The sequence below is a fragment of the Streptomyces sp. NPDC020917 genome, assembly GCF_044333795.1.
Classification (GTDB): domain Bacteria; phylum Actinomycetota; class Actinomycetes; order Streptomycetales; family Streptomycetaceae; genus Actinacidiphila.
In genome coordinates, this window is the sequence record NZ_JBIRRR010000008.1 from 1 (window position 1) to 55,309 (window position 55,309).

Annotated in this window: 53 protein-coding genes and 1 riboswitch (1 of these 54 cut by a window edge); of the genes, 29 read left to right on the top strand and 24 right to left on the bottom strand. The window is 73.6% G+C overall.

All coding sequences use genetic code 11. The annotated features are described in order from the left end of the window. Nucleotides 1-379: 379 nt before the first annotated feature. Together ACH4TG_RS18855 and ACH4TG_RS18860 are read right to left on the bottom strand one after the other, a co-directional pair. Nucleotides 380-1,288 (bottom strand): hypothetical protein, encoded by a 909-nt coding sequence (locus tag ACH4TG_RS18855; RefSeq protein WP_398243470.1) that lies wholly within the window; start codon nt 1,286-1,288, stop codon nt 380-382. A gap of 278 nt (nt 1,289-1,566) precedes the next feature. Continuing rightward, entirely contained in the window at nt 1,567-2,394 is an 828-nt protein-coding gene (locus ACH4TG_RS18860) for an alpha/beta fold hydrolase (protein ID WP_398243775.1), read from the bottom strand. 60 nt (nt 2,395-2,454) lie between these two features. Here ACH4TG_RS18860 and ACH4TG_RS18865 point away from each other — a divergent pair, with 60 nt between their 5' ends. Further along, nucleotides 2,455-3,159 carry a sigma-70 family RNA polymerase sigma factor gene (locus ACH4TG_RS18865; RefSeq protein WP_398243472.1) on the top strand — a complete coding sequence of 235 codons (705 nt, stop codon included), beginning with the start codon at nt 2,455-2,457 and terminating at the stop codon, nt 3,157-3,159. Between the two features lie 41 nt (nt 3,160-3,200). Here ACH4TG_RS18865 and ACH4TG_RS18870 read toward each other — a convergent pair whose 3' ends face one another. After that, a complete protein-coding gene (locus ACH4TG_RS18870) occupies nt 3,201-3,629 on the bottom strand; it encodes a nuclear transport factor 2 family protein (RefSeq protein ID WP_398243473.1) in 429 nt (142 codons plus the stop codon). A gap of 125 nt (nt 3,630-3,754) precedes the next feature. Here ACH4TG_RS18870 and ACH4TG_RS18875 point away from each other — a divergent pair, with 125 nt between their 5' ends. The 4 genes from ACH4TG_RS18875 to ACH4TG_RS18890 all read left to right on the top strand — a co-directional run bounded on the left by ACH4TG_RS18875 (nt 3,755) and on the right by ACH4TG_RS18890 (nt 7,280). Continuing rightward, nucleotides 3,755-4,333, top strand: a complete 579-nt coding sequence (locus tag ACH4TG_RS18875; RefSeq protein ID WP_398243474.1) for a TetR/AcrR family transcriptional regulator — start codon at nt 3,755-3,757, stop codon at nt 4,331-4,333. 1,332 nt (nt 4,334-5,665) lie between these two features. Continuing rightward, a complete protein-coding gene (locus ACH4TG_RS18880) occupies nt 5,666-5,914 on the top strand; it encodes a NucA/NucB deoxyribonuclease domain-containing protein (RefSeq protein ID WP_398243475.1) in 249 nt (82 codons plus the stop codon). 99 nt (nt 5,915-6,013) lie between these two features. Continuing rightward, complete coding sequence (locus ACH4TG_RS18885) at nt 6,014-6,502, top strand: hypothetical protein (protein WP_398243476.1); 489 nt, start codon at nt 6,014-6,016, stop codon at nt 6,500-6,502. Nucleotides 6,503-6,563: 61 nt separating this feature from the next. Next, nucleotides 6,564-7,280 carry a class I SAM-dependent methyltransferase gene (locus ACH4TG_RS18890; RefSeq protein WP_398243477.1) on the top strand — a complete coding sequence of 239 codons (717 nt, stop codon included), beginning with the start codon at nt 6,564-6,566 and terminating at the stop codon, nt 7,278-7,280. Between the two features lie 55 nt (nt 7,281-7,335). Here ACH4TG_RS18890 and ACH4TG_RS18895 read toward each other — a convergent pair whose 3' ends face one another. After that, a complete protein-coding gene (locus ACH4TG_RS18895) occupies nt 7,336-8,370 on the bottom strand; it encodes a hypothetical protein (RefSeq protein WP_398243478.1) in 1,035 nt (344 codons plus the stop codon). Nucleotides 8,371-8,492: 122 nt separating this feature from the next. Here ACH4TG_RS18895 and ACH4TG_RS18900 point away from each other — a divergent pair, with 122 nt between their 5' ends. Together ACH4TG_RS18900 and ACH4TG_RS18905 are read left to right on the top strand one after the other, a co-directional pair. After that, nucleotides 8,493-9,113: a TetR/AcrR family transcriptional regulator gene (locus ACH4TG_RS18900; RefSeq protein WP_398243479.1), complete on the top strand. Its 621-nt coding sequence runs from the start codon at nt 8,493-8,495 to the stop codon at nt 9,111-9,113. Nucleotides 9,114-9,186: 73 nt separating this feature from the next. Further along, nucleotides 9,187-10,404 (top strand): FG-GAP-like repeat-containing protein, encoded by a 1,218-nt coding sequence (locus ACH4TG_RS18905; protein WP_398243480.1) that lies wholly within the window; start codon nt 9,187-9,189, stop codon nt 10,402-10,404. On the opposite strand, the gene ACH4TG_RS18910 is transcribed toward ACH4TG_RS18905, so the two are convergent. After that, nucleotides 10,401-10,628: a DUF397 domain-containing protein gene (locus ACH4TG_RS18910; RefSeq protein WP_398243481.1), complete on the bottom strand. Its 228-nt coding sequence runs from the start codon at nt 10,626-10,628 to the stop codon at nt 10,401-10,403. The two genes, ACH4TG_RS18905 and ACH4TG_RS18910, sit on opposite strands and share 4 nt — an antisense overlap. A 10-nt stretch (nt 10,629-10,638) precedes the next feature. Here ACH4TG_RS18910 and ACH4TG_RS18915 point away from each other — a divergent pair, with 10 nt between their 5' ends. Beyond that, on the top strand, nt 10,639-12,084 hold the full coding sequence (locus tag ACH4TG_RS18915; RefSeq protein ID WP_398243482.1) for an SMI1/KNR4 family protein: 1,446 nt from the start codon (nt 10,639-10,641) through the stop codon (nt 12,082-12,084). A gap of 59 nt (nt 12,085-12,143) precedes the next feature. Further along, on the top strand, nt 12,144-12,413 hold the full coding sequence (locus ACH4TG_RS18920) for a glutaredoxin family protein (protein ID WP_398243483.1): 270 nt from the start codon (nt 12,144-12,146) through the stop codon (nt 12,411-12,413). Nucleotides 12,414-12,887: 474 nt separating this feature from the next. On the opposite strand, the gene ACH4TG_RS18925 is transcribed toward ACH4TG_RS18920, so the two are convergent. After that, nucleotides 12,888-14,303: a trehalose-6-phosphate synthase gene (locus tag ACH4TG_RS18925; protein ID WP_398243484.1), complete on the bottom strand. Its 1,416-nt coding sequence runs from the start codon at nt 14,301-14,303 to the stop codon at nt 12,888-12,890. A gap of 139 nt (nt 14,304-14,442) precedes the next feature. Further along, a complete protein-coding gene (locus ACH4TG_RS18930) occupies nt 14,443-15,408 on the bottom strand; it encodes a glucosyl-3-phosphoglycerate synthase (protein WP_398243485.1) in 966 nt (321 codons plus the stop codon). Nucleotides 15,409-15,563: 155 nt separating this feature from the next. Then, nucleotides 15,564-15,696: riboswitch (SAM riboswitch) on the top strand. Between ACH4TG_RS18930 and thrC the strand changes: the two genes are divergently transcribed. From thrC to groL, 4 genes are all read left to right on the top strand, one after another. Then, nucleotides 15,690-17,021 (top strand): threonine synthase, encoded by a 1,332-nt coding sequence (gene thrC, locus ACH4TG_RS18935; protein ID WP_398243486.1) that lies wholly within the window; start codon nt 15,690-15,692, stop codon nt 17,019-17,021. It overlaps the preceding riboswitch by 7 nt. Next, complete coding sequence (locus ACH4TG_RS18940; protein WP_398243487.1) at nt 17,018-17,293, top strand: MoaD/ThiS family protein; 276 nt, start codon at nt 17,018-17,020, stop codon at nt 17,291-17,293. Before thrC ends, ACH4TG_RS18940 begins: the two co-directional genes overlap by 4 nt. 467 nt (nt 17,294-17,760) lie before the next feature. Continuing rightward, nucleotides 17,761-17,964 carry a cold-shock protein gene (locus ACH4TG_RS18945; RefSeq protein WP_009339379.1) on the top strand — a complete coding sequence of 68 codons (204 nt, stop codon included), beginning with the start codon at nt 17,761-17,763 and terminating at the stop codon, nt 17,962-17,964. A gap of 322 nt (nt 17,965-18,286) precedes the next feature. Further along, entirely contained in the window at nt 18,287-19,909 is a 1,623-nt protein-coding gene (gene groL, locus ACH4TG_RS18950) for a chaperonin GroEL (protein ID WP_398243488.1), read from the top strand. 530 nt (nt 19,910-20,439) lie between these two features. Here the strand turns inward: groL and murQ are convergent. Further along, nucleotides 20,440-21,393 (bottom strand): N-acetylmuramic acid 6-phosphate etherase, encoded by a 954-nt coding sequence (gene murQ, locus ACH4TG_RS18955; protein ID WP_398243489.1) that lies wholly within the window; start codon nt 21,391-21,393, stop codon nt 20,440-20,442. A 64-nt stretch (nt 21,394-21,457) separates the two neighbouring features. Beyond that, nucleotides 21,458-22,426, bottom strand: a complete 969-nt coding sequence (locus ACH4TG_RS18960; RefSeq protein WP_398243490.1) for a MurR/RpiR family transcriptional regulator — start codon at nt 22,424-22,426, stop codon at nt 21,458-21,460. 90 nt (nt 22,427-22,516) lie between these two features. Here ACH4TG_RS18960 and ACH4TG_RS18965 point away from each other — a divergent pair, with 90 nt between their 5' ends. Together ACH4TG_RS18965 and ACH4TG_RS18970 are read left to right on the top strand one after the other, a co-directional pair. Continuing rightward, on the top strand, nt 22,517-22,924 hold the full coding sequence (locus ACH4TG_RS18965) for a hypothetical protein (protein ID WP_398243491.1): 408 nt from the start codon (nt 22,517-22,519) through the stop codon (nt 22,922-22,924). A gap of 1 nt (nt 22,925) precedes the next feature. Next, nucleotides 22,926-23,195, top strand: coding sequence for a DUF4031 domain-containing protein (locus tag ACH4TG_RS18970; RefSeq protein WP_398243492.1), 270 nt, complete (start codon nt 22,926-22,928; stop codon nt 23,193-23,195). 35 nt (nt 23,196-23,230) lie between these two features. Here ACH4TG_RS18970 and ACH4TG_RS18975 read toward each other — a convergent pair whose 3' ends face one another. Beyond that, the gene (locus ACH4TG_RS18975; protein WP_398243493.1) at nt 23,231-23,905 is read right to left on the bottom strand and encodes a hypothetical protein; all 675 of its coding nucleotides are present in this window, start codon (nt 23,903-23,905) and stop codon (nt 23,231-23,233) included. A 60-nt stretch (nt 23,906-23,965) separates the two neighbouring features. On the opposite strand from ACH4TG_RS18975, the gene ACH4TG_RS18980 reads away from it, so the two are divergent. Further along, on the top strand, nt 23,966-24,676 hold the full coding sequence (locus tag ACH4TG_RS18980; protein WP_398243494.1) for a copper homeostasis protein CutC: 711 nt from the start codon (nt 23,966-23,968) through the stop codon (nt 24,674-24,676). Nucleotides 24,677-24,690: 14 nt separating this feature from the next. Here ACH4TG_RS18980 and ACH4TG_RS18985 read toward each other — a convergent pair whose 3' ends face one another. After that, on the bottom strand, nt 24,691-26,760 hold the full coding sequence (locus tag ACH4TG_RS18985) for a HelD family protein (RefSeq protein WP_398243495.1): 2,070 nt from the start codon (nt 26,758-26,760) through the stop codon (nt 24,691-24,693). 331 nt (nt 26,761-27,091) lie between these two features. On the opposite strand from ACH4TG_RS18985, the gene ACH4TG_RS18990 reads away from it, so the two are divergent. Then, nucleotides 27,092-27,262 (top strand): hypothetical protein, encoded by a 171-nt coding sequence (locus ACH4TG_RS18990; protein WP_398243496.1) that lies wholly within the window; start codon nt 27,092-27,094, stop codon nt 27,260-27,262. 84 nt (nt 27,263-27,346) lie between these two features. Here ACH4TG_RS18990 and ACH4TG_RS18995 read toward each other — a convergent pair whose 3' ends face one another. Continuing rightward, nucleotides 27,347-27,994: a zf-HC2 domain-containing protein gene (locus ACH4TG_RS18995; RefSeq protein ID WP_398243497.1), complete on the bottom strand. Its 648-nt coding sequence runs from the start codon at nt 27,992-27,994 to the stop codon at nt 27,347-27,349. After that, nucleotides 27,991-28,521, bottom strand: a complete 531-nt coding sequence (locus ACH4TG_RS19000; RefSeq protein ID WP_398243499.1) for a sigma-70 family RNA polymerase sigma factor — start codon at nt 28,519-28,521, stop codon at nt 27,991-27,993. Before ACH4TG_RS19000 ends, ACH4TG_RS18995 begins: the two co-directional genes overlap by 4 nt. Nucleotides 28,522-28,715: 194 nt before the next feature. On the opposite strand from ACH4TG_RS19000, the gene ACH4TG_RS19005 reads away from it, so the two are divergent. Further along, on the top strand, nt 28,716-29,393 hold the full coding sequence (locus ACH4TG_RS19005) for a hypothetical protein (protein WP_398243500.1): 678 nt from the start codon (nt 28,716-28,718) through the stop codon (nt 29,391-29,393). A gap of 84 nt (nt 29,394-29,477) precedes the next feature. On the opposite strand, the gene ACH4TG_RS19010 is transcribed toward ACH4TG_RS19005, so the two are convergent. Further along, nucleotides 29,478-31,130, bottom strand: coding sequence for a DNA repair helicase XPB (locus tag ACH4TG_RS19010; protein ID WP_398243501.1), 1,653 nt, complete (start codon nt 31,128-31,130; stop codon nt 29,478-29,480). A 452-nt stretch (nt 31,131-31,582) separates the two neighbouring features. Here ACH4TG_RS19010 and ACH4TG_RS19015 point away from each other — a divergent pair, with 452 nt between their 5' ends. Together ACH4TG_RS19015 and ACH4TG_RS19020 are read left to right on the top strand one after the other, a co-directional pair. After that, a complete protein-coding gene (locus ACH4TG_RS19015; RefSeq protein ID WP_398243776.1) occupies nt 31,583-32,515 on the top strand; it encodes an LPXTG cell wall anchor domain-containing protein in 933 nt (310 codons plus the stop codon). Nucleotides 32,516-32,620: 105 nt separating this feature from the next. Next, nucleotides 32,621-33,556: a VanZ family protein gene (locus ACH4TG_RS19020; protein ID WP_398243502.1), complete on the top strand. Its 936-nt coding sequence runs from the start codon at nt 32,621-32,623 to the stop codon at nt 33,554-33,556. Here the strand turns inward: ACH4TG_RS19020 and ACH4TG_RS19025 are convergent. Continuing rightward, nucleotides 33,519-36,020, bottom strand: a complete 2,502-nt coding sequence (locus ACH4TG_RS19025; protein ID WP_398243503.1) for a helicase-associated domain-containing protein — start codon at nt 36,018-36,020, stop codon at nt 33,519-33,521. The two genes, ACH4TG_RS19020 and ACH4TG_RS19025, sit on opposite strands and share 38 nt — an antisense overlap. A 112-nt stretch (nt 36,021-36,132) precedes the next feature. On the opposite strand from ACH4TG_RS19025, the gene ACH4TG_RS19030 reads away from it, so the two are divergent. Next, the gene (locus ACH4TG_RS19030; RefSeq protein ID WP_398243504.1) at nt 36,133-37,188 is read left to right on the top strand and encodes a hypothetical protein; all 1,056 of its coding nucleotides are present in this window, start codon (nt 36,133-36,135) and stop codon (nt 37,186-37,188) included. A 53-nt stretch (nt 37,189-37,241) separates the two neighbouring features. Continuing rightward, on the top strand, nt 37,242-37,904 hold the full coding sequence (locus ACH4TG_RS19035) for an HAD family hydrolase (RefSeq protein ID WP_398243505.1): 663 nt from the start codon (nt 37,242-37,244) through the stop codon (nt 37,902-37,904). Here ACH4TG_RS19035 and ACH4TG_RS19040 read toward each other — a convergent pair. Further along, nucleotides 37,883-38,143: a hypothetical protein gene (locus ACH4TG_RS19040; RefSeq protein ID WP_398243506.1), complete on the bottom strand. Its 261-nt coding sequence runs from the start codon at nt 38,141-38,143 to the stop codon at nt 37,883-37,885. The two genes, ACH4TG_RS19035 and ACH4TG_RS19040, sit on opposite strands and share 22 nt — an antisense overlap. 155 nt (nt 38,144-38,298) lie before the next feature. On the opposite strand from ACH4TG_RS19040, the gene ACH4TG_RS19045 reads away from it, so the two are divergent. Beyond that, nucleotides 38,299-38,682, top strand: coding sequence for a cold-shock protein (locus ACH4TG_RS19045; RefSeq protein WP_033173507.1), 384 nt, complete (start codon nt 38,299-38,301; stop codon nt 38,680-38,682). A gap of 167 nt (nt 38,683-38,849) precedes the next feature. Here ACH4TG_RS19045 and ACH4TG_RS19050 read toward each other — a convergent pair whose 3' ends face one another. The 4 genes from ACH4TG_RS19050 to ACH4TG_RS19065 form a co-directional block, all read right to left on the bottom strand. After that, nucleotides 38,850-39,710 (bottom strand): 1,4-dihydroxy-6-naphthoate synthase, encoded by an 861-nt coding sequence (locus tag ACH4TG_RS19050; protein WP_398243507.1) that lies wholly within the window; start codon nt 39,708-39,710, stop codon nt 38,850-38,852. Beyond that, the gene (locus ACH4TG_RS19055) at nt 39,703-40,428 is read right to left on the bottom strand and encodes a futalosine hydrolase (protein ID WP_398243508.1); all 726 of its coding nucleotides are present in this window, start codon (nt 40,426-40,428) and stop codon (nt 39,703-39,705) included. Before ACH4TG_RS19055 ends, ACH4TG_RS19050 begins: the two co-directional genes overlap by 8 nt. Further along, nucleotides 40,425-40,916, bottom strand: a complete 492-nt coding sequence (locus ACH4TG_RS19060; protein WP_398243509.1) for a hypothetical protein — start codon at nt 40,914-40,916, stop codon at nt 40,425-40,427. Before ACH4TG_RS19060 ends, ACH4TG_RS19055 begins: the two co-directional genes overlap by 4 nt. A 228-nt stretch (nt 40,917-41,144) precedes the next feature. Continuing rightward, nucleotides 41,145-42,521: an MFS transporter gene (locus ACH4TG_RS19065; protein ID WP_398243510.1), complete on the bottom strand. Its 1,377-nt coding sequence runs from the start codon at nt 42,519-42,521 to the stop codon at nt 41,145-41,147. A 260-nt stretch (nt 42,522-42,781) separates the two neighbouring features. On the opposite strand from ACH4TG_RS19065, the gene ACH4TG_RS19070 reads away from it, so the two are divergent. Next, the gene (locus ACH4TG_RS19070; RefSeq protein ID WP_398243511.1) at nt 42,782-43,801 is read left to right on the top strand and encodes a DUF3027 domain-containing protein; all 1,020 of its coding nucleotides are present in this window, start codon (nt 42,782-42,784) and stop codon (nt 43,799-43,801) included. Between the two features lie 380 nt (nt 43,802-44,181). Next, nucleotides 44,182-47,442 carry a sacsin N-terminal ATP-binding-like domain-containing protein gene (locus ACH4TG_RS19075; RefSeq protein ID WP_398243512.1) on the top strand — a complete coding sequence of 1,087 codons (3,261 nt, stop codon included), beginning with the start codon at nt 44,182-44,184 and terminating at the stop codon, nt 47,440-47,442. A 90-nt stretch (nt 47,443-47,532) separates the two neighbouring features. Here ACH4TG_RS19075 and ACH4TG_RS19080 read toward each other — a convergent pair whose 3' ends face one another. Next, nucleotides 47,533-49,929, bottom strand: coding sequence for an HAD-IC family P-type ATPase (locus tag ACH4TG_RS19080; RefSeq protein ID WP_398243513.1), 2,397 nt, complete (start codon nt 49,927-49,929; stop codon nt 47,533-47,535). 49 nt (nt 49,930-49,978) lie between these two features. Continuing rightward, nucleotides 49,979-50,257 carry a DUF2530 domain-containing protein gene (locus tag ACH4TG_RS19085; RefSeq protein WP_398243515.1) on the bottom strand — a complete coding sequence of 93 codons (279 nt, stop codon included), beginning with the start codon at nt 50,255-50,257 and terminating at the stop codon, nt 49,979-49,981. Between the two features lie 151 nt (nt 50,258-50,408). Between ACH4TG_RS19085 and ACH4TG_RS19090 the strand changes: the two genes are divergently transcribed. Beyond that, nucleotides 50,409-51,863, top strand: coding sequence for an NCS2 family permease (locus ACH4TG_RS19090; RefSeq protein ID WP_398243516.1), 1,455 nt, complete (start codon nt 50,409-50,411; stop codon nt 51,861-51,863). Here the strand turns inward: ACH4TG_RS19090 and ACH4TG_RS19095 are convergent. Continuing rightward, nucleotides 51,833-52,057, bottom strand: a complete 225-nt coding sequence (locus ACH4TG_RS19095) for a ribbon-helix-helix protein, CopG family (protein ID WP_398243517.1) — start codon at nt 52,055-52,057, stop codon at nt 51,833-51,835. The genes ACH4TG_RS19090 and ACH4TG_RS19095 overlap by 31 nt on opposite strands. 213 nt (nt 52,058-52,270) lie before the next feature. On the opposite strand from ACH4TG_RS19095, the gene ACH4TG_RS19100 reads away from it, so the two are divergent. The 3 genes from ACH4TG_RS19100 to thpR all read left to right on the top strand — a co-directional run bounded on the left by ACH4TG_RS19100 (nt 52,271) and on the right by thpR (nt 54,982). After that, the gene (locus tag ACH4TG_RS19100) at nt 52,271-52,648 is read left to right on the top strand and encodes a MarR family winged helix-turn-helix transcriptional regulator (protein ID WP_398243777.1); all 378 of its coding nucleotides are present in this window, start codon (nt 52,271-52,273) and stop codon (nt 52,646-52,648) included. Between the two features lie 94 nt (nt 52,649-52,742). After that, the gene (locus ACH4TG_RS19105; RefSeq protein ID WP_398243518.1) at nt 52,743-54,293 is read left to right on the top strand and encodes an MFS transporter; all 1,551 of its coding nucleotides are present in this window, start codon (nt 52,743-52,745) and stop codon (nt 54,291-54,293) included. After that, nucleotides 54,290-54,982: an RNA 2',3'-cyclic phosphodiesterase gene (gene thpR / locus ACH4TG_RS19110; RefSeq protein WP_398243519.1), complete on the top strand. Its 693-nt coding sequence runs from the start codon at nt 54,290-54,292 to the stop codon at nt 54,980-54,982. The genes ACH4TG_RS19105 and thpR overlap by 4 nt, the downstream gene beginning before the upstream one ends. Before the next feature lie 166 nt (nt 54,983-55,148). Here thpR and ACH4TG_RS19115 read toward each other — a convergent pair whose 3' ends face one another. After that, on the bottom strand, nt 55,149-55,309 hold the 3' end of the coding sequence (locus ACH4TG_RS19115) for an aldo/keto reductase (protein WP_398243520.1). Its footprint extends 835 nt past the window's final position; only the last 161 of its 996 coding nucleotides appear in the window; the start codon falls outside the window, past its right edge; the stop codon is at nt 55,149-55,151.

Below are 55,309 nucleotides of genomic sequence, written 5' to 3' on the forward strand. Positions count from 1 at the left end.
GCCCGCCGGTGTCTAGAGGGAGAACGCGCGCAGGCCCGTGAGGAACGAGCGGGCCGAGCACGATCGACCGGCAGACACCGGGTCTAAGGGCCCGGAGGCGAGGGCGCGGCAATAAGGGCCAGGACGTCCACTTTTCGAGCTAGGGCAACCGATCACCTTCAGCCGAATCGTCCACTCGACGAGCTACGTTCACCCATCAGGTTCAGCCGATTCGTCCACCTGCGAGCTACCCGCACCGATCACGTTCAGCCGATCCGTCCACCTGACGAGTTACGCCCACCGATCACGCCCACCCACCCCGCCCACCCCACCTACCCCGCGCCCTACCTCCACCCCCCCCGCGCACCCGACGCCCCCCACCCCCAACCCCCCCCAAAAATCACCCCTTCTTCAGGGTCACCGCTCCCGTGGTGGTGGTTGCCACGATTGAGCCGTAGGTCGGGTCGTTGGTGGTGGCGGTGAGGGTGACCTCGACGTCGCCGTGCTGGAAGGGGGTCGTGCCGGTGGGGACCGCGGTGCCGGACCACGGCACGGGGGTGCCGGGGGTGCAGTCGACGGTGGCGGCCGGGATGGAGCCGCGGATGATGGTGCGGTGGGCGACCTGGGTGACGGTGCCCGAGACGGACAGCCGGGCCGCGGTGTTGCAGCTCAGCGTGCCCTGGACGGTGGCGTTGCCGTTCAGTGAACTGAATGTCCCCGTAGCCGTGATGGCGGTGTTCAGGGCGAGCGGGGCCGGGTTGGTGAGGTGGACCTCGCCGCGCGAGGCCGCCGCCGCGCCGTTGCAGTGCTGCTCGAACGTCGCGTCGAGCTGCTGGACGCCGTCGTTGGGGGCGAAGGCGATGTCGGTGATGGTGAACGATCCCGCCACGGTGGTGCAGGTCTTGGTGGAGCTGCTCAAGTAGAGGGCGGGCTGGGCCGGGGCGCTGCCCACCTGGTACTTCGTCGCGCCGTCGTACTGGCCCGGCGTGAGCGGCTGGCCGGACGGCGCCTGCAGGTAGAGGACCCACTGCTCGCCGGTCGTGCCCTTGACCGAGACGTACAGGCTGTTGTTGGTGTTCGCGCTGGACGTGACGCGCTCGGCGAAGGTGGCGCCGGTACCGGCGTCGTAGGCGTACGCGTTGCCGCCGGTGATGGTGTCGCCTGCGTCACCGGTCAGGTTGAAGGTCGCAGTGAGCGGCTGGGCCTGGGCGGTGCCCGCGCCGGCGAAGCCGCAGGCGACCGCGAGCGCGGCCGCGGTGAGGACGACGCCGCCGCGGGCCGGGACGCGAAGGAACGCGCGTGGAGACATGTAGAACTACCCCCTCCATAAAGGGACGGCACCCCGCGGCGACACCTCGGTCGCGCCGGACTGCCGACACCGGAACAAGACCCCCGGACCCGCACGCGTGCGGGCTCCCCCCGGGGCCGGGCGAGCGTATCTCACACCGTCCACGCATTTCGCGCACAACACGCTTACAAATCAAGGGAGTTGAGCGAGGAGTTGAGCCCTCACCAGTTGCTCCGGACACCGGGCTCCTGCCGGCCGGCCGGTGGGTCGCGGGTGGATGAGGCGGCCAAGTGGGCGCGTCAGGAGAGGAATCGGCTGAGCGTGGCGACGAAGCGCCCGGGGTCGTCGAGCCAGGGGGAGTGGGAGGACGCCGGCTGCACCGAGAGGGACGCGCCGGGGAGCAGCGCCGCCAGCTCCGCGACGGATGTCGGCGGACTGTTCACGTCGAACTCCCCGGCGAGCAGGAGGGCGGGGGCTGTCAGGGCGGAGAGGGCCGCGCGGGTGGCGGGCGGGTCGAAGGCGCCCTCGGCGGCGAAGGCGGCGACGGCGTCCTGGTTGCGAGGCTGTGCCTCGGCGTGGTGGGCCCGGGTTGCGGCGTCCCAACGGGTGTAGAAAAAGGGGGAGATGGCGTCCCAGTCGCCGTCCCTGCCCTCGGTGACGGCCTCCAGTGCGGCGTACGCGGCTGCGAACCACGGTTCGTCGGCGCGCAGCCGGGCGACCGTGCGCCGCTGCTCGCCGGTGATCGTGATGCCGGCGGCGCGGCTGCCGGGCGCGACCAGCGCGAGCCGGCCGAGGCGATCGGGGTGCCGGGCCGCGTACTGGAGGGCCAGGTTCGCGCCGCCGGAGTGGCCCAGCAGGTCGATCCGCGCCAGGCCGAGGTGCGCGCGCAGCGCCTCGACGTCGTCCACCAGGCGATCGCAGCGGTACGAGGCCGGGTCCTCGGGAACCGCCGATCCGCCGGTTCCGCGCAGGTCCAGCACGACCAGCCGGCGGTGCGCGGACAGCCCGCCGAGGTCGCCGAGGTACGCGGAGTCCGCGGGGCCGCCGGGGACGCAGACCAGCGGGGCGCCGGTGCCGGCCGTGCGGTAGGCGAGGCGGGTGCCGTCGGGGGCGGAGAAGGTGGGCATGGCCCGGATCCTGCCACTCATAACCCGGTTGTACAACCTGGTTATGATCCGGGCTCGACCATGGTGTACAACCGGGTGGTGGACGCCGCGAACCCTGTGAATCCCGAGAACGCCGCGAACCCCGCGGATGCCGCCGGTCCCGCCGCTCCCGCCGCTCCCGCGGAAGGCGCGACTCCCGGCGCTCTGACCGAGGCGCAGGCCGGCCGCATCTTCGCGGCGATGAACGACGTGATCCGTGCCGGAGAGGAGATGCGCGGGCGGCGTGCCGAGCTGATCGCGGCGCTCGCCCGCCTGGGCTGGACGCAGGACGCCATCGCCCGGCTCGCCGGGATGAGCCAGCCGGCCGTCTCCAAGCAGATGGGGAAGGCCCGTGGCGCCGACCCGGCGCCCCCGATCGGCCTCGCCCTCGACCAGTACGACACCGCGTGGCTCGAAGGCCGCCTGTGGGGCGTCGCCGAGGAGATCTCCGCGGCCCTCGACGACACCGCGCACTGCACCCGCCACCTCCACGCCCTGTCGCGCGGCCGCAAGCGGTTCACGCCGCAGAGCGTGGACGCCCTGCGGCGCCTGGTCGAGGCCGACCTCCGCGACCACCGGGACGCGCTGCCCGCCGGCCACCGCGACGCCTACGACGCGATCAGCCGCGCCCTCGACGTCCCCCCGAAGCCCGCGACCAAGTCCCGCCCCGCGCCGCCCGGTTCACCCGCCACCCGCCGCGCCCTCGCCTGCGCCCTCCAGCGCGAACGCCTCCGGGCCGGCGCCTGACCACCACCGCGGGCGGCCCCGGTCGGCGATGCGGCGGGGGCTCACCGCAGAGCGTCCAGGAGCTCCGGCAGGCGGCCGAGGGCCCTGGCGCCCGCGAGCGGGTCCGCGTAGTCGCGGGTGTGGACGATGCGTCCGTCCTCGACCGTCATGACCATCGCGAAGGACAGCGTGAAGTCCTCGCCGGACGCGACCATGTGCCCGTGCAGGTCGTACTCGACGACCACGACCCGCGGATCGGTGGTCTCGTGGACACGGATGTTGGTCACGCGGTCGTACCTGCGCAGGCTCGCGCCCGCGCGGAAGCGGGTCCGCAACTCCTCGCGGGTGGTGGCGATGCGGGAGGGGTGGAGGCCGGCGGGCGCGAACGGCATCTCGATGACGACCTCGTCGGCGTAGGAGTCGGCGAGGTCGCCGGGGTCGTCGCCGACGGTGGCGCGAAGGAACTGCTCGGCGGTGCTGCGTGCGGACATGGCGGAGCCCTTTCGGGGAGGTCGATAGAATCGGAGAGCGCGCCCCGGTTAGACCGTAGCGGATAACCGGAGAGTGCGCCCCGTTTATCTGCGCCCCGTGTATCCGCACCCAGGAGAACGCCGGTATGGACAAGCCGCTTCGGGCCGACGCCCGGCGCAACCGCGACCGCCTGCTCGAGGTCGCCAGGGACGCGTTCGCCCAGGAGGGAGTGGCGGTGCCGCTCGACGAGATCGCCCGGCGGGCGGGTGTCGGCCCGGGCACGCTGTACCGCCATTTCCCGACGAAGGAGGCGCTGCTGGAGGCGGTGGTCCACGAGCGCATGCGCCGACTCGTCGCCTCCGCAGAGCAGTTGGGTGAGTCGGGCGATGCCGGGGCGGCGTTCTTCGGGTTCCTCGACCACATGGTGCGCGAGGCGGCGCCCAAGCGGGATCTGGTGGATGCGCTCATCGGCGCGGGCGTCGACGTCCGCGCCGCCGTCGCCGAGCCCGCGGCCCGCCTGAGGGAGGAGACCGAGCGGCTCCTCGTCCGCGCCCAGCACGCGGGGGCCGTCCGTCCCGACGTCACCTCCGCCGACGTGATGGCGCTGCTCTCCGGCCTCCTCGTCGCCGTCCGCTCCGCCGCGCACCCCGACGCGGTCGCCGCCCGCATGACCGCCGTCCTCCTGGACGGCCTGCGTGATCGACCCGGCCCGCGCGTCCCGTGATGCCGGGCGGGGCCCCAACTCCGTCCAGCACGGCGGCAGTCGGGAATGGCCGATTCCGGGTGCCCTGAGAGTGATCCTCCGGATGCGAGAGTTGTGCGGCTTTCCTGCGGACTGTTCGTATCCCCCGGCGATCGGGCGGTACGAAGGAAACGGCGCCGCCCGGCTGCACGGCCCTGACGGCGGCCTCCGTGCACCTCGCGGAGGCGCTCCTCGTGGACGAGCCCGCGCCGTGCCACACGGGAGGGGAAACGACATGATCGACTCAGTGCGCGCGAGGCGCGTCTCGCCGCGATTAGCGCGCTGGTGGGGCTGGTACGCGGCCATGGGGGCGGCTCTCGCCGGAGCGCTGCTCCTGGGCGCCGGCACCGCCACCGCCCAGGCCCAGGCCGGGCCGGGCACGCCGTCGCCCACGGCGAAGCACCCGCGGACCAGCGCGGTGTACATGACGGTGACACCGGAGACCGCCAAGACGGTCCCCGGAGGCACGGCGCACACCCGGCGCTCGGCACAGCACGCGGACGTCAGCCCGTCCGCCGTGTCCACGCCGATCCAGCCGATATCGGTGGACGAGTGCCTCGCCCACGCCGCCTCGTCGTCCCACGGGAACGGCTGGGCCAAGGGCCGGTTCGACTCCTGCCAGTCCTACCGGCTGCACACCTGGCACGTGGTCTGCGAATGGCTCTTCGGCTGCGACACGGTGGGGACCGCGGACGCCGACCTCGTCGACATCCAGTTCACCGACGACGGCGACCGGACGGTCAACGTCGAGCAGTACGTGGGTGGTTGGACCACGTGGGGGGACATGACGGAGATCGCGCTGACCGTCAGCACCACCTGCTCGGCGTCGCACGGATCGGGTCCGTGCACCACGGACTACGGCCAGCCCACGACCGAACCGGTCGAGGAATGGGCGCTGTCGGGCGCCCAGGTGTTCTTTTACCAGTTCGAGCAGCCGTCCGGCACCGGCCTGGGGACCGACGACGTGAGCTACGCCAACCTCAGCTGGCACCTGATGGTCGAGGGCGGCGAGAACGGGCCGGTCACCCGGAACGGCCCCACCAGCCAGATGCGGTGCGACTCCGCGAGCTACCTCATCCACGCCGGCGCCGGCCGCGGATGCGTCTTCCCCTGGGCGGCCACACCCACCTGGGCGGTGCACCGCAGCAACACCCCGCAGTCGGCACAGAACATCTGGGAGGCGCAGAACACGCCGCTGGCGACCCAGCCTCCCTCCATCCTGTTCGGCGTCCCGTTCAAGAGCGTCGCCGGGGCCCCGGCGTCGCCCCGCTCCACCGCGACACCCTGCACATCAGCCTGCACCGCGGCAGGGCGGTGGCCGCGTGCCGCAAGTACTTCCCCGGCAAGTACCCGGCGCCGAACACCGACTGCGACGAGTACCCGTTCGCGTCGACGCTGGAGGGCGCGGCCAACTGGGGCAACTTCCGGAACTACGTGGTCAAGCCGATCGGCAGCAAGGACAATCAGGACGCCGGGACGCAGCTGGGCGAGTTCTACGCCGAGCAGCGGATCCTGGGCGACAACGGCATCAACGACCCCTTCTACGTGGCCGTCCGGCCGTGACGGGAGGGCCGCCGGCACGGTGAACGCGCAAGGCCGAGCATGCTGTAACGGGGAGGCCGGACAACCCCCGGCCTCCCCCGAGCAGCGGAGGAGATCACCATGACCGAGTCACCCCGTCTCCGGTCGGCCACGGGCGGCTTCCCGCTCACCGAGGCGCACCTGTTCCATCTGGTCGACGTCAGCGAGGGTGTTCAGAGCGGCAGTTCGCCGGACGTACCCGGTGACCGCCTGTTCACCACGGGATCGGGCGCCGTGCTCGCGCGGTTCGCCAGCGCGGTCGAGGACAACGAGCCGCGCGTCGACATCGAGCACTGGTCGGCAGAACCGCCCGGCCCCGGCGACGGATGGCAGGGCGAGAGCGGCGAGTTGACCGTGGAAGGCGGCCGGCTCTCCCTGGCCTCCGGCATCTCCGGCATCCCCGCGGACGGCCTCGCGAAGGACTTCACCGTCCCCCCGGGCCGCTACCGCGTCGCGGTCTGGTGCCGCGGCAGGCAGGAGACCGTGGCCGCCTGGCCCGACTGCATCGAAGCGGGTGAACTGCCGCGCGGCACGGAACGGTGGCTGATCCGGCTCTGGCCGGCGAGTTAGGCCCACCGCAGTGCCCGGTCGATCCCTCCCCGCGCAGGCCGCAGCCGCCGGGACGGGCGGGATGCCGACATCATCATCCACCGGCGCCGATGCATCCACCGGCGCCGACCTGTGGCACCACTACGGCCGGGCGCGCGCCGCACGCGACCGCGCCATCCCCGGCGGCTTCCACTGGGACTGGGCCCAGGACGGCGGCCCCGGGGCGGAGATCCTGGGCGACCTGACCGGGCGGGTCGTCGCCGACCTCGGCGCAGGGTCCGCGCGGCACGCCGCCCATCTGGCCACCCGCCACCAGCCGGCCCGTGTCGACGCGGTCGACAACTCCCCGGCCCAACAGGCTTTCGCCACAGCCCTGTACGGACACCTCGCCCCGACTCTTCGCATCGTGCCCCGCAGCGCGGTGGACCACCTGCGCGCCTCACCGCACGCCTACGACGTCCTGTATGCCGTCTTCGGCGCGCCCTGCTTCACCGATCCCCGGCAACTGCTCCCGGCCGCGGCCGCCGCGCTTCGCCCGGGCGGGCGCCTGGTGTTCTCCACCCTCGCCCACTACGCCGGTGGCAGGCCCGCCGAAGCGGATGCCGTCCACGCCGACATCCCGGCCGCGACCCCCGACGGCCGCGGCACCACGATGCCCCGCTGGGTCCTCCAAGGCCATGTGTGGCAACGGCTCTTGGAGCAGTCCGGGTTCACCGGAACCACCGTCGGAGTGCTCCCTGCCGCCGGCGGGCCGCGGGGCGCCGACGCCCTCCTCGTCGGCTGCACCCGGGCGGCCTGAACGGGGGTGACGCATCCCAAGTTCCCCACGGAAGCGGGCGGTTCGGCCCTGCCGATCACACGCGATAGCACCCGGCGACCGCGCCGAACGCGGCTTTGGGCTCCCAGGGCAGGCCGGGGTAGGCGGCGCCGGAGCCCTCTTCGAGGACCTTGACGATGCCGTAGCTGGCCAGGTCCAGGTCATCGCCGGGGTCGCCGTCGGGGCGGTGCGGGAAGTCGTAGAGGGCGAAGGTGAACACGAAGGCGGCATCGATGCCTCCGGCGTCGAACTCCCCCAGCAGTTCCCGCAGATAGGCGGCCTGGCCCGCTTCGTCGCGGACCGGCGTGCCGCCGAGTCGCAGCGGCGCGCGGGTGTCGCCGTCGTACTCGACGATCTCCAGCCCGCGCGCGCCCTTGTCGCCGGCGCCCCGGTAGCCGGCCGCGCCGAACTCGGTGACGGCAACGGGCTTGCCCTGCGCGGCGCCCTGCGCCACGAGGTGCCGGACGCCCGCGGGGAAGCGGTCGGCGATCTCGGCCGACCGGTACAGGTCGAGGGACATGACGTCGAACGGGGTCCAGTCGACGTTCTCCAGGGGTACCGCGGCGTAGGTGACCTTGCCGCCGAAGCGCGCCCGGACCACGGACACGGCCTCGGCCAGGAACGCGTTGACCCGGGCGCCCGCCTCTCCGATGTGCTCGCGCGCCGACCCGGGGTTGCTCAGGAGTGAGACGCGGTCCTCCGCGCTGTCGCCGGGCAGGAACCCCTTGTTCATCAGGCTCAGTTCGGCGCCGGTGACGAACACGACCTCCGTCCCGCCCCGCCTGATCCGCTCCGCCCGCTCGGCGCAGTCGGCGAACAGGGACAGCATCTCGGCGGTGGTCGATTCCAGCGGGTAGGGGGAGAACCAGACCTCGAGCCCGAGGCGGGCGGCGCACACCGCGGCGCGTTCGATCCGGTCGGGGTCGCCGCCCATGATGCGGACCGCGGTGCAGTGCAGGTCGTCGCGGATGATCGTCAGCTCGCGCTCCACCACCTCCGCGTCGAACCGCGCACGGCCGAGATGGCCGTTGCAGGCGAATCCGGTGTCGTAGCTGATGCCTCTGGCGCGCATGCGTCGCTCCCTCGTTACTCGGAAGAATTTACGGTACGGACCGTACCTTACTTGCGGTGGATCGGCGCAAGAGGTCAAGATGGGAAGGTACGTATGGTGTCGATAACGGGCGGGTAGGGGCCATGTCGGAGAGGCCGAGCGGTGCGCCGGGTGCCGGGCAGACACGGCGCCGCGGGGCCGCCCTGGAGGACGCGATCCTGCGCGCGGCGGCGGACGAACTCGCCGAGGGCGGCTTCTCGCGGTTGACCATGGACAAGGTCGCCGCCCGCGCCGGCACCAACAAGAACGCCCTCTACCGCCGCTGGCCCAACCGCCTCGCCCTCGCCGTCGCCGCCTACCGGCGGCTCACCACGACCGTCCAGCCGCCCGACACCGGCAGTCTGCGAGGCGACGCCCTGGAATGGCTGCGCCAGGCGAACCGCTACTGGAGCTCACCTCAGGGCGCGATCCTGCGCGAGCTGATGGCCGCCGCCGGCGGTGCCACGGAACTCCTGGCCCAACTCCAGGACCAGTCGGGCGACGCCGCGGCCGCCCCCTGGCTGACCATCCTCGGCCGCGCGATCGCCCGCGGCGAAGCCTCCCCCGAAGCGCTCCACCTCAGGGTCGCCACCGTCGCCATGACCCTGCTCCGCAACGAGTTCGTCGTCCGCGGCGTCCCCACCGCCCCCGACGAGGTCCTCGTCGAGATCGTCGACGAGGTCTACCTCCCCCTCGTACGCGGCCGCAGCACACCACCCGCCTGAGGCGCCAGGCCCTACCATGTGCCCACCCCGGCACGCGTGTGCGGGGCTTCATGTTCCTTGGGGGGAACCACACATGCGGATCTCGTTCCGTGCTGCCCTGGTGACGGCCGCCGCCGCTCTGGGGCTGATCGCCACGTCCGTCGCTCCGGCGCAGGCCGCCACCGGATACGACCGGTGCCCGAAGGGGCGGTTCTGCGTCTTCGACCTCGCCGGCGGTGAGGGTGCGATGGCGACCTACACCTCGCCGCAGTCCGACCTGGGGGCGTGGCGGACCAGGGCGTCGTCCGTCTACAACCGCACCGGCTACATGTACTTCTGCATGTACAGCAGGACCGGCTACCAGTACATCGACTCGATCCACGACGTCGAGGTCCTGGGCGAGGGTCCGGACTCCCAACTCGACCTCTACCCCATCCATGACAAGAACAGCCACCTCGACAACAACCTCGGGTCCGTCCGCTGGGCGCGCACCATGCGGCAGTGCGAGGGCGGCCCGGAGTACGTGCAGTGGGGCAATCCCAACGGTTGGGCACCGACCACCGCGGCCCCTTTCGGCGACCTGAACCGGGACGGCGTCCCTGACCTGCTCGACCGCGCCTACAGCGGTCGGCTGTACTTCCTGCGCGGTGACGGCACGGGCACCCTCATCGGCGGCGGCTGGAACTCCATGTCCGCGCTCACCCGCCACGGCGACCTGAACGGCGACGGGGCCGAGGACCTCCTGGCGCGGGACACCAAGGGCCAGTTGTGGATGTACCCCGGCAACGGCAGGGGCGCGTTCGCCGCGCGCAAGCTGATCGGCGGCGGCTGGAACTCCATGACCCGCATCCAGGCCGTCGGCGACCTCAACGGCGACGGCAAGGGCGACCTGGTGGCCCGGGACACCAAGGGGCAGCTGTGGATGTACCCGGGTAACGGCAGGGGCGCGTTCGGCGCCCGCACGTTGATCGGCGGCGGCTGGCAGGTCATGCGGGCCTTCGCCGCCCCCGGTGACCTCAGCGGCGACGGCCGCAACGACCTCGTCGTCAGCGACTCCTCCGGCAAGCTGTGGCTCTACCCGGGCAACGGCCGTGGCGCCTTCGGTGCCCGCAAGATGATCGGCACCGGCGGATGGGGCCGGTTCACGATGCTGCTCGGCGTCGGCGACATGACGCAGGACGGACACCCCGACCTATTGGCCGGCGAGACCGGTTCGTACGGCGAAATTCGCCTCTACCGGGGCCGGGCTGGGGGCACCATCGTCAACGACGGCACGTACGACTACCTCAATGACGGGGACGCCCTCTACTAGCCGCACGACTTCTCCGCCGCCGCATACGTCACGACCGCGGACCACGCGGCGGAGAACGTGAGGACGGGACCCGCGGGGTCCTTCGAGTCCCGGACATGGACACTGCCGGTGCACGTGGCTGTCTCGACGCAGTCGCCGCCCTGCGTCGAGGGCTGCTGCGGCTGGGGGTGAGTCGAGCGCCGGACTGCGTTGTCAGACCCCCGTGGTGAAGTGGGGTCAGACACGAGGATCGGTGTGACCGAGTCGGAGAGCGGGGCGGCGGCGATGGGCGAGCGTACGGCGTGGCGGCCGTTTCTGGAGCTGTGGAGCCGGGAGTGGGTCGCGGGGCACGACCCGCAGTACGACGCACCCCTCGCCGAGGAGGTCGTGCGCGACACCTGGCTGGGGTTCGCACCGGCCGGCGAGGCGGAGGTGGCCGCCGCCGAGGCCCGCCTCGGCCGGCGGCTCCCGCCGTCGCTGCGGGAGTTCCTGCTGGTCACCAACGGCTGGCGGGACGCGGGGAACTTCATCTACCGGCTGGCCGGCACCGAAGAGCTGGAGTGGCTGCGCGACACCGACGACCGCACCTGGATCGAGGTGTACCAGGACATCGCGGGCGAGGACGCGGAGGACGAAGAGGATGCTGCGGACACCGCGGACGGTACGGCGGACGAAGGCGACGAACGCGGCGACGGGTACGGCGAGTTCGACGATGACGAGCCCGAGCCGTACGGCGTGCAGGAGGCCCGCGTCCTCGCCCGCTCGCTGCGGCTCTCCCTCGACGGGGACGCCGCCGTGATGCTCCTGGACCCGGACGATGTCGGCGAGGACGGCGAGTGGGCCGGCTACTGGCTCGCCTCCTGGTCCGGCGAGGGCCCCGAGCGGCACGACTCCTTCCACGACCTGATGCGCCGGCAGTGGCGGTCCTTCCACGCGCTGCGCAGGCCGCCCGGCCCCACCCGGGACCGCTGGGACGCCGAGGTCGAGAAGGCCCGCCGGGCCGCACTCGGCGGGGAGGTCGACGGCCCCCTCACGGTCTTCGCCGAGGCCCACGAGTTCGGGAACCGGCGGGCCGACGTGCTGAGCGTGCAGATGAAGGCGCTGCTCGGCGACTGGCAGCGCTGGGTCGTCGACCTTCTGTGGCACCGCCCGCACGAAGGGGAGATCCTGCTCGGCCCGCTGTTCGCCGCCGAACTCCTCCCGCTGCTCCTCCGCCAGGACGAACTCGCCGAGCGGCACGCCCTGCGCCCGCTCGCCCGGTTGAAGGAGCACGCCCCGCAGCCCGTCCGCGAGCTCGTCGCGGACTACGAGCAGCGCCGCCAACAGCCCGGATTCCGGCTGTCGTTCGGGCCGCCCGCGTTCGACGCGGCCGTGCACGCCGTCGCCGACCGCCTCGCCGGGGCACCCGCGTTCCAGGCCTCCGACACTCCCGCGCGGCGCCCCGGCGGACTCCTCGCCGTCCTCTATGCCGGGGACGGCCCGGTCCCGCACCCCGACCCGCTCACCAGCCCCCGACACGTGCGGGCGCTGCGCGCCGAACTGTGCGCGGCCGCCTGGCCCGACCTGCGGGCGGCGCTGCGCCTGTGGCGCCCGGTCTGCGAGGACCACATAGCCCCGATATCCCTGCTCGCGCACCCCGTCCTCGCCCAGCTGATCACCCCCGAGCGCGGCCGCGAGATCCTCACCACCGCCCGCGGCTGATCTCCGCCCAGTAGGCTGCGACCAGGCACGACGGGAGTACGGAGACACGGGGAGGGGCCATGCCCGAGGACCACGACGGCGTCGTCATGTACTGGCGGCCCGACTGCGTCTACTGCATCAAGCTGCGGCTGAGCCTGCTGTTCAGCGGGCTGCGCTACTCCACGCGTCTGATCTTCCGGGACAAGGAGGCGAAGGCTTTTCTCCGCTCGGTTGCCGACGGCTGCGAGACGGTTCCCACGGTCGTGGTGGCCGGGCATCCCATGGTCAACCCCTCCCGCCGCCAACTCCTCGCCGCGGTCCGCGAACGCGCTCCTCATCTCCTCGCGTAGTTCCCCGCGCCCTCGCGGGGCCTGCGGCGTGCGTTGTGGCTGGGCGCGCAGTTCCCCGCGCCCCTGGAGCATCCGCCCCTCCGGGGCGGGGGTCTGGGGTGCCCCCGGGCCGCCGTTGCCGGGTGCCGCGCCGCTGTGGTTGTGCGCGCAGTTCCCCGCGCCCCTTTGGTGCTGCCCGGTGGGCAGGGGAGCCCAGGCCAATTTCATCCCGCAGACGGGGGGCGGGCTGGGAGGGGACGGTGCGGGAGTGTCCCCGCAGGAACTGTGCATGCGCCCGGCCCACTTGGCGGAGGGAGCCGCACGCACAGTTCCGAGGAGATACTCCCGTGGCGGCGCCGACCCCACCCACCGAAGGTGCACCGCCAGGGGCGCGGGGTCCCCCAGCGCGACAAGCCACGACGGCGCGGCAGGCGGCAGACCAGGCCCCGGGGCACCCGGGCTTCCGATACCGGCGAACCCCTACGGGAAGGGGCGTCAGCCGCCGAGTGCTTCCAGCTGGTCCAGGAACCACTTCGACGGCGGCAGAGCCGTCGCCGCATCGGCGAGCCGCTTCGTCCGCTCCGCCCGCTCCGCCTCCGGCATGGTCAGCGCAGCGTTGAGAGCGGCGGACGTCTGCCGGATGTCGTACGGGTTCACCGTGATCGCGTCCGAGGCCAGCTCCTCGAAAGCACCCGCCTCCCGGGACAGGACCAGCGCCACCCCGTTGTCGGAGACGACCGGCACCTCCTTCGCGACCAGGTTCATCCCGTCGCGGATCGGATTGACGAGCGCCACGTCGGCCAGCCGGTACGCGGCCAGCGACCGCGCGAAGTCGTCGTCGACCTTGAGCATCACCGGCTGCCAGTCCCGCGTGCCGAACTCCTCGTTGATCTCTCCGGCGACCCGCGCGACCTCCTCGGTGTAGGACCGGTACAGCGCCAGGTCCTGGCGGGACGGGTAGGCGAACGCGACGTGCACCACCCGCTCGCGCCAGCCGGGGTGGTCCCGCAGCAGCTGCCGGTAGGCCAGCAGGCCGCGGACGATGTTCTTCGACAGCTCCGTGCGGTCCACCCGCACGATCAGCCGGCGGCCCGGACCTGCCTCGGACCGCAGCTGCTCGATGCGCTCGGCCACGTCGGCGCGGTGCGCCCGCTCGCGCAGGAACGCGGCGTCGGCCCCGAGCCCGTGCACGCCCAGCCGCGTGGTGCGGCCCTCGACGGTGACCGCCGAGCCGTCGCCGGAGACCTCCGCGCCCAGCACCGCCGCGCAGCACGCGGCGAACCCGGCCGCCCAGCGGCGGGTGAGGAACGCGGCGCGGTCCGCGCCCAGGATGCCGGTCAGCAGCTCGGCCGCGATGTCGTCGGGCAGCAGCCGGAAGTAGTCCGGCGGCGCCCACGGGGTGTGCGAGAAGTGGCCGATCCGCAGGTCGGGGCGGCGCTGCCGGAGCAGTGCGGGCACCAGCGCGAGGTGGTAGTCCTGCACCAGGACCGCGGCGCCCTCGGCCGCGTCCTCGGCGAGCGCGTCCGCGAACGCGGTGTTGTACGCGCGGTACGCGTCCCAGTGGCCGCGGAACTCCTCGTCGAAGACGGGTTCCAGCGGGGTCTGGTACAGCATGTGGTGGACGAACCACAGGACCGAGTTGGCGATGTCGTTGTAGGCGGCGTGGAAGACGTCCGGGGGGACGGAGATCATCCGCGAGCCGGGCTCGGTGCGCCCCTGCCGCACGGCCTCGCGGTCGCCGTCGGACAGCGCCGCGCACACCCACAGCGCACCGGCGTCCGGGCCGATCGCGCTCAGCCCGGAGACGAGGCCGCCGCCGCCGCGCCTGCTGTCCAGGGTGCCGTCGGGTCGCACCGTGTACGACACCGGGCCGCGGTTCGAGGCGACGAGGATCCTCGCAGAATTCCCCATGCCGCGAGCCTAGCCACCACACCAGCCCCTCAAACTCCCTCAGCCCCTTCCGGGCCCCGGACCGCCGTCGAGCTGGCGTGGGACCACCGAAGACCGCCGCCCGGCCGCCGCAGACCCGCCGCCGGACCGCGCGGTCCCGCTACGCCGCGCGATGCGGCCGGTACTCGGGGACGGTGAGCACGGGCGGGCGCTCCGCGGTGTCCACCGGGTGCGTGGTGGGCACGAAGGCCGCGCCCTCCCGGGTGAACTGCGTCAGCTCGGGGCGGACCAGCGGCGCGCGGGACAGCCGCAGCTGCGCGGTGCGGTAGATGGCCGCGGCCATCCGGCCGAGCGCCTGCCCGTCCTGGTGCCGGTGCCGCCGCACCCCCACGTCGACCTGCGCGAGCGCGTCCAGCCCGACCAGCCCGAGCGCGTCGATCAGCATCCCCAGCTCCACCCCGTACCCGACCGGGAACGGCAGCCGCTCCAGCAGCGACCGCCGCCCCGCGTACTCCCCGCCGAGCGGTTGCACGAACCCCGCCAGCTGCGGCCAGTGCAGGTTCAGCAGCGGCCGCGCCACCAGCTCGGTGACCCGCCCGCCGCCGCCCGGCACCACCGCGCCGCCGCGCTCCAGCGGCCGGTCGTACATCGCCTTGACCAGCTGCACCGACGGCTCGGTCAGCAGCGGCCCGACGATCCCGGACACGAACGCGGCGTCGAACTGCCGCAGGTCGGCGTCCACGAAGCAGACGATCTGCCCGCTGGTGGCCAGCAGCGAGCGCCACAGCACCTCGCCCTTGCCGGGCAGCGCCGGCAGCCGCGGCAGGATCGCGTCCCGCTGCACCACCCGCGCGCCCGCCCGCTCGGCGATCCGCGCCGTGCGGTCGGTGGACGCGGAGTCCACCACGACCAGCTCGTCGACCAGCGGGACCTGCGACGACATCAGCTCGCGGCGCACCGTCGCGACGATGTCGCCGACCGTCTCCTCCTCGTTCAGCGCCGGGAGCACCACGCTCACCGTGCCCTGCGCGCCGGCCTCGCGCTTGGCCGCGAGCAGCACGTCCAGCGGCCGCTCGGCCGCCGACCACGATCGCCGCTCCAGCCAGCGCTCCACCTCGTCGAGCACGTGCGCCACTCCCCGGTGTGATCCATCTCGCGGTACGGACGACCCTCTCAGCTGCCGGAGTCGTCGGTTACAGTCTTGAACAACGCGTACGACGCCCGCATGCCGGGGTCGGCGCGCCGGGACGCCGCGAAGGCATACGTCCCACAACTGCATACCGCTCATCCAGAGGGGCAGAGGGAACGGCCCGTTGAAGCCCCGGCAACCCTCCCGCCGACCGCGAGGTCACCACGGTGGGGAAGGTGCCAATTCCGTCTCATGACGCGACCTGCGGCGTGAGGAAGATGAGGAGAAAGGGCCTCGCCATCATGGCTGTGCACACCGCCGATCACACCGACCGCAGCACCGCGACCGACTCCCCGTTCGGCGACGCGTTCGGACCCGCCGCGGCCCTGTCCTGTCGCGAGTGTGGCACCCGCTTCGCGCTCAGCCCGATCTTCGCGTGCCAGGAGTGCTTCGGCCCGCTCGAGGTCGCCTACGACCTTCCGGTCGGCGACCCCGAGGCGCTGCGCCGGCAGATCGAGGCCGGCCCGGCCAGCATCTGGCGCTACGCCCCGCTGCTGCCCGTCCCCGCCGACGTGGCCACCAAGCGGAACCTGCACCCGGGCTGGACCAAGCTCGTCAAGGCCGACAACCTCGCCCGCGAGCTGGGCATCACCGGCGGGCTGCACATCAAGGACGACTCCGGCAACCCGACCCACTCCTTCAAGGACAGGGTCGTCGCCATCGCCCTGGAGGCCGCCCGCACCTTCGGTCTGACCACCCTGTCCTGCTCCTCCACCGGCAACCTGGCCGGCGCGGTGGGCGCGGCGGCGGCCCGCGCGGGCTTCCGCTCCTGCGTCTTCATCCCGCACGACCTGGAGTCCGCCAAGGTCGTCATGGCCGCGGTCTACGGCGGCGACCTGGTCGCCATCGAGGGCAGCTACGACGACGTGAACCGCTTCTGCTCGGAGCTGATCGGCGACCCGGTCGGCGAGGGCTGGGGCTTCGTCAACGTCAACCTGCGGCCGTACTACGGCGAGGGCTCCAAGACCCTGGCCTACGAGATCGCCGAGCAGCTCGGCTGGCGGCTGCCGGACAACCTGGTCATCCCGATCGCCTCCGGCTCCCAGCTCACCAAGATCGACAAGGGTCTGCAGGAGCTGATCAAGCTCGGCCTGGTCGAGGACAAGCCCTACAAGATCTTCGGCGCCCAGGCCGAGGGCTGCTCGCCGGTGTCCGCGGCGTTCAAGGCCGGCCAGGACGTGGTCCGCCCGGTCAAGCCGGACACCATCGCCAAGTCGCTGGCGATCGGCAACCCGGCCGACGGCCCGTACGTCCTGGACATCGCCCGCCGCACCGGCGGCGCGGTGGAGGACGTGAACGACGATCAGATCGTCGACGCCATCACGCTGCTCGCCCGCACCGAGGGCGTGTTCGCCGAGACCGCGGGCGGCGTGACCGTCGGCGTGCTGCGCAAGCTGGTCGAGACCGGCCAGCTCGACCCCTCCTCCGAGACCGTCGTACTCAACACCGGCGACGGCCTGAAGACCCTCAACGCGGTGGAGGCCTCCGCCCGGCCGACCGCGACCATCCGACCCACCCTTGCCGCGTTCCGAGAGGCTGGCCTCGCATGAGTGCTTCCGTCCGCATCCCCACGATCCTCCGTACCTACACCGGCGGCCAGGCCGAGGTGCCGGCCGAGGGCGCGACGCTCGCCGAGGTCATCGAGTCGCTGGAGAAGAATCACGCCGGCATTTCGGCGCGAGTTCTCGACGACACCGGAAAACTCCGTCGTTTCGTGAACGTTTATGTGAACGACGACGATGTGCGCTTTTCCGAGGGACTGGCCACCGCGGTGCCGGACGGCGCCAGTGTGTCGATCATTCCGGCGGTCGCGGGCGGCTGAACGCCGTTGAAACCTCCGTTGCGGAGATCCGCCACATGACCGCGCGGTTCTGTCGCATTGTGCCCCGTTCACCCCTGAGGGTGGACGGGGCACGCTGCTGCCGGGGCGCCGACGGGCCACCGGTACTGTTGCCAGGGGCAAGTGAGCCCCTCTCAGGTCGCTGCGGCGATTTATCGCCAAATTCGCGAGCGAATCGCGCCGAGCATCCGGGTTTGTCCCGTCCGAGATGCCCCGTCATATGGGCTTTTCTCAGGGCATTTCCGATGGGTCGCGCCAAGAATTCTCGTCCAATTGACCTGTTGCAGTGGGCATCCGTGCAGATACATTCAGCCGCGGTCGACGCGTTCCGGCGCACGCCCCCCAGGGCCCCCACCCGTCGAGCGGTAAGGGGTGCTACGGGAGGTGAGGTCTGACCCGGGCCCGCGGAGTGCGGGGCCGCGATAGGGCCAGCAATAGGGGAGTTAGGAATGGCTCAGGGCACCGTCAAGTGGTTCAACGCGGAGAAGGGCTACGGCTTCATCGCGGTCGACGGTGGTGCGGATGTGTTCGTCCACTACAGCGCGATTCAGATGGACGGCTACCGCACCCTCGAGGAAGGCCAGCGGGTCGAGTTCGAGATCTCGCAGGGTCAGAAGGGGCCGCAGGCGGACATGGTCCGGCTGGCAGGCTGAACATCCCGGCGCGTTCGGCCATCGACGCGACGCTCGCACGCCGGAGGGCCCGCTCCCGTCAGGGAGACGGGCCTTTCGTGCGCTCCGGCGCCGCCCCCGCGCGAGGTGCGAGTTGGGCCGCCGTGGGCCGGACTCGCTTGCACTCGGTAGGGGTGAGTGCTAATCATTGGCGTTAGCACTCTACGAGTGAGAGTGACAGCAGGACCGGGTCGGTGAGGCCCGGCCGGACGCCGGGACGGAACCGGCGGCCGACCGGCCGTCCGTCGCGGGCGCCACGCGGTCCCGAGCGCAACTCACCCCCTGTCCGGGAGGACCCCTTCACATGGCCAAGATCATCGCGTTCGACGAGGAGGCGCGGCGCGGTCTCGAGCGCGGGATGAACCAGCTCGCCGACGCCGTCAAGGTCACCCTCGGCCCCAAGGGCCGGAACGTCGTCCTCGAGAAGAAGTGGGGCGCCCCCACGATCACCAACGACGGCGTCTCCATCGCCAAGGAGATCGAGCTCGAGGACCCGTACGAGAAGATCGGCGCCGAGCTGGTCAAGGAAGTCGCGAAGAAGACCGACGACGTCGCCGGTGACGGCACGACGACCGCGACCGTCCTGGCCCAGGCCCTGGTCAAGGAGGGCCTGCGCAACGTCGCCGCGGGCGCCAACCCGATGGCCCTCAAGCGCGGCATCGAGAAGGCCGTCGAGGCCGTCTCCGCCGCCCTGCTGGAGCAGGCCAAGGACGTGGAGACCAAGGAGCAGATCGCCTCCACCGCGTCCATCTCCGCCGCCGACACCCAGATCGGCGAGCTGATCGCCGAGGCCATGGACAAGGTCGGCAAGGAAGGCGTCATCACCGTCGAGGAGTCGCAGACCTTCGGGCTCGAACTCGAGCTCACCGAGGGCATGCGCTTCGACAAGGGCTTCATCTCCGCCTACTTCGCCACCGACCTGGAGCGGATGGAGGCGTCGCTCGACGACCCCTACATCCTGATCGTCAACTCCAAGGTCTCCGCGGTGAAGGACCTGCTCCCGCTGCTGGAGAAGGTCATGCAGTCCGGCAAGCCGCTGCTGATCATCGCCGAGGACGTCGAGGGCGAGGCCCTGTCGACCCTGGTCGTCAACAAGATCCGCGGCACCTTCAAGTCCGTCGCCGTCAAGGCCCCGGGCTTCGGCGACCGCCGCAAGGCGATGCTGGGCGACATCGCGATCCTCACCGGCGGCACGGTCATCTCCGAGGAGGTCGGCCTGAAGCTGGAGAACGCGGGCCTGGACCTGCTCGGCCGCGCCCGCAAGGTGGTCATCACCAAGGACGAGACCACCATCGTCGACGGTGCCGGTGACACCGACCAGGTCAACGGCCGGGTCAACCAGATCCGTGCGGAGATCGAGAACAGCGACTCCGACTACGACCGCGAGAAGCTCCAGGAGCGCCTCGCCAAGCTGGCCGGCGGCGTGGCCGTCATCAAGGCCGGCGCGGCCACCGAGGTCGAGCTCAAGGAGCGCAAGCACCGCATCGAGGACGCGGTGCGCAACGCCAAGGCCGCCGTGGAGGAGGGCATCGTCGCCGGTGGCGGCGTGGCCCTGCTGCAGGCGTCCGCGGTCTTCGAGAAGCTGGAGCTCGAGGGTGACGAGGCGACCGGTGCGTCGGCCGTCAAGCTCGCCCTGGAGGCCCCGCTGAAGCAGATCGCCGTCAACGCCGGCCTCGAGGGCGGCGTCGTGGTGGAGAAGGTCCGCAACCTGACCCCGGGTCACGGCCTGAACGCCGCGACCGGCGAGTACGTGGACCTGGTGGCCGAGGGCATCATCGACCCGGCCAAGGTCACCCGCTCCGCCCTGCAGAACGCGGCGTCGATCGCCGCGCTGTTCCTCACCACCGAGGCCGTCATCGCCGACAAGCCGGAGAAGGCCGCGCCGGCTGCTCCGGGTGGCATGCCCGGCGGGGACATGGACTTCTAGTCCTCCGGACAGGAAGCTCTCCACGGCGCCCTCCTCCCACCCGGGAGGGGGGCGCCTTCCTGCGCGCCCTCAGCCACGCACCGGCCGTGCGACGGCGACGCTCCTCCGCCGGGCAGGCGGTGCCCCGCAGGGGCGCGGGGAACTTCGTCCTCAGCCACGACGGTGGCGCGCCCTGACGACGGCGGGTCGTCCCCCGAAGGGGCGCGGGGTCCCCCAGAGCTGCGCCTGGGAGGTGCCCCCAGCGCGCCCAGCCAGTGCGGCGCCGCACTCCGCCAACCGCCCCGAAGGGGCAGTTCAGTCCGTCCCGGACCACCGGCCGGTGGCCGGTTGCTCGCGCAGTTCCCCGCGCCCCTGACGGTTGCCCTTCGCCGGCTGAGGGCTGAACCCCCTCCGCCGGAGGGCAATGCGCCGCCCGCGGAGGGGGAAGGCCAGCCCGTTCACGGGTGAACGCCGCCCGCGGAGGGCAGAGCGCCGCCCGCGGAGGGGTGGAGGTTGAGGGGGTGAGGGGTGGACCCTGCCCGGGGAAGGGCCTAGTGGGGGTGGGCGGCCGCGTCGATGGCCGTCCGAAGGTGCCCCTTCGAATCAGCGAGCAACCGCGCAGCGGTGGAAGCGTCGACCTGCGCCAGCAGCGTCAGAATCGCCGGCTTGACCTCGCCGTCGGTGGCGGTGAGCGCCGCCTCGATGGCGGCGTCGCCGGCCCCGGTGGCCAGGGCCACGATCCGGCGCGACCGCGCCCTCAGCTTCTCGTTGGACGCCCGCACGTCCACCATCAGGTTCCCGTAGGTCTTGCCGAGCCGGATCATCGTGATTGTCGACAGCATGTTGAGCACGAGCTTCTGCGCCGTCCCGGACTTCAGCCGGGTCGACCCGGACACCAGCTCGGGCCCGACCACCACCTCGATCCCGTGGTCGGCGGCGGCGGCCAGCTGCGAGCCGGCGTTGCACGACAGCCCGACGGTGAGCGCCCCGACCGTCCGCGCGTACTCCACCGCGCCCACCGCGTACGGGGTGCGGCCCGACGCGGAGATGCCCACCACGGCGTCCGCCTCGGTCAGCCGCAGCGCGGACAGGTCGGCCGCGGCCAGCTCCCGGCTGTCCTCGGCGCCCTCGATCGAGGTGACCATCGCGTCCGGGCCGCCGGCGATCAGTCCCACGACCTCCCGCCCGGGCGTGGTGTTGAAGGTCGGCGGGCACTCGCTGGCGTCGAGCACCCCGAGCCGCCCCGCGGTGCCCGCACCGGCGTAGACCAGGCGGCCGCCGCGCGCCATCCGCTCCGCGACCCCGTCGATCGCCGCGGCGATCGCGGGCAGCTGCCCCGCCACGGCGGCCGGAACGGTGGCGTCCTCACCGTTCATGATCCGGGCGATCTCCAGCGTCGGCATGCGGTCGATCTCGGCGAGTTCGGGCCGGAACGCCTCGGTGGTCAGCGTCTCCAACTCGCGGCGCAACTCGGTGTACTGGTGGGTCATATGCGGCTCGTTCATCCTTCTCGCATGGAGTGAGGTGCGGTGGGGGGACGGCGGTCGCGAGCAGCGCCGCCTGCGGCGGTCAGGCGCGGTGGGCGCGCGGGCTGTGCCGGTGCGCCAGCGCCTCGTACGACGCGGACAGGGCGGGCGCCGCGTCCTCGTACGTGCGCTGCGCGACACCTATGAACAGGCAGTCCACGACCAGCAGTTGGCTCGTCCTGCTGGACATGGCGGCCGGCCGCAGCTCGCTCTCGCGCGAGCTGGAGGTGGTGAGCACCAGATCGGCGTACTGCGTCACCGGGCCGTCGGCGCGGCCGGAGATGGCGATGGTGGTCGCCCCGCGGTCGAACGCGGCGCGCAGCGGCTCGATGACGTCATGCGTGCCGCCGGAGTGCGTGATGGCCAACGCCACGTCGCCGGGCCGCAGTTGGACGGCGTTGGTGACGGCCAGGTGCGGGTCGGCGTGGGCGTGCGCGATCATCCCGATCCGCAGCAGCTTCTGCGCCAGGTCCTGGGCGACCAGCCCGGACGCGGCGATCCCGTAGATGTCGATCCGTCGGGCCGCGGCCAGCGCGTTGACCGCCGCCTCCAGTTGCGCGGTGTCCAGCTGCGCCGCGGTGTCGGCGAGGGTCTGCTGCTCCTCCAGGGCGAGCTTGGTGACGACGTCGCCGAGCGGGTCGTCGACGGCGATGTCGGCGGTGACGGCGGGCGGCGCGCCGGTGGCCTGCTGGGCGGCGAGCGCCGCCAGCGCAAGCCGCAGGTCGCGGTACCCGGGGTAGCCCAGCAGCCGGGCGGTGCGCACCACCGTGGCCTCGCTGGTGCCGGTGCGCACCGCGAGGGCGGTGACGGTGAGGTGGGAACAGCCGGCCGGGTCGCCCGCGACGGCCTCGGCGACACGCTGCATCGAGCGGGTCATCGAGGGGGCGAGGGTGCGGACCTTGGCGGCGAGGGCCCCCGGATCGGGGGGCGCGACAGGCAGTGCGGGCGCGCCGGGCACGCCGCGGAGGGCGCGGACGCTCGGGGAGAAAGTTTCCTTCACGCTATAGGTCACCTTGTGAAAGGTATTTTCAGGCAGTGGCCACCGTCAAGACCACGTCGCGGGGCACCTCGCCGGGCCTTCGCGGCAAGGGACAATGGGGGCATGGCCCCCGCTGATCACCCCGCCGGCGACCCCGGCGACCCCGGCGACCACGACGCCGACCCCGCCGCCCTGGAAGCGGTGATGCACGGCGCGCGCGCACGGGTCCTCGCCGACCTCACCGCCCGCGACGTCGCAGACGCCGGCATCGTCTCACTGCTGGAGGAGGCGGTGAGCAAGCGGCGGTGGTGGCTGCAGCAGTGGCCGGACGGCGCGGAGTTCGTGCCGGGCCTGCTCGCCCAGGACGTCCAGGACGCCCTGATGGAGACGCACGGCCGCTGGCCGCTGTGCCCGCACTGCGAGGAGCCGCACGCGCTGGCCGTCGAGCCCGAACTCGGCGCGGACCCGCACTGGGTGTGCGAGGCCCGCGGCGAGGTGGTCGCCCCCGTGGGTTCGCTCGGGGCGGCCTGAGGTGGCGGTGTACATCGACCCGCCGACCTGGCCCGGGCACGGCCGCTACTGGTCGCACCTGGTCAGCGACGAGTCCTTCGCGGAACTGCACGCCTTCGCCGAGCGGTTGGGCGCCCCCGCGCGCGCCTTCGACCGGGACCACTACGACATCCCGGCCACCCGCTACGGCGACGCCGTCGGGCTCGGCGCCATCCAGGTCGGCAGCCGGGAGATCGTTGCCCGCCTCACCGCCGCGGGCCTGCGCCGCCGCAAACGCCACCGGCCGGGCTAGGGCGGGGCGCGGGGCCCCGCGCCGGGCGGCGCCGCTCAGGCCTCGAGCAGTTCCAGCTCCGTCGTGAGGTTGCGGCGGGCCACCGCCTCCCACTGCTCGTACGCGTAGGGAGTGCGGAACAGCCGCGGCAGCTCCAGCAGGCGCCGCAGGATGTCCGCGCGGCCGGTGCGGAACAGGTCGTCCGGCACGAAGCCGTACTCCTCGCGCACCGCCGCCGCGTAGGCGGCGTAGGCCGCCGGATCCCCCGCCAGCACCGCCAGGTCCGCGTCGCACAGCACCTCGCCGTCGCGGTCGTCCGGCGCCGGGTCGTGCGTCACCGTCAGCCGCACCAGCCGCGCGACCTCCGCGATCCGCGCCTCGTCCACGCCCGCCTCGCGCAGTGCCCGTTCGGCCAGATGGGCGCTGCGCTCCTCGTTCTCGCTGCGGTCCGGCCGGTAGACCGCGTCGTGGAACCAGGCGGCGAGCGCCACCGTGTCGGGGTCGTGCGCGTACGCGGTCAGCTCCGTGGCCCGGGCCAGCACCGCCACCAGGTGGTCGATCGTGTGATAGCGCCGCTGCGGCTCCGCCCAGCGTTCGAGCAGCTCACGCCCGTAGGGAGTCGGGTCCTCCGCGGCGTCCCGGTCCTCCGCCCGGCAGCGGCGCAGCAGTTCGGACCACTCGGCCAGCAGGGCGTTGTAGCGGGGGTGGGCGTCGGCGGTGATCGAAGGCATGCGGGCCATTGTGCGCTACCCATCTCGCGCGTGAGTGACGGGTGTGGCACCCTTGCTCATATGTCTAGACCAATATTCGAGGTGATCGCCCTCGGCGCTGACGATGCCGTAGCGGCCCAGGACGGTGGCGCCGACCGCCTCGAACTGGTCACCGACATGGCCGCGGACGGACTGACGCCGTCCCGTGCCACGTTCGGTGCGATCCGCCACGCCGTCACCATCCCGCTGCGCGTCATGCTGCGGCTCTCGGACGGGTTCAGCGCGGGCGACCCCGCCGAGCTGGACGCGCTGTGCGAGGCCGCGCAGGGCCTGCGGGCCGAGGGCGCCGAGGAGTTCGTGCTCGGCTTCCTCGACGGCCGCGGCCGCGCGGACCTGGACGCGGTGCACGCCCTCGTCGACGTGCTCGACGGCTGCCGGTGGACGTTCCACCGCGCCATGGACCGGGCCGCCGACCGCGACGCGCTGCGGCTGCAACTGGCCGGACTGCCCGGGCTCGACACGTATCTGACGGCCGGTTCGGCCCAGGGCGTCGGGGCGGGGCTGCCGGTGCTGTGCGCCGAGGCCGCGCGGACCGGCGAACCCGGGTACGAGCCGCGGCTCCTGGTCGGCGGCGGGCTGCTCCTCGAACACGTCCCCGCGCTGCGGGCGGCCGGCCTCGACGCCTTCCACGTCGGCGGCGCGGTGCGCTCCGGGGGCTGGGCCGGGCCCGTCGACCCCGAGGCCGTCCGCACCTGGCGCGAGGCGCTGGACACCTCCGTGCCCGTCGCCTGACGCGCTCCGGCGGCTCAGCCGCGCAGCGGCTCCGGCAGGTCAGTGGTGTGCAGGACGGCCAGCCCGGACACGGCCCGGGTCAGGCAGACGTACAGGCGGCGCAGCCCGGTCCGCTCGTCGGGCTCGCCGTCCACGATCGCCCCGGGCTCGTCCAGCACGACGTAGTCGTACTCCAGGCCCTTGGCCAGGGAGGCCGGCACCAGGGTCAGCCGCGCCTGGGCCGACGTCTCCTGGCCGGGGGCCAGATACGGCACGCCCGCCGCGTCCAGCGCCGCCGCCAGCGCGTCCAGCCGGGCGTCCGCGGCGATCAGCCCGATCGACCCCTCGTAGCCGAGCGCCTCCGCGCAGGCCCCCAGCACCGCCGCGTCCAGCTCCGCGGTCGGCACGTGCCGGATCTCCAGCGCGCCCGCGGACTCCCGCACGGACGTGGCCGGCGCCAGCCCCGGCGCGATCGACGGCAGCAGCCGCGAGGCGTACGCGATCACCTCGCGCGGCACGCGGAACCCGCGGGTCAGCTCCTCGATCCTTGCCTCCGCCTTGCCCAGGTGCCGCAGCGCCTCGTCCCACGACGCGGTCGCCCACGGCGTCGTGCCCTGCGCCAGGTCGCCCAGGATCGTCGCGGAACCCGTCGTGCAGCGGCGGCCCACCGCCCGGTACTGCATCGGCGACAGGTCCTGCGCCTCGTCCAGCACCACGTGCCCGAGCGAACTCGTGCGCTGCACCAGGTCGTACGCCTCGTCCACCAGTACCGCGTCCGCCGCCGACCAGCGCGCCGAGCCCAGCCCGCGGGCGGGCTTCTCCCACAGCACGGCCTTCTGCTCGTCGTCGTCCAGCAGGTCCTGCGCGCACGCGGCGAGGAACTCCGGCTCGGACAGCAGCCGCAGTACCGTCTTCGCCGGGTCGACCTGCGGCCAGCACTCCTTCACCGCCGCCTTCACCGCGGGGTTGCGGGCCACCGCGTCCTGCACCCGGTCGTCCGGCGCCTCGCCCGACCGCTCCATCTGGACCAGCACGGCATGCGCGATGCGCTGCGGCAGGGCCTCGCGGGCCGCGCCGTAGCGGATGTCGCGTTCGGCCAACTCCCGGACGATCTCCTCCAGTTCGTAGGCCGGCACGCGCCACCTGCGGGAGCCGCGGACCACCACCACCGGCTCGGTGGGCATCCGGATCCCGGACCGCACCGCGCGCCGCAGCACCTGCGCCATCCGCGCGTCGCCCTTGATCCGGGCCGTCAGCGCCGAGTCCGCGCCGCGCACCGGGACATGCGCCACCAGGTCGTCCACCGTGGCCTGCTTGACCTGGAGTTCGCCGAGCGCCGGCAGCACCTGCTCGATGTACTGGAGGAACGAGGCGTTCGGCCCGATGACCAGCGTGCCGGTGCGGGCCAGCCGCTCGCGGTGCGCGTACAGCAGGTACGCCACCCGGTGCAGGCCCACCGCGGTCTTCCCGGTGCCCGGCGCCCCCTGCACGCACACCGTGCCGGTGACGCCGGCGCGGACGATCTCGTCCTGCTCGGGCTGGATCGTCGCCACGATGTCCCGCATCGGGCCGACGCGCGGCCGCTCGATCTCGGCCTGCAGCAGCCTGCTGGTGGTCGCGGTCTCGGTCGCGTCGGTGAGGTGCTCGTCCTCGTAGGCGGTCAGGTCGCCGCCGGTGTAGCCGAAGCGCCGGCGCAGCCGCACGTCCATCGGCTCGGCGCGCGAGGCCCGGTAGAACGGCTGCGAGACCGGCGCGCGCCAGTCGATGACCATCGGGTCGCCCTCGGCGTCGTGCACGTGCCGGCGCCCGATGTAGAAGTTCTCCCCGGCCGCGCCCTCGGCCAGCTCCGCGCCCGGCGCCTTCAGGTAGTCCAGGCGCCCGAAGAACAGCGGGGTGTCGGCCAGGTCGGCCAGCGCCTTGATCCGGTCGTCGATCTGCCGGCTGAGGATCTGGGCGTTGACCCAGTTGCCGGTGACGTCGGAGATGTCGAGCGCCTCCACGTCGTGGCGCATGGCCCGCAGCGCCGCCCGGGAGGAGGAGAGGTGGTCCTGCTCCCGCTGCAGCGGCTCGGGGGTCGGATCCTGGATCTGGGCGTGCGAGGGCACGGCATTGCCTCCGGCTGGTACGAGCACGCGCGGACGCGCCCCACGGGCACGCGCGTGCATGGACTGCTGTCTCGAAGGGCCGGCCGGTTTCCGTCCGGGCGGCGGCGCTCCCGGATCCGGGAGGCGGGCAGACGCGCGATCATACGCCGCCGCGCGCGGGCCCGCGAACGTATTTCCCGCCCCCCGGCCGGGCGCCTGGCGCGGTCCTTCTCAGGGCTGACCCTCAGGCGCCGCTCAGGGTCGGGGATCAGCCCCTGGGCGGAGGCCGGTCCGGCGGGTTTACACCCTCAGCCCGACGTACTCCGAATGCCTGATTTCGTACCGTGGAGACATGACCTCCACCACAGTTCCCCCAGGTCCGGCCGCCCACGGCGGCACCGCCATCGGCGGCCGTTCGGGCCACCCCCGCCACCTGATCGGCAGCGCGCTGCACGCCATCCGCGTCTTCGCCGTCACCGCCTTCGAGGTCGTCGTCTGGGGCGCCGACGGCAAGCGCTACTGACCCGCCGCGGCCCCGCGCCTTCCCTCCCGACCGGCGTCCTCCGCCCCGTCCGCCATCCTCTTCCGACTCTCTGCCCGGCCCACCTCACCGCACGGTGACCAGCACCCTTCCGGTGTCCGCGACCACGTCCAGCGCCGTGATGTCCTGCGGGCTCACCGACGTCGACGCCGGGACGCTCGAGTTCGTGCTCCCGGCCGCGTAGGCCGACGTCCACGTCCCCGCGGTCTCGGCCGTCCCGCTGCGCGCGTGCACCACCAGCCGGCACACCACGCCCGGCGGCAGATGCCCCAGCGTCAGCCGGATCGAGGTGCCCCACGTCTCCGGCGTCAGGGCCGCGCTGGCACTCACCCGCGTCGACGGATCGGTGTGCGCGAGCGTGATCGACGCCGGCGGCCGCGCCGCCTCGGGCGCGCGCCCGCCGTGCCCCGCCGCCCCGATGACCACCGCCAGCACCAGCCCCGCCACCGCCAGCACCACGGCCGCGGCCGCCGCCGCGACGGCCGGCGCCCGCGTCCGCCCGCGGGCCCGCCGAGGCGCCCCCGCCGTGCCGCCGCTGTCCGGCACCTCCTCCAGCGGCGTGTGCCGCAGCAGCCCCGGCAGCGGCGCCAGCGCCAGCAACTCCGCCGCGCAGTGCGGGCAGCCGCCCACGTGGCGGGCCACGGCCGACCGCTCCGCGGGCCCCAGCGCGCCCAGCAGATAGGCGCCGAGCTCCGTGCTCTCCCGGCAGGTCATGGTGCCGTCACCCCTCGCTCCTCCAGCACGCTGCGCAGCGCCCGCAGCGCGTAGTAGCAGCGCGACTTGACCGTGCCCTGCGGGATGCCCAGCTGCTCCGCCGCCTCCGCGACGGTCCTGCGCAGGTAGTACAGCTGCACCAGCACGGCCCGGTGCTCCGGGCTCAGCCCGCGCAGCGCGTCCGCCATGTGCCAGCTCTCCAGCGCCCGGTCGAGCGCGTCGTCCCCGCTCGGCGGCTCCGTGTCGCCGAGCGGTGCCTCCTGGGGCCGGGCGGCGCGGCGCCGGTGGGCCGACACCACCAGGTGGTGCGCGACCGTGTGCAGCCACGGGGCGGCGGTCTCCGGTACCAGCGCGTCGCGGTGCTGCCAGGCCCTCAGGAACGTCTCCTGCACGATGTCCTCCGCGCGCTGGTAGTCCCCGCCGCACAGCCGCAGGACCCGGCCGAGCAGGGACGGGCCGTGCAGGGCGTACAGCGCGCGGAGGAACTCGCCGTCCCGCCGGTCCCGGCGTCCGAAGAGGTGCTCCACGCCCTCCCCTACGCGCCGGGTCCGCGACCGGTTCAGGCGCCGGCGGCACTGAACCGGCCGGGCCCGGGCCGCGTACCAGGAGTGTCCAGGGCGCGCGCCGCGGCACGGCGGGAAGCGGGCCGCGCGGACCGGAGCGGCCGGTGCGGCCACGCCGGCGGGAGCGCCCGGGGCGGACGAACGACGAAGGGACGACGATGTCCGTACCGCACAGTGCACCCCGGTCCGCCGGCCGCCCGGCCGCGGGTCCCGCAGGGCACCACATCGACCGGCGGCCGTCCCGGCCGTCCCGGCGCCCGGCACGCTGGGCGGCCGCGCTCGCGCTGGCCGCGACGGCCGGCCTGACCGCGGCCGCCTGCTCCTCCTCGTCCGGCAGCGGGGGCACCGGCGGCTCCTCCGCCGCCCCCGCGCCCAGCTCGGCGGCGCCCGGCGCGAGCGCGCCGTCGCCGGTGGGCACGCACGGCACCAAGGCCCTCGGCGAGGTGTTCGCCGACGCCTCGGGCAGGACGCTGTACACCGCCGACCAGGAGTCCGGCGGCACCCTCCTCTGCACCGGGGGCTGCCTGCAGTTCTGGCACCCGGTCCCGGTCGCCGCGGCCGGCACGGCGCCGTCGGGCGGCAGCGGCTTCGGAAGCGTCGAACGCCCCGACACCGGCCAGAACCAGCTCACCTACGCCGGCCGGCCCGTCTACACGTTCGCCGAGGACGCGGCGCCGGGCGACACCAAGGGCGACGGCTTCCAGGACGCCTTCTCCGGCAAGCAGTTCACCTGGCACGCGCTGCCGGTCCACCCGGGCGCGAGCACCGCGGCGCCCGCGACGCCCACCACCGGCTCGGGCAGTTCCGGCGGTTCGGGCGGCGGCTACGGCTACTGACCGCCGCGGGCCCGCGGCCCGGACCGCCCGTCAAGGCCACTGCCTCGACGGCGGCCGCCCGCGCGCCCGCGGCGGCACCGCCCGTCAGACGTCCTCGCCGGCGCCCGTCAGCAGGTCGTCGGCGTCGACGATCCGGTACGCGTAGCCCTGCTCGGCCAGGAACCGCTGCCGGTGGGCGGCGAAGTCCTGGTCGATGGTGTCGCGGGCGACGACCGAGTAGAAGCGCGCCTCGTGCCCGTCGGCCTTCGGCCGCAGCACCCGGCCCAGGCGCTGCGCCTCCTCCTGCCGCGAGCCGAACGTGCCCGACACCTGGATCGCGACGGTCGCCTCCGGCAGGTCGATGGAGAAGTTCGCGACCTTGGAGACCACCAGCACCGAGATCTCGCCGTTGCGGAACGCGTCGAAGAGCTTCTCGCGCTGGGCGTTGCTGGTCTCGCCCTTGATCACCGGGGCGTCCAGGTGCTCGCCCAGCTCGTCCAGCTGGTCGATGTACTGGCCGATGACCAGCGTCTGCTGGCCGCGGTGCTTGGCCACCAGCGCCTCGGTGACCTTCCGCTTGGTGGCGGTGGTCGCGCAGTAGCGGTACTTCTCCTCGGCCTCGGCCGTGGCGTACGCGAGCCGCTCGCTGTCCGTCAGGTTGACCCGGACCTCCACGCAGTCCGCCGGCGCGATGTAGCCCTGCGCCTCGATCTCCTTCCAGGGCGCGTCGAACCGCTTCGGCCCGATCAGCGAGAACACGTCCGACTCCCGGCCGTCCTCGCGCACCAGCGTCGCCGTCAGCCCGAGCCGGCGCCGCGCCTGGAGGTCGGCGGTGAACTTGAACACCGGCGCGGGCAGCAGGTGCACCTCGTCGTAGACGATCAGGCCCCAGTCCCGCGAGTCGAACAGCTCCAGGTGCGGGTAGACGCCCTTCCGCTTGGTCGTCAGCACCTGGTAGGTGGCGATGGTGACCGGGCGGATCTCCTTGCGGGTCCCGCTGTACTCGCCGATCTCCTCCTCGGTCAGCGACGTCCGCTTGACCAGCTCGTGCTTCCACTGGCGGGCCGAGACGGTGTTGGTGACCAGGATCAGCGTGGTGGCCTTCGCCTCCGCCATCGCGCCCGCGCCGACCAGCGTCTTGCCGGCGCCGCAGGGGAGCACCACCACACCGGAGCCGCCGTGCCAGAAGCCCTGCACCGCCTGCTGCTGGTACGGGCGCAGCGCCCAGCCGTCCTCGCGCAGCTCGATCGGGTGCGCCTCGCCGTCCACGTATCCGGCGAAGTCCTCGGCCGGCCAGCCCAGCTTGAGCAGCACCTGCTTGATCTGGCCGCGCTCCGAGGGGTGCACCACCACCGTGTCCTCGTCGATCCGCGCACCCACCAGCGGCTGGACGCGCTTGGAGCGCAGGATCTCCTCCAGCACCGGGCGGTCGGTGGAGGTCAGCACCAGGCCGTGCGCCGGGTCCTTGGACAGCCGCAGCCGGCCGTAGCGCGCCATCGTCTCGGCGACGTCGACGAGCAGGGCGTGCGGCACCGGGTAGCGCGAGTACTCCATGAGCGCGTCGATGACCTGCTCTGCGTCGTGGCCGGCCGCGCGGGCGTTCCACAGGCCCAGCGGCGTCAGACGGTAGGTGTGGATGTGCTCGGGGGCGCGTTCCAGCTCGGCGAAGGGGGCGATGGCACGACGGCAGGCGTCGGCCTGCTCGTGGTCGACCTCCAGCAGGAGGGTCTTGTCGCTCTGGACGATCAGACAGGACACGCAGGGACCTCCGCGGTCGGGAAACGCGGTCGGGGAAACAGACAACTCTACTGCGGATGGCGGCGGGCACCGGGTGGCCGAGGTCACGGGCTCGCCCGGGGGCTGGCTCGGCGGTGGGGCGGGAGCGCGAGTGCTGCCGTGCGCGGGCCGCCGGGCGCCGTGCGGGCCTGGGCGCGGTGCCGTGCCGGGCAGGGCCTGCCCGCGCTACCGGGGGTGGCCTCCGCTAATCCCGATGCCGTCGCGGCTCACCCCGCCGGCGGTCGACTTCGCGGGCGGATCGTGCCATCCGTGGGAATCTGCGGCGGGGGCATTCGTGGCGCGAGGGACGATTGTCATATTTGCTGTTTTCTGCCCCCATGGATCTCCAGCAGACGAATCCCCCCGCCGAGCCGCGCCGGCAGGGGTCGTTGCGAGCCGTCGCGGCGTCCACGGCAGTCGTCGGCGCGGCCGTCATGGCCGCAGCCGGCCTGCTGCTCCCCGGTTCCGCCTCGGGTGCCACGGCGGACGGCGGCGGCAGTTCGTCGTACTCAGACACGGGTTGGGAGCCGCAGAACGGCGCCGACGTCGGTTGGCCGTCGGAGAAGGGGCAGGACACCGGTCGGCCGTCCGAGAAGGGGCCCGACGCCGGTTGGCCTTCCGAGAAGGGGCAGGACACCGGTTGGCCGTCGGAGAAGGGGCCCGACGCCGGTTGGCCTTCCGAGAAGGGGCCCGATGCGGGTTGGCCTTCAGAGAAGGCGCCGGACACCGGTTGGCCTTCCGAGAAGGGGCCCGATGCGGGTTGGCCTTCGGAGAAGGCGCCGGACACCGGTTGGCCTTCCGAGAAGGGGCCGGACACCGGATGGCCGTCGGACAGCCCGCCGGACACCGGATGGCCGTCCCCGAGTGCCAGCACCAGTTGCCCGCCGACCCATCCCACCCACACGCCGCCGACTCACCCGACGCACACCCCGCCGACGTATCCGACGCATACGCCCCCGACCCACCCCACGCACACTCCGCCGACGTATCCGACGCACACCCCGCCCACTCACCCGACGCACACTCCTCCGACGTATCCGACGCACACCCCGCCCACTCACCCGACGCACACTCCGCCGACGTATCCCACCCATACGCCGCCCACTCACCCGACGCACACCCCGCCGACCTATCCGACCCACACCCCGCCCACGCACACGCACACTCCGCCCACCCACACGCCGCCCACGTCCCCGACGCACACCCCGCCGACGTATCCGACCCACACCCCGCCGACCCACCCCGGCGGCCACCTGCCGCACACCGGTGCCGACGGGGTCGCGTGGACGGCGGCCGCGGCGGCGGGCGCGCTCGCGGCCGGTGGCGCCCTGGTGGTGTTCACCCGCAGGCGCGGCCGTCACAGCTGATCCGCGCCGCTGAGTGACCGCGCCGCCGCGCTGCGCGGCGTACGGCGGCCGGTCCCGGGTAAGCGCCCGGTGACCGGCCGCCAACAGCGAGGGGGACGAGACGACATGGCTCTGCGCGTGGCGCTGTTCCAGCTGCCGAAACAGCGTCGGAGGAAGGCGCCCGCGACCGAGGGCGCTCCCGCGAAGGCCGCCGGCAAGGCCGCCGCGAATCCCAAGGCGGCCAAGAAGACGAAAGCGGCTGCCAGGCCCAAGGCCGCCGGGAAGCCGAAGGCGGCGGCCGAACCGACGTCCGGCGGCGCGCCGAAGAAGGCGAGCGCCCCCAAGGCGTCCGGCACCCCGAAGACGCCGGAGAAGGCGGACGCGCCCGCCAAACCGAAAGCGGCCGCCAAGCCGAAGCCCGCCGACAGGGCGGAGGAGGAGAAGAAGGCCGCCGCGCCGCGATCGCCGAGGACGGCGAAGAAGCGGCCCGCGTCCCGGAGCCGGGCCGGGGCGTCCCGCAAGGGGCCGCGGCCACCGCTGCTCCAGCGCGACGCGCTGGTCCCCGCGCTCGCCCGCGGCGCCGTCCTGGCCGTGGCCCTGGTCTGCATGGTGGGGTTCGCGGTGGCCCTGGCCCGGGTGACCCTCGTGCCGTCGCCGGCCTCGGACCGGCTGGTGCACACCAACCTCAGGCCGGGCGCCTCCATCCGCGCCTACCTGGACCAGCCCGCCCTGCGCGACAGCGTCAAGCAGATCGGCGGCAACGTCCTGCTCGGCGTCCCGTTCGGCGTGCTGCTGCCGATGCTGTTCCCGCGCTTCCGCGGGCTGCTGCGGGTGGCGGCCGTCACCGCCCTGGTGATGGTCCTCGTGGAGACCGCGCAGGGCGCGATCGTCGAGGGCCGGGCGTTCGACATCGACGACGTCATCCTCAACACCACCGGCGCCCTCATCGGCTACCTGTTGCTGGGCCAGCGGCTCGGCCGGGCCCTGCATCCGCGGCGCGAGCACTGGTGGCAGCGCCGCAGCCTCACGCGGAGTCGTCCGCCAGCTCGGACACGCCGGTGACGCGGTGCAGCGCGAAAGTGCGGACCTCGTCCGTGGTGTGGTCGTACGCCGTCACGTAGCCGCCCTCCACCCGGACCGGCGCGATGACCCGCTGGCTGGCCGCGCCGTCGGCGTTGACGTAGCCGATCCACAGCGACTCGCCCGCCAGCGCCGCCGCCTGGACGGTGGCGAGCGTGTCGGCGGCGGGCGTGCGCGGCAGCCCGTCGGAGACCGGCGCGGGGGTGCGGCGCACGGCCGTCGCTGCCCGGTCGCCCGCGCGGATCGCCTTCACGGCGGCGCCCAGCAGCTTGTCGTCCGGCACCGGCGGGCCGTCGGTCACCGGCACCGGCGCGGTGCGCGGCGGGGTCCGCCGGGCGTCGGCCCGGGTGATCAGCACGTCACCGTCCGCCGACTCCGCGGCCGGCGCCAGGCCCATCGCCCGCAGGCGCTCCAGCAGCGTCGCCGGGTCGCTCTGCGACGCCACCACCGTCGGCGCCAGCCGCCGCAGGCCCAGGCCCGACGCCCGGCGGTCGGCCAGCAGCTCGGTCAGCACCGCGTCGTCGTCGCAGCGCAGGTACGCCGACGCCGCGCCGACCCGCAGGGTGCCGTGCCGGCGGGCCACGTCGTCGATGAGGTAGCTCAGCGGCTGCGGGACCGGGGTGCGCGAGTGCGCGGTCAGGAACGCCTGGAGCTCGGACGCGCTGCGCCCCGCGTCCAGCGCCCGCCGCACCGACTCCGGGGTGAAGCGGTAGACGGTGGCGCCGCCCTTGGACTCGATGTCGGCGAGCACGTTCAGGGTCTCCGCGAGCGGCGCGACCAGCGGTCCGGGCGCCACCGCGGTCAGGTCGGCCTGCAGCAGCACGTGGTCCAGCGGCTCGGGCAGCAGCGGCCCCAGCACCGCCGCCGCCTTGCCCGGGTCCGGCGGCGACTCCAGCAGCGGGCGGGCATGGGCGGCCAGCGCCCCGCGCCCGGTCACGCCGATCGTCTCCGCCTCCTCCAGCGCCCAGCCGAGCAGATCCGTGCGCAGCGCGTCCGCGCCGCCCCGCAGCGGCCGCAGCCAGCGCAGCCGGGCGAGCAGCGCCTCCCGGGGAGCCGCGGAGCCGGCCGGCAGGTCGGCGAGCACCCGCAGCGCCCTGCGCCGCACCTGGGGTGTCAGCGAGCGGTCCAGATCGGGGCCCAGCGCCGCCAGCGCCCGCCCCTTGGCGTCCCGGGTGCCGACCAGGCCGGGCGTGCGGGTCGCGGCCAGCCACGCCGTCGCCAGCGCCGTCCACTGCCGCTCGGTGGGCAGCTGAAGCCAGTCGTCCGCGGCGGGCGTCGGCGCGTACGCCTCGTCGACCTCGCCGTCGGCGGCCACCAGCCCCGCGGCGTAGGCGAGTTCGAGCCAGAACGCGGTCTGCGGCTCGGTCAGGTCCAGGGCGGCGGCGGTGCGCTTGAGATCGCGCACGCTGACACCGCCGCTGCGCAGCACCGGCGGCCCGCCGGTCTGCCACTCGGTGAGCAGTTCGGTGACGATGCGGATCGCGGTGAACGCCTGCCCGGCCGCCGTCATGTCGACGGTGCGCTCGGAACGGGTCACGGGCTCCACCGGCGGCGGTGAAGGCTCCGGCACCCGGTGGGCGCGCCCGCCGCGCAGGGTCAGCGCCGCCTCCCTGGGCAGCACGACGGTGTGCTGGCCGGCCGGCAGCAGCAGGCCGCGGGCCAGCAGCCACTGCACGGGCGTCACCGGGTCGCCGCCACCGGCCCGCACCGGCGCGGTCGCGTCCCGCACCTCCCCGTACGGCGGGCCCCACACCAGGCGCTCCAGCACCTCGGCGACCCCCTCGGGGGCCTGTGCCAGCAGCGCGCGGAGCTCCGCGGCGTCGCCGAACAGCCCGGTCAGGGCGCCGATCGCACTGATCGGGTCGTGGGTGTGCGGCAGCCCCGCGTCGGCCACGATCTCCTGCAGCCGGGACGGTGACATGCCCGCGGTCGCCTCGCCGGCGGACGGGCCCAGCCCGGTCGCCGACGCGACCGACGGGGAGGGCGCCAGCAGGTCCTTCGCGGTCCGCACCAGGCGCAGCCGGTCCTCGCCGCCCCAGAGCACGCCGCGCACCCGCAGCGTCCGCACCGCCTGCGGCAGCGCCTCGGCCACGGCCGCCGCCACCTCGGGCGGCAGCGGCTCCGCGCCGGGCAGCAGCGGTCCGGCGTCCACCGCGCCGCCGGGCCCGGCCCTGCCGGTCATCAGCGCGCGCAGGGTGCCCTCGTCGCAGGGGTCGGGCGCCACGGCCAGCGCTTCCGCCACCTGGTGGGTGAAGGCGTCCAGCCGGTCCAGGGTGCGCACCACCGAACTGCGGGTGGCCGCCCGGGTGGCGAGCTGGGTCAGGTCGGTGGGGACGGGGGAGAGCAGGTCGGGACGGGCGCGCAGCAGCAGGGCCAGCGCGGCGTCGTCCCGTGCGCGCAGGTCCTCCGCGAGTGTCCGCGGTTGGGCGGGATCCCCGGTCGTCATCCGTCCCACAGTAGCCGTACCGATCGAATATCCGACCCCGCCTGCGCGGTGACGACAGCCGCCCTGACAGGCGGGTACCTTCTGGGCAGGCGCGGTGGAAGGGGGCCCGGCGGTGGGCGTCGAGAGTGACCGGCTGGTGCTGGACTACCTGAGCCGGGTCGGCGACCTGGCACAGACCGCGATGCCCGCCTCCCAGCGTATGCAACTGGTGGCGCAGCTGCGCAACGACATCGACCGGCAGCGCGGGCGCGCCGAGGGCGACAGCCCGGCCACGGTCCGGCGGATCCTCGGCCGGATCGGCACGCCCGACGAGGTGGTGGAGGCGGCGGCCGGCTCCTCCGACGGCTCCGGCTCGGGTTCCGCCTCCGGTTCCCGCGCGGGTTCCGGCTCGCGGTCCGCGCAGGGCAGGGGCCAGGGGGCCGGTGCGGACCCGCAGGACGGCGTGTACGGGCCGTACGCCAAACGCGGGCCCCAGGTGCCGCGGGCCCGCAAGAGCGAGCGGGACGGCGGCGGTGAGGGCCGCGGGGACACCGCCGGCCGCGGCCGGTCCCGCGACGAGGAGCCCGACTGGTGGCGGACCGACCCGAGCGGCCGGCGGCCGCGGGCCGGCGACGAGCTGGCCGGGCTGCCCGGCATGACCGGCGGCGTGTTCATCCCCTTCGACGACGAGGACCTGGACGAGAAGGACGAGCCGCCAGCCCGCCGCGCCCGCGGCGCCGCCAAGGACGCCGCCGCGGACGGGGGCGACGACGAAGAGGCGTACGACGAGGAGGAGGCGGAGGCCGCACCCAGGCGCCGCACGCTGCGGCGGGGACTGCGCCGGGTCGGCTCGGGCTGGGGCAGCCCCACCCTGCTGCTGGCGGCCGCGCTGCTGATCGGCGGCGCGGCTCTGGGCTCGCTGATCGCCCTCGGCCTGGGCTGGCTGCTCGCCTACTTCTCCCGCGCCCTCAGCCGCACGCAGGCGAAGTTCGCGGTGCTGGGCATCCCGGGCGCCGCGGCGGCCGCCCTGGTCGTGTGGGTGTGGGGGCGCGACGCCGGCAAGTGGGGCACGCCCGTCGCCAAGGGCCAGATGGGCCACGTCTTCAAGGACGACTACCCGACGGCCGTGCGGCTCGCCGCCGTCGCCACGGCCCTGTACCTGCTGTGGCGCAGCCGCCGGAGGGCATGACGTCGCGCGGCGGCGGAGCAGGGGTCGAATCCCGCTTGACGCGCCGGGTGAGAATGGCTGGTGTGACCAACGACTTCGCGCCCACGACCTCCGGCCCCGGAGCCGGCCCGCTGACCGTCGGCTTCGACCTCGACATGACGCTGATCGACTCCCGGCCCGGCATCAAGGCCGTCTACGACGCGCTCGTCGCGGAGACCGGCGTCCCCATCGACACCGACCTGGTCGTCACCCGCCTCGGACCGCCGCTGGACGAGGAACTGGCCAACTGGTTCCCCGCCGAGGAGATCCCCGCGATGGGCGAGCGCTACCGCGCGCTCTACCCGGACCACGCCATCGCCCCCACGCCCGCGATGCCCGGTGCCCTCGACGCCGTCGCGGCGGTCCGCGGGGCCGGCGGGCGCCCGGTCGTCGTCACCGCCAAGTACGGGCCCAACGCCCGGATGCACCTGGACCACGTCGGCATCGACGCCGAGGTGCGCGGCTGGCTGTGGGCCGAGGCCAAGGCGGAGGCGCTGGTCGAGTGGGGCGCGAGCATCTACGTCGGCGACCACGTGGGCGACGTGCGCGGCGCCCGCAAGGCCGGCGCGCTGTCCGTCGCGGTGGCCACCGGGCCGTGCGACGCCGGCCAGTTGCGCGAGGCCGGCGCCGACGTCGTCCTCGACGACCTCACCCAGTTCCCGGCCTGGCTCGCCTCCTACCGCTCGGCGGCCGCCTGACCTGCGGCGTCTTCCTGCGCCGGCTGGCGCTGGGAGAGCGCGGCGCGCAGCAGGCCGGCCAGCGCGACGGCAAGGCCGACGCCCATCAGCATGGAAACGAAGTACGCCGGCGTGGGCAGCCGGCTGGTGCCCAGCAGCAGCGGGGCGACCGTCGCCAGCGTGCCGACGGCCCCCACGAGGAACACGATCGCGCCGATCCGCACGAGCAGGTCGCCGGCGCCCATGGTTTGTTTGCTCACCGGACAAGGGTAGGTCCGTGTCGTGGACGCCGTGGAACGGGACCTCGGCGTCTTGTCACACGGCGGCAGGCCATTAGCCTGGTGTCAGCGGGTCTCCGGTGGACCCGCTGCAGTCTTATTCAAAGCAGTTTCGAGCAATGAGGACGAGGTCGGACGTGCCTACCGGCAAGGTCAAGTGGTTCAACAGCGAGAAGGGCTTCGGCTTTCTCTCCCGCGATGACGGCGGTGACGTCTTCGTGCACTCCTCGGTGCTGCCCGACGGCGTGGCGGCCCTCAAGCCCGGCCAGCGCGTGGAATTCGGCGTCGTCGCGGGACAGCGCGGTGACCAGGCGCTTTCGGTGACGCTGCTCGACCCCGCACCCTCGGTCGCCGCCGCCCAGCGCCGGAAGCCGGACGAACTGCTGCCCATCGTCCAGGACCTCACCACCCTGCTGGAGGACGTCGCACGTTCGCTGCAGCGCGGCCGCTATCCGGACAAGGCCCACGGCCACAAGATCGCTTCGGTGCTGCGGGTGGTCGCGGACCAGCTCGACGTATAGCCGCATCGCTCGGCTATTGCGGCGCTTTTCCGGAATTCATAGTTCCGGGTAAAGCGCCGCAACGTTTTTTCCGGGGAACACCAAGGCGAAGGCGCAACGCCGAACGCGCAAGGCCCGGCGGCGAACCCCGAAGGCCGGAAGCCGAACACCCGACACCGAACGCCGATTCAGAAGGCGAGCGCGTCCGGAGCCAGCGGCGGGACCAGGCCCTCGGTCGCGGCGCGCGTCAGCAGGCCGCGCACCGCCGCGTACCCCTCTTCGCCGAGATCCTCGGTGAACTCGTTGACGTACAGCCCGATGTGCTGGTCGGCGACCGCCGGGTCCATCTCCTGGGAGTGCTCCAGCACGTACCCGCGCGACGCCTGCGGGTCGTCCCAGGCTCTGCGCACCGAGGCGCGCGCGGCGGCGGCCAGCTCCTGCAGGCGCTCCTTGCCCAGCGACCGCCGGGCGATGATCGCGCCCAGCGGGATCGGCAGCCCCGTGGTGGACTCCCAGTGCTCGCCCATGTCCGCGAGCTTGTGCAGGCCGTAGTTCTGGTAAGTGAAGCGGGCCTCGTGGATGACCAGGCCGGCGTCGACCCGGCCGTCGCGCACCGCCGGCATGATCTCGTGGAACGGCATCACCACGATCTCGCCGACGCCGCCCGGCACCTCGGACGCCGCCCACAGGCGGAACAGCAGGTACGCCGTGGAGCGTTCGCTGGGCACCGCCACCGTCCGGCCCGACAGGTCGGCGCCCGGCTCGCGGGTGAGCACCAGCGGGCCGCAGCCGCGGCCCAGCGCGCCCCCGCAGGGCAGCAGCGCGTACTCGTCCAGCACCCACGGCAGCACCGCGTACGACACCTTCAGCACATCGCCCTCGCCGCGCTCGGCCATGCCGTTGGTGATGTCGATGTCGGCGAACGTGACCGCCACCGGCGGCGCGTCCGGCACCAGGCCGTGCGCCCACGCGTGGAAGACGAACGTGTCGTTGGGGCAGGGGGAGTAGGCGATCCGCAGTGCGGAGCCGCCGGACGTGTCGTCAGTCATGTTCCGGGTCAACCTCCAATGCCGCCGGGAGCTTCCCGAAGGCGGCCGTCAGTGCCGCGAGCGCCTCGCCGATCCGCCACGCCGCCCGGTCCCGGGGGCCCACGGCGTTCGACACGGCCCGGATCTCCAGCACGGGCACGCCCGCCGCGGCCGCCGCCTCCGCGACGCCGAAGCCTTCCATCGCCTCCGCCACAGCGGTGGGGTGACGCCGCACCAGGTCCGCGGCCCGCCCGGCGGTTCCGGTGACGGTCGAGACGGTGAGCACCGGCCCGTACGCCGCCCCCAGAACGGCCGCCACGGCGCGGGACAGGCGCGCCGGTGGCAGGTGCTGCGAGGTGCCGAAGCCCAGTTCGGCCACCGGCGTGAACCCGGCCTCGGTCTCGGCGCCGAGATCGGCGGCCACGATCGCGTCGGCCACCGCCAGGCCGCCTACCGGCGCCGCGGGCGCGAACCCGCCGCCGATGCCGGCCGAGACCACCAGACCGTAGGGGGCGCCCGCCGCCTCGGCGCGGGCCAGCGCGGTCGCCGTCGCTGCCGCGGCCGCCGCGGGACCGACCCCGGCCGCGACCACGTCGGCGGCCGGCCCGGAGCCGGGGTGGGCGGCGTCGGTGAGGTCAGCGCCGGGCACGCCGGGACCGGCGAGGGCGAGACCGGCGGCCACCGCGTCGCGCTCCGCGGCCACCGCGGTCACCACCAGAAGGCGACCGGAGCCCGTCACTTGGCCTTGAGCAGCTTGATCTTCCACACGCCGTACGTCTCGGCGCCGGTGGTGTCGGCGGACTCCACGATGTTCAGCGTCACCGAGTCGACCTGCGTGGTCTGGCCGGTCGACGGGTCCTGCTGGGTGAACAGCGTGCTCGAGTCCAGCGTCCAGTAGGTCTTGTTCGTCAGCGGCTCGGGGGTGAGCAACTGGGTGCCGGAGGCCAGCAGCCAGCCCTTCTTCGCCAGCTTCGGCTCCACGCCCACCCGCACGGTGTCGCCCAGACCGACCGTGATGTGGTGCTTGGCCGAGGCCGCGAGGCACGCCTGGAAGATCGTCGTCGGGAGCTTCTTGCCGTTGGCGTAGCACTTGTCGACGGCTTCGGCGGTCACCGACCTGGTGCCCACGGTCACCGTCGCCAGCGGGGTCGGCTTGTCGCAGGCGGTGAGGGCGACCAGCCCGAGGGAGATGGCACCAACGGTGGTGGCAGCGCGGCGAATGCTCATGGGGGTGAGGCTACCGGGCGGTTGCTCCAGGTCTGCGCGGGGGTGCGCCGTGTCCCCCGGCGGCGTGGCTCCCCGGCAGGCGTCCCGGCCTCAGGCGACTCGGGCGGCCCGAGGGGGTCCGCGGGGGGCGCGGGCGGCCGGAGGGCGCGGCCGTGGGCGGTCCCGGGAGACCCGCCGACGACTCCCGGCCGTGCGGGCCGCGGCGCCGCCCGGCGGCGTCAGGCGGCGTCAGGCGACGCGGGCGCGGGCCGTACTGCCCCGCCGGTGCGCGCCCAGCAGGCCGCGCACCGACACCGAGAAGCCGATCAGCACCAGGCTGGCCGCCACCGCCATGCCCAGCGACCCGTTCAGCGGCAGCACTATCCCGAGGGCGCCGCCGATGACCCACGACAGCTGGAGGGTCGTCTCCGAGCGGGCGAAGGCAGAGGTGCGGACCTCCTCCGGCACGTCACGCTGGATCAGCGCGTCCAGCGACAGCTTGGCCAGGGCCTGCGAGCTGCCCGCCACCGCGGTGACCGCGGCCACCGTGAACAGCCCGAACCAGCCCGCCGCGACCGTCGCCGTGCCCAGCGCGATCACCAGCACGGTGGCGATGATCATCTCCGGCCCGCGCGCCTTGAGCCAGGCGCCCAGGGCCGTGCCGAGCGCGTTGCCCACACCGGCCGCGGCGACCGCCACGCCCAGCGACATCGCCGGCGTCAGCCCGCCCAGCGGATGCTCGCGCAGCATGAACGCCAGGAACATCGTCAGGAAACCCGACAGCGCGCGCAGGCCCGCGTTGCCCTGCAGCGCGTGCAGCACCGAGGAGCCGACGCCCAGCAGCCCCGGCTTGCGGCCCGGGATGCCCGCCGGCACCTTGGACGCCTCCTCGTCGGCCGACAGTCGCGCCCGGTTCTCGCCGCGCGCCGAGTCCACCTTGGGATCCAGCGACATCGACAGCAGCGCGCCGGCCACGTAGATCACGAACGCGGCGTACAGCGGCCAGGGCGGTCCGATCGCATGCAGCCCCGCGCCCACCGGCGCGGCCACCGCCGTCGTCAGCAGCCCGGCCAGGGTCACCCGGGAGTTCGCCTTCACCAGCGTCGTGCGCCCCGGCAGGAGCCGCGGCACCACCGCGCTGCGCAACACGCCGTACGCCTTGGACGCCACCAGCACGCCCAGAGCCGCCGGATACAGGCCCAGGCCCGCCGTCGTCACGACCCCGGCCATCGTCCAGGCCAGCACCGCGCGGGCCATCATCGACCCGGCCATCGCCGCGCGGCGGCCGTGGCCCAGCCGGTCCAGCATCGGGCCGACCACCGGCGCCAGGATCGCGAACGGCGCCATCGTGATCAGCAGGTACAGCGCCACCCGGCCGCGCGCCTCGCCCGTCGGCACGGAGAAGAACACCGTGCTCGCCAGCGCGACGGTGACCATCATGTCGCCCGCGGAGTTCACCGCGTGCAGCTCGATCAGCTTCGCCAGGCCCGACTCGCCCGCGCCGCCCGAATGTGTCGAGCGCCGCACCCGGCGCACCACGGCACCGCCGGAGCGCCCCACCCCACTGGCGAGGGAGCGCCCGGCCCTGCGCACGGGTCCAGGACCCGATGTCACGGTTCGTGCCACGTTCGCAATCCTGCCCCAAATGGAACTCTGCGCACCCCCTCCTTTGCGGTGGTCCTGCACACGGGTAGCGTGCGATCGCGCAGAATGGTGGCAACAGGTGTGCCCGAGGACGCTCGGGCGGACCGGAAGGTTCGGGGAACGAAGGCGTTGACGCGGTCCGCAGGTCCGCTCCGCCGGCCCTCCCTCGCATCCGGTCAGCCCGCCCTGGAGCGCACACGTGAGACGGCGTAGAAAGAGAAACGATTTCTGTGAGCCCTGCGATGCGAAGCCGGACCCCTGACCGCCTGTGCGCCGAGGCGGTGGACGTCGCGCTCGCGGTCACCGAGGAGGCGGCGGGCCCGCACTCCGTCGGTGAGCACCTCGGCGTCGTCGCGGAGGGTGACCGGGTCGTCACCCATCTCTTCGCCTGCAAGGAGCCGGCCTACCGCGGCTGGCGGTGGGCCACCACCCTCGCGCGGGCCTCGCGCGCCAAGGTCGTCACGATCGACGAGACGGTGCTGCTGCCCGGACCCGACGCGGTGCTCGCACCCGAGTGGGTGCCCTGGAGCGAGCGGCTGCGCCCGGGCGACCTGGGCCCCGGCGACCTGCTGCCGACCGAGGCCGACGACCTCCGGCTCGAACCCGGCTGGACGGGCGGGCACGGGGAGCCGGAGGAGGCACCCGAGGAGGAGACCGCCGTCGCGGAGGCCGTCATCGAGACGGGCGGCCGGGCCGGCGGGGAGGCGGGCGAGCGCGCCGGCGGCGAGGCCGAGGAGCGCGCCGGCGGCGAGGCCGAGGAGCGGGCCGGCGGTGAGGCCGTGGAGCGGGCCGTGGAGGCCGCGGAAGCGGTCGCGGAAGAGCTCGTCGTGCCCGGGCCCGCCCTGTCGACCATCGGGGCCGTCGCCCGCCAGCTCGGCATGGGCCGCCCCCGCGTGCTGTCCCGTTTCGGCCTGCACTCGGCCGCGGACCGCTGGGAGGAGCACTTCGGGCCCAAGACGCCCATGGCGCAGGGCGCGCCCGCGAACTGCGCGAGCTGCGGCTTCCTGGTGCCGATCGCCGGCTCCCTCAGCCAGGCCTTCGGGGTGTGCGCCAACGAGTTCTCGCCGGCCGACGGCCACCTGGTCTCGCTCGGCTACGGCTGCGGCGCCCACTCGGAGGCAGCCGTCATGCCCAAGACGCCGAAGCCGGCCCCGATGGTCCTCGACGACCTGCACGACACCGAGCCGATGCCGTTGCACCCCGACCGGCACGCCTCGGTCGAGGAGACCGAGCCGTCCGAGGACGACCTCGGCCACGGCTGACCCCCGGGACGCCCCGCGGCCAGGCGACCGCCCGGTTCCGGCCGGGGGTCCGGCCCGATTCCGGTTCGGGCCGGGCGTCCGGCCCGGCTCGGCGCTGAGCGGCGGCTCCGGCTGAGCGCCCGCGCCGGCTGAACGTCCGCGCCCGCTGAACGTCCGCGCGGGCTGAGCGGCGGCGCGGGTCGCGGAAGCCCCTCCGGGCGCCCGGCGCGCCACCCGCGGGGCAGCGGGGTTCACACGGACGAGTGGCGCGGCGGGGAGCGGGGCGCAGGGCTCCCGTCCGTGACGGGCCGCGCCCGCCGCGCGGGGTGCGGCCGAATGGCGGTACCGTCACCGTGCAGGGCCCGCAGGGGCCGAAGCCATGGGACGGAGGGCCCCGTACGTTGACCCGCGCAGGCGTAATCCGAACGGCCCCGGAAGGGCACCCCGACCCCTTCCGCACAGCAGCCCTGCGCCAAGCGGTCCTCACCGCCTGGGCCACGTCCGCGGCCCGTTTCCGCGAGGACGCCAACGCCGAGGAGGACCTGGCCCTCGGCGGCTACCGCGACCGGCTGGTCGTCGAGCTGGCCCAGAACGCCGCCGACGCGGCCGTCCGCGCCGGCGTCCCCGGCCGGCTCCGGCTCACCCTGCACGAGGCGGAGGACGGCGCGCCCGCCCTCCTCGCCGCCGCGAACACCGGCGCCGGGCTCGACGCCGCCGCCGTCGAGTCGCTCTCCACCCTGCGTGCCTCGGCCAAGCGCGAGGACGGCGGCGCCGTCGGCCGCTTCGGCGTCGGCTTCGCCGCCGTCCTCGCGGTCACCGACGAGCCGGCCCTCGTCAGCCGGTCCGGCGGCGTGCGCTGGTCGCTCGCCGAGGCCCGCGACCTGGCCGCCCAAGACCCCGGTCTGGCCGACGAGTTGCGCCGCCGCGACGGCCATGTCCCGCTGCTGCGGCTGCCGTTCCCCGCCGAGGGCCGCGCCCCCGACACCTACGACAGCGCCGTCGTGCTGCCCCTGCGCGACGGCTCGGCCGAGGATCTGACGAACCGTCTCCTCGCCGGTGTGGACGACGCGTTGCTGCTCGCCCTGCCCGGACTGTCCGAAGTGGTCGTCGAAACCCCCTCCGGCACCAGGACCCTGACGCGCCGTCAACTCGACGGCGGGGACGTCCTGATCGAGGACACGGCGCGAACGGCCCCCACCCGCTGGCGAGTCGACGCCTCCGCCGGATCGCTGACCCCCGAACTCCTCGCCGACCGGCCGGTGGAGGAGCGGCTGCGCCCGGTGTGGTCGGTCACCTGGGCCGTGCCCGTCGACGGCGAGGGCGCCCCCGCCGCACCGCGCACCATCGACGTGGTCCACGCGCCCACCCCGACCGACGAGCCGCTCGGCCTGCCTGCCCTGCTCCTGGCGACGTTCCCGCTCGACCCGACCCGCCGCCATGCCGCGCCCGGCCCGCTCACCGACTTCCTCCTGGACCGCGCCGCCGAGGCGTACGTGCGGCTCATGGACGGGTGGCGGCCGGTCGGAACCGGTGTCGTCGACCTGGTGCCCGGGCCGCTGGGCAAGGGCGAACTCGACGCCGAGTTGCGCCGCCGCATCCTCGCCGAGCTGCCCCGTACGCCGTTCCTGCCGCGGGCCGCCGAGACGCCCGTCCAGGACGGCCGGGGCGGCGGCACGGAGCCCTGGGCCGGCGACGAAGCCAGGACCGGTGCCGGTGCCGGAGCCGGCGGACGCGACGAGGAGGACGAGAGCGCAGCCGCTGACGGGCCGCTCGCCGGCGAGGCGCACGCCCTGCGCCCGGTCGAGGCCGAGGTCGTGGAGGGCGCCACCGCGGAAGCGGTGCGCGTGCTCGCCGAGGTGCTGCCCACCCTCGTCCCGGCCTCCCTCGAACGACGCCCCGCCCTCCGGCAGTTGGGCGTGACCCGGCTGTCGCTGGCCGACGCCGTCGACCGGCTGTCCGGCGCCGAGCGCCCCGCCGGCTGGTGGTACCGGCTCTACGACGCGCTGGCCGGCACCGACGCCGACATCCTCAGCGGCCTGCCCGTGCCGCTCGCTGACGGCCGCACCGTCGTCGGCCCTCGGCAGATCCTGCTGCCGCTGCCGGGCGCCGACGGCGAGGAGGCCGTCGACGCTGCCCTGCTGTCCCGGCTCGGCCTGCGCGTCGCCCACGCCGACGCCGCTCACCCGCTGCTGGAGAAGCTCGGCGCGCTGCCCGCCACCCCGCGGGCCATCCTCACCTCGCCCCAGGTGCGGGCCGCCGTCGCCGCGTCCCTGGACGAGGACCGGGCCGCCTGGGACGAGGAACCCGGGCTGGACGCGGAGGAGCTGGCCGACGCGGTGCTGGGCCTCGTCCGCGCCGCCGACCTGGCCCCCGGCGACGAGCCGTGGCTGTCCGCGCTCGCCCTGCCCGACGAGGACGGCGAACTCGCCCCCGCCGGAGAGCTCGTCCTGCCCGGCAGCGACCTGGAGTCGGTGCTGCGCGAGGGCGAACTGGCCGCCGTGGACGCCGATCTCGCCGACCGCTGGGGCGAGCAGCCGCTCACCGCCGTGGGCGTGCTCGCCACCTTCGCCCTGGTGCGCGCCGCCGACGTCGTCCTCGACCCGGACGACCTGGACCCGCGCGACGGCGACTGGGCCGAGCCCGACGACGTGGGCCTGCTGGACGCCGTCGACGTGTGGTGCGAGGACGTCCTCGACCAGCTCCCCGAGACCGACGTGCCGCCCGTCGCCACCGAGGTGGTCGGCGTGCGCGACCTGGACCTGGTAGACGACGACGCGTGGTCGCAGGCCCTGGCGCTGCTCTCCCGGCCCCCGCTGCGCGAGGCGGTCACCGCGCCCGTCCGCGTGCTGCTGCCCGACGGCACCACCGAGTCGGTGCGGCCCTACGCCGCCTGGTGGCTGCGCGACCACCCGGTGCTCGACGGCCGCACCCCGGTGGGCCTGCGCGCGGCCGGCGGCGACCGGCTGCTCGCCGGGCTCTACGACGACGCCGAGACCGACACCGACGTGGACGAGCAGGTGCTGCGGGCGCTCGGCGTGCGCACCACCGTGGCCGCCCTGCTCGCCGAACCCGGCGGCGCCGCCGAACTCCTCGGCCGCCTCGCCGACCCCGACCGCCCGGTGACCCCGGCCCAACTGCACGGCCTTTACGCGGCCCTGGCCGAACTCGACCCCGAACAGGTCACCCTGCCCGAGGAGTTGCGTGCCGTCGTGGACGGCGAGCCGGTCGTCGTGGACGCGTCGGAGGCCCTGGTCGCCGACGCCCCGGACCTGCTGCCGCTGGCCGCCGGCCGCGCACTGCTGCCCGTACCGCCGCGGCTGGCCGGGGAGTTGGCCGAGCTGCTGCAGGTGCGGCGGCTCAGCGAGGCCGTCGAGGCGGAGGTGCTCTCCGAGGGCGAGGCGAGCGACGTCCTGCCCGCCGTGCACGACCTGCTGCCCGGCGCGCCCACCTCGTACCTCGAGCACGAGGAGCTGCTCGTCACCGGTGAGGTGGAGATCGCCTGGCGCTACGCCGACGGGGTGCTGCACGCCTCCACCGTGGAGGGCCTGGCCGCCGGGATCGCCTGGGCCACCGGCCACTGGCAGCGCAGGTTCGAACTGGCCGCGCTGCTGGAGGATCCGGAGCGCACCGACGAGCTGGCCGAGGCCCGCTGGTTCGACTGACGCGTGCCGCCCGGCGACGTCACGGAGTCACACCGCCGCGACGACGCCGCAACCGCCTTCGTGCCGTCGCGCTTTCGCGCCGCAGCACCGTCACGCCGTCGCGAGGACCCGGTCCTCGCGGCGGCGCACCCATGCCCACACGACTTCCAGGACCACCCCTCCGACGGCCGCGATCCCCACCGCCATCCACGGCACCTCGCTGCCCACCAGGCGCAGCGCGAAGAACGACTGCAGCCAGGGCGTGACCAGCACGATCAGGAAGCCCACGACCATCGCCAGCACCAGCGCGACCCGCCACCAGGTGTAGGGCCGGGCCACGATCGCCAGCACCCACACCTCCAGCAGGAACAGCGTGAGCGTGGCGGCACTGGTCTCCGCGTCCAGCGCCCCGGAGCCGGTGTAGTGGTGCCGCGCCACCAGGTACGAGAGGAACGACGCCAGGCCGCAGATGATCCCCGCGGGCGTGGCGTACCGCAGCACCCGTTTCACGAAGTGCGGCCTGGCCCGCTCCTTGTTGGGCGCGAGCGCCAGGAAGAACGCCGGCACGCCGATCGTCAGCGTGGACAGCAGGGTGAGGTGCCGCGGCAGGAACGGGTACGGGATCTGCCAGAACACCACCAGCAGCGCCAGCAGTACCGAGTACACGGTCTTGGTCAGGAACAGCGTCGCGACCCGGGTGATGTTGCCGATCACCCGGCGCCCCTCGGCCACCACCGACGGCAGCGTGGCGAAGCTGTTGTCGAGCAGCACGATCTGGGCCACCGCCCGGGTCGCCTCCGACCCCGAGCCCATCGAGACGCCGATGTCGGCGTCCTTGAGCGCCAGCACGTCGTTGACGCCGTCGCCGGTCATCGCCACGTTGTGGCCGCGGGACTGCAGCGCGCCCACCATGTCCCGCTTCTGCTGCGGGGTGACCCGCCCGAACACCGAGCCGTCCTCCAGGACCCGGGCCATCGCGTCCCGCTCGGCCGGCAGCCGCCGTGCGTCGACGGGCCGTTCGGCACCGGGCAGGCCCAGCGTGCTCGCCACCGCGCCGACCGACACCGCGTTGTCGCCGGAGATCACCTTGGCGTGCACGCCCTGGTCGGCGAAGTAGCGCAGGGTGTCGCCGGCGTCCGGCCGCAGCCGCTGCTCCAGCACCACCAGGGCCTGCGGCAGCACGTCGGCGGAGACCTGCGGGTCGTCCAGGTCCAGCCCGGTGCGCGCCAGCAGCAGCACCCGCAGTCCCTGGTCGTTGAGCCGGTCGACGTCGGCCAGCGCCGGGTGCCCGGCGGGCAGCAGCACGTCGGGCGCGCCCAGCAGCCAGGTGCCCGTCGTGCCGTCCGGCTCGGTGAGCGCCGCACCGCTGTACTTGCGCGCCGAGCTGAACGGCAGGGTGTCCGTGCACCGCCAGCCGTCCGCACCGGCGTGCGGGTAGGCGTCGATGATCGCCTGGAGGCTGGCGTTGGGATGCGGATCGGCCGCGCCCAGTGCGGCCAGCACCGAGGCGGTGTAGGGCTGCCGGGCGCCGTCGAGCATCCGCAGCTCGTTGACGTCCATGCCGCCCTCGGTGAGGGTGCCGGTCTTGTCCAGGCACACCACGTCGACCCGTGCCAGGCCCTCGATCGCCGGCAACTCCTGCACCAGGCACTGCTTGCGGCCCAGCCGGACCACGCCGATCGCGAACGCCACCGAGGTCAGCAGCACCAGCCCCTCGGGCACCATCGGCACGATCCCGCCGATCGTGCGGCGCACCGCCTCGCGGGCGTCGTGGCTCTCCACCGTGAACTGGCTGATGATCAGGCCCACCGCGGCCGGCACCATCATCCACGTCACGTACTTCAGGATCTGGCTGATGCCGTTGCGCAGCTCGGAGTTGACCAGGGTGAAGCGCGACGCCTCCTCGGCGAGCTGCGCCGCGTACGCCTGCCGGCCGACCTTGGTGGCCGTGAACGCGCCGCCGCCCGCGACCACGAAGCTGCCCGACATCACCGTGTCGCCGGGGTGCTTGAGTACCGGGTCGGCCTCGCCGGTCAGCAGTGACTCGTCGATCTCCAGGTTGTCCGCCTCGGCCACCTGGCCGTCGACCACGACCTTGTCCCCCGGCCCGAGTTCGATCAGGTCGCCGAGCACGATCCCGGACGTGGGGATCTCCGCGGCCGTGCCGTCCCTGCGGACCATCGGCTTGGCCTCGCCGACCAGCGCCAGGCTGTCCAGCGTCCGCTTGGCCCGCATCTCCTGGAAGATGCCGATCGCGGTGTTGGCGACGATCACGAAGCCGAACAGGCCGTCCTGGATGGGCCCGACCACCAGGATGATCAGGAAGAGCACGCCGATGATCGCGTTGAACCGGGTGAAGACGTTGGCCCGGACGATGTCCGCGGTGGAGCGGGAGGACCGGACCGGGACGTCGTTGACCTCGCCGCGCTCGACGAGCCGAGCGACCTCGTCGGAGCTGAGCCCGGGGTTGCGGGCAGTGGCGATCTCGGTGTCGGCGCGTTCCGTCATGGATCCGACGGTACGTGGCGGAAGTGCGGAGTGCCGCTTGTCCGCGCTTTCAGTCTTCCGGACCGCTTTGTGCGGCGCCCGCCGCCCGTGCGCGCCGGATGGCGTCCCGCCGGGCCGTCACGTACTTCAGGCCCACCAGGCCCAGGCACCCGCCGGCCAGGCAGGTCCAGATCCACCAGGCGTGGCCGTGATCGGAGTACCAGCCGTAGAAGGGGAGCTGCACGACGAAGAGCGCGAACCAGATGACCGTGCCGACGATGACCGTCGCGACGTCGTTGGCCTCCAGAGGCTCCGGTGCCTCGCGCAGGGGACTCCGCTGCTTGCTCATGGGCCTCATGGTATGCGGTGATTCCGGGGGTCTACGCGCGAAGATAGCGTTTGGTTTGTTGTTTGTTCATACTGAAACAGTCACTCGTTGACTCAAATCATTCGTACGATCGCCCAAAACCGGCGAGAACCGACCCGTGTGAAGGACCCACATGTCCACCTCGGCCCCCGCTCCGGTCGACGCGCGCACGCCCAGTGGCCGCCCGCCCGTCTCCGGCCTGGACCGCTTCTTCCGTATCTCCGAACGCGGATCCTCGATCCCGCGCGAGATCCGGGGTGGTCTCGCGACGTTCTTCGCGATGGCCTACATCATCGTTCTGAACCCGATCATCCTCGGGTCCGCGGTGGACAAGGCCGGCCACCACCTCAACGGCGGCCAGCTGGTCACCGCCACCGCGATCACCGCCGCCTTCACCACGCTGCTGATGGGCGTCATCGGCAACGTGCCGGTCGCCCTGGCTGCGGGCCTGGGCGTCAACACGGTGGTCGCCCTGCAGCTCGCCCCCAAGATGAGCTGGCCGGACGCGATGGGCATGGTCGTCCTCGCCGGCTTCGCGATCATGATCCTGGTCGCCACCGGGCTGCGGGAGCGGGTGATGAGCGCGGTGCCGCTCGGCCTGCGCAAGGGCATCGCCATCGGCATCGGCCTGTTCATCATGCTCATCGGCCTGGTCGACTCCGGCTTCGTCTCCCGCATCCCGGACGCCGCGCACACCACCGTGCCGCTTCAGCTCGGCAGCGGCGGCCACCTCACCGGCTGGCCGGTGCTGATCTTCATCCTGGGGACGCTGCTCACCCTGGGCCTGATCATCCGCAAGGTGCCGGGCGCCATCCTCATCTCGATCGTCAGCATGACCGTGCTGGCCGTGATCGTCGACGCGGCCGCCAGCATCCCCGCAGCGCAGTGGGGCCTGACCGTGCCCAAGTGGCCGGGCAACCCCGTCTCCTCCCCGGACTTCGGGCTGATCGGCCATGTCAGCCTCTTCGGCGGATTCCACCAGGTCGGCATCCTCACCGGGATCCTGTTCGTCTTCACCGTCCTGCTGTCGTGCTTCTTCGACGCGATGGGCACGATCCTCGGCGTCAGCGACGAGGCCGGCCTGCTGGACGAGAAGGGCGACCTGCCCGGCATGAGCAAGGTGCTGATGATCGACGGCATCGCCACCGCCGCCGGCGGTGCGACGTCCTCCTCGGCCAACACCTGCTTCGTGGAGTCCACCGCCGGCGTCGGCGAGGGCGCCAGGACCGGTATGGCCAGCATCGTCACCGGCCTGATGTTCGTGCTCGCGCTGTTCCTCACGCCACTGGCGACCATGGTGCCGGCACAGGCGGCCACCCCCGCCCTGGTGGCGGTCGGCTTCCTGATCCTGTCCGGCTCGATCCGGGAGATCGACTGGAACGACTTCACCATCGCGGTGCCGGCGTTCCTGACCATGGTCCTGATGCCGTTCACGTACTCCATCACCAACGGCATCGGCATCGGCTTCCTGACCTTCTGCCTGCTGCGCGTCGTCGCCGGCCGGTGGCGCGAGGTGCCGGTGGCCCTCTACCTGGTCAGCGCCGTGTTCGCCTTCTACTACCTGATGCCGGCGCTCGGCCTGGTCTGAGCCCCGTCATCGTCCTGCCGGCCGTAGAACCGGTCGGTCTCCTCGACGGCGGTCTTGAACCGCTCGTCGAAGTCCTCGCGAATGAGCGTCCGGATCACGTACTCCTGGGCGCTCATTCCGCGTTTGGCGGCATGATCGCGGATCCGGTCCCACAGGTCTCCGTCCATACGGAGGCTGAGCACTCTCGATGCCATGCGCCCACGGTCCTGGGACCGCGGGTCCATCCGCGTCACTTTCCGTCGCTTTCTCACTCGTATGGGTGAGATCTGGCCATCGGATGGTTCAATACGCGCCTCGTCGTGTTCACCCTCGAATGTACTTAGCTTAGGTAATGAGCTAAGCTAAAGACCGTGAGTGAACTGTCCGAGGACGACCGCGCAGCCATCAGCGAGCTGCGCGGCGCCGTGATGAGGCTGTCGCGTCGGCTGCGCCACCAGCGCGTCGACGAGTCGCTCAGCCCGACCGAGATGGCGGTGCTGGCCACCCTGGCCCGCTGCGGCTCCGCCACGCCCGGCGAACTGGCGCGCAAGGAGCACGTCCAGCCGCCGTCCATGACCCGCATCGTGGCGATGCTGGAGGCCAAGGGCCTGGTCCACCGGGAACCGCACCCCGAGGACCGCCGCCAGGTCGTGGTCAGCCGCACCGAGCAGGCCGACGCGATGCTCGCCGAGAGCCGCAACAAGCGCAACGCCTGGCTGGCCCAGCTCGCCGAAGGACTGACCGACGAGGAACGCGCCGTGCTGCGCCAGGCCGCTCCCGTCCTCGAGAAGCTGGCTCACCTGTGAGCCGCCGGCCCCGCACCGCCGCCCTCCGGGCGGCGGTCTCGTGCTGTGGCACCGACGCACCCGATCCACCCGACGAAGGGGAGGCGAGTTCCGATTGAGTTCGGCAGCCGGACCAGACACCGCAACCGAACCTGACCGTCCCGCGGAGCAGAAGACGGGCACCTTCAGCTCGCTCAGGATCCGCAACTACCGGCTCTTCGCGACCGGCGCCGTGGTCTCCAACACCGGCACCTGGATGTCGCGGATCGCCCAGGACTGGCTGGTGCTCAGCATCACCGGCTCGTCCTTCGCGGTGGGCATCACCACCGCGCTGCAGTTCCTGCCGATGCTGCTGTTCGGGCTCTACGGCGGCGTCCTCGCCGACCGCTACCCGAAGCGGCGGACCCTGCTTGTCACCCAGGCCGCCCTCGGCGTCCTCGGCCTGACCCTGGCCACCCTGACCCTCAGCGGTGTCGTCCAGGTGTGGCACGTGTACACCATCGCCTTCCTCCTCGGCGTGGTCACCGTCGTGGACAACCCCACCCGGCAGACCTTCGTCATGGAGATGGTCGGCCCGTCCGCCGTCCGCAACGCCGTCTCCCTGAACTCCGCGAACTTCCAGGCCGCCCGCCTGGTCGGCCCGGCCGTCGCCGGTGTGCTGATCACCGCGGTCGGCAGCGGCTGGGCGTTCCTGATCAACGGCCTGTCCTTCCTCGCCCCGCTCACCGGCCTGCTCCTGATGCGCACCTCCGAGCTGCACCAGGTCGAGCGGGTGCCCCGCGGCAAGGGCCAGCTGCGCGAGGGCCTGCGCTACGTGGCCGGCAAGCCCGACCTGATCTGGCCGATCGTCCTCGTCGGCTTCATCGGCACCTTCGGCTTCAACTTCCCGATCTGGCTGTCCGCCTTCGTCAACAAGGTGTTCCACAGCGGCGCCGGCGCCTACGGCCTGCTCAACACCCTGATGGCCGCCGGCTCGCTGCTCGGCGCGCTGCTGGCCGCCCGCCGCAGCCGGACCCGGCTGCGCATGCTGGTCGCCGCCGCCATGGTCTTCGGGCTGCTGGAGGCCGCCGCCGCGCTGGCCCCCGAGTTCTGGCTCTTCGCCGTGCTCCTGGTGCCCATCGGCGTCTTCGGCCTGACCTTCAACACCACCGCCAACGCCACCGTCCAGCTCGCCACCGACCCCGTGATGCGCGGCCGCGTGATGAGCCTGTACATGATGGTCTTCGTGGGAGGCACCCCGATCGGCGGCCCGGTCATGGGCTGGGTCACCGACACCTACGGCGCCAGACTCGGCTTCCTGTCCGGCGGCCTGATCGCCGCTGCCGCCGCGGCGGCCGTGGGCTTCGCCCTCGCCAGGGCGGGCGGCCTGCGCCTGCGGGTCAACCTGCGGCGCGGTGACGACCAGCCGTTCGTGGCCTTCGTCCCCCGCGACGGCTCCCGGACGGACGGCCCCCAGGCAGGCGGCCCCCGGACGGACGGCTCCCAGCCGGTGGCCGAGGCAGGCTCCACGGCCGGTCCCGCCGCCGGGGACCCGGCGACCGACGCCAAGGCCGTCGATGACAAGGCCGTCGAGGACAGGGCCATCAAGGACAGGGCCGCCGAGGACAGGGCCCAGGGCGGCGTGGAGAGCGGGGCCGACGGCGTCACGAGGCTGACCCCGGCATGAGGCTCTTCGCGGCGCTGATCCCGCCGCCCGCCGTGGCCGCCGAACTGGCCGCGGCGCTGGCCCCGGTGCGCCGCATGCCCGGCGCCGCGGACCTGCGCTGGACCGCCCGCGAGGGATGGCACTTCACCCTCGCCTTCCTCGGCGAGGTGCCCGACGAGGTGCGGCCCGGCCTCGACGAACGGCTTGCCCGGGCAGCCCGCCGCCACGGTCCCCACGAGCTGCGGCTGGCCGCGGGCGGCCGGTTCGGGGACCGCACCCTGTGGATCGGCGCCGAGGGCGACCTGCGCGGCCTGTCCCACCTCGCCGACTCGGTGCGGGCCGGCGCGCGGCGGGCCGGGGCGCCACCCGCCGAGGAGCACGGCTTCCGCGCCCACCTGACGCTGGCCCGCACCCCGCGCGGCCGTGCCGCGCACCTCGGGCCCTACGCCGAGGCCCTGGCGGACTTCCGCGGTACGCCCTGGACCGCGGACCGTGTGAGCCTGGTCGCCAGCTTCCTGCCGCGCTCCGGCGTCCCCGGCGAGCAGCCCCGCTACGAGACCGTGCGGGAGTTCCACCTGAGCGGGCCGGACGCGCCGGGGGACGACGACTCGGGTTCGGGCGACGCGCCCCGCGACTCGGGCGAGGGACCCCGGGACTCTCGCGAGGGACCCCGGGATTCCGATGCCGGGCGCGCCGGCTCGGACGGCTGACCGGGCAACCCGGGCGACGAGGCACCCCGCGCCGCCGGTTAACCTCGAAGGGTGGACCCCAAGACCCGTACCCGCGTGATGACCGCCGCCTTCGTCCTGATGCTCGTCGTCGTGGCCGTCGCCGCCGCGGTCCGCTGAGCCGCGGCGGCGACACGCGAACCGCGCCCTACCAGGCGAACGCCTCGGGGGACGTGCCAGGACCCGGGAAGATCTCGTCCAGGGCCGCCAGGAACTCCTCGGACAGCTCGGTCTCCACCGCCCGCAGCGCGGAGTCCAACTGCTCCTGGGTGCGCGGGCCGACGATCGGGCCGGTCACCCCCGGGCGGG

Excerpts from the sequence above, each read along its gene's own strand:
- groL (WP_398243488.1), top strand. The coding sequence starts at position 18,287 with ATGGCCAAGATCATCGCGTTCGACGAGGAGGCGCGGCGCGGTCTCGAG.
- ACH4TG_RS19025 (WP_398243503.1), bottom strand. The coding sequence starts at position 36,020 with ATGACGACCGGGGATCCCGCCCAACCGCGGACACTCGCGGAGGACCTG.
- thpR (WP_398243519.1), top strand. The coding sequence starts at position 54,290 with ATGAGGCTCTTCGCGGCGCTGATCCCGCCGCCCGCCGTGGCCGCCGAA.
- ACH4TG_RS18900 (WP_398243479.1), top strand. The coding sequence starts at position 8,493 with ATGTCGGAGAGGCCGAGCGGTGCGCCGGGTGCCGGGCAGACACGGCGC.
- ACH4TG_RS18965 (WP_398243491.1), top strand. The coding sequence starts at position 22,517 with ATGGCCCCCGCTGATCACCCCGCCGGCGACCCCGGCGACCCCGGCGAC.
- ACH4TG_RS18945 (WP_009339379.1), top strand. The coding sequence starts at position 17,761 with ATGGCTCAGGGCACCGTCAAGTGGTTCAACGCGGAGAAGGGCTACGGC.
- ACH4TG_RS19080 (WP_398243513.1), bottom strand. The coding sequence starts at position 49,929 with ATGACGGAACGCGCCGACACCGAGATCGCCACTGCCCGCAACCCCGGG.
- ACH4TG_RS18995 (WP_398243497.1), bottom strand. The coding sequence starts at position 27,994 with ATGACCTGCCGGGAGAGCACGGAGCTCGGCGCCTATCTGCTGGGCGCG.
- ACH4TG_RS18875 (WP_398243474.1), top strand. The coding sequence starts at position 3,755 with ATGGACAAGCCGCTTCGGGCCGACGCCCGGCGCAACCGCGACCGCCTG.
- ACH4TG_RS19015 (WP_398243776.1), top strand. The coding sequence starts at position 31,583 with ATGGCCGCAGCCGGCCTGCTGCTCCCCGGTTCCGCCTCGGGTGCCACG.
- ACH4TG_RS19050 (WP_398243507.1), bottom strand. The coding sequence starts at position 39,710 with ATGACTGACGACACGTCCGGCGGCTCCGCACTGCGGATCGCCTACTCC.
- ACH4TG_RS19005 (WP_398243500.1), top strand. The coding sequence starts at position 28,716 with ATGTCCGTACCGCACAGTGCACCCCGGTCCGCCGGCCGCCCGGCCGCG.
- ACH4TG_RS19100 (WP_398243777.1), top strand. The coding sequence starts at position 52,271 with ATGAGGCTGTCGCGTCGGCTGCGCCACCAGCGCGTCGACGAGTCGCTC.
- ACH4TG_RS18855 (WP_398243470.1), bottom strand. The coding sequence starts at position 1,288 with ATGTCTCCACGCGCGTTCCTTCGCGTCCCGGCCCGCGGCGGCGTCGTC.
- ACH4TG_RS18975 (WP_398243493.1), bottom strand. The coding sequence starts at position 23,905 with ATGCCTTCGATCACCGCCGACGCCCACCCCCGCTACAACGCCCTGCTG.
- ACH4TG_RS18895 (WP_398243478.1), bottom strand. The coding sequence starts at position 8,370 with ATGCGCGCCAGAGGCATCAGCTACGACACCGGATTCGCCTGCAACGGC.
- ACH4TG_RS18885 (WP_398243476.1), top strand. The coding sequence starts at position 6,014 with ATGACCGAGTCACCCCGTCTCCGGTCGGCCACGGGCGGCTTCCCGCTC.
- ACH4TG_RS19085 (WP_398243515.1), bottom strand. The coding sequence starts at position 50,257 with ATGAGCAAGCAGCGGAGTCCCCTGCGCGAGGCACCGGAGCCTCTGGAG.
- ACH4TG_RS18940 (WP_398243487.1), top strand. The coding sequence starts at position 17,018 with ATGAGTGCTTCCGTCCGCATCCCCACGATCCTCCGTACCTACACCGGC.
- ACH4TG_RS18990 (WP_398243496.1), top strand. The coding sequence starts at position 27,092 with ATGACCTCCACCACAGTTCCCCCAGGTCCGGCCGCCCACGGCGGCACC.
- ACH4TG_RS18865 (WP_398243472.1), top strand. The coding sequence starts at position 2,455 with ATGGTGTACAACCGGGTGGTGGACGCCGCGAACCCTGTGAATCCCGAG.
- ACH4TG_RS18920 (WP_398243483.1), top strand. The coding sequence starts at position 12,144 with ATGCCCGAGGACCACGACGGCGTCGTCATGTACTGGCGGCCCGACTGC.
- ACH4TG_RS19090 (WP_398243516.1), top strand. The coding sequence starts at position 50,409 with ATGTCCACCTCGGCCCCCGCTCCGGTCGACGCGCGCACGCCCAGTGGC.
- ACH4TG_RS19070 (WP_398243511.1), top strand. The coding sequence starts at position 42,782 with ATGCGAAGCCGGACCCCTGACCGCCTGTGCGCCGAGGCGGTGGACGTC.
- ACH4TG_RS18905 (WP_398243480.1), top strand. The coding sequence starts at position 9,187 with ATGCGGATCTCGTTCCGTGCTGCCCTGGTGACGGCCGCCGCCGCTCTG.
- thrC (WP_398243486.1), top strand. The coding sequence starts at position 15,690 with ATGAGGAGAAAGGGCCTCGCCATCATGGCTGTGCACACCGCCGATCAC.
- murQ (WP_398243489.1), bottom strand. The coding sequence starts at position 21,393 with ATGAACGAGCCGCATATGACCCACCAGTACACCGAGTTGCGCCGCGAG.
- ACH4TG_RS18890 (WP_398243477.1), top strand. The coding sequence starts at position 6,564 with ATGCCGACATCATCATCCACCGGCGCCGATGCATCCACCGGCGCCGAC.
- ACH4TG_RS19035 (WP_398243505.1), top strand. The coding sequence starts at position 37,242 with ATGGCTGGTGTGACCAACGACTTCGCGCCCACGACCTCCGGCCCCGGA.
- ACH4TG_RS18860 (WP_398243775.1), bottom strand. The coding sequence starts at position 2,394 with ATGCCCACCTTCTCCGCCCCCGACGGCACCCGCCTCGCCTACCGCACG.
- ACH4TG_RS18925 (WP_398243484.1), bottom strand. The coding sequence starts at position 14,303 with ATGGGGAATTCTGCGAGGATCCTCGTCGCCTCGAACCGCGGCCCGGTG.
- ACH4TG_RS18980 (WP_398243494.1), top strand. The coding sequence starts at position 23,966 with ATGTCTAGACCAATATTCGAGGTGATCGCCCTCGGCGCTGACGATGCC.
- ACH4TG_RS18870 (WP_398243473.1), bottom strand. The coding sequence starts at position 3,629 with ATGTCCGCACGCAGCACCGCCGAGCAGTTCCTTCGCGCCACCGTCGGC.
- ACH4TG_RS19060 (WP_398243509.1), bottom strand. The coding sequence starts at position 40,916 with ATGAGCATTCGCCGCGCTGCCACCACCGTTGGTGCCATCTCCCTCGGG.
- ACH4TG_RS19095 (WP_398243517.1), bottom strand. The coding sequence starts at position 52,057 with ATGGCATCGAGAGTGCTCAGCCTCCGTATGGACGGAGACCTGTGGGAC.
- ACH4TG_RS19020 (WP_398243502.1), top strand. The coding sequence starts at position 32,621 with ATGGCTCTGCGCGTGGCGCTGTTCCAGCTGCCGAAACAGCGTCGGAGG.